Raw genomic sequence first — 57,671 nt, forward strand, 5'->3', positions numbered from 1 at the left:
AAGGCGGTGTATCTCTCTATCTTCAGCTCCAGGTTGGCCTGCTTGCTTTGTAGCTCCTCCTTCAACGCCTGGCTGTCGGTGGCGACAAAGTTAGCGATAAGGTCGCCCTTCTGGACCAGATCTCCCTCGGCGACGGCGATCGATGCCAGTGTGCCGCCAGTCTGGCTCTGGATCACCTGCCTGTGACCCAGAGGCACCACCTGGCCCTTGGCCTTGGCGATCTCCTCTATGTTGGTGAAGATAGACCAGATCAGCAGAATGAAGACGGCCGTGGCGATAAAGAAGGTGATGCGGCGAATGGCGCGCTTCTCGGCGGGCGCCTCGACGGCCTCGGTAAATTCGTGTTCAGGCCATGAACGCTGAGTGAGTTGGCTGTCATTCATTTTGTGAGGCCTCCATGCTGGGGGTTGAGTCCTGGTTGGTTGCACCTTGTGTCGTAAGGCCGTCTTGGTTAGGCAGAGGCCCTGCGTAGACCACTGTGCCCTTGTCGAGGATCACCACCTTGTCGGCCTGTTGAATCAGCGCCTGATCGTGAGTGGTGAATAGGATGGTGGTCTTGCCCTTGAGGCGCCTGAGGGTCTGGATAAAGGCCTGTCTGGCAAAGGGATTGCGATTGGCTATCGGCTCATCCATCACCAGCAGGGGAGAGCCTTTCAACAGGGCCCTTGCCAGGCTGATATAGCTGCTCTCCACCGCCGAGAACATGCTGGTGCCGCGGGAGAAGAGGTTGGCATCTATGTCTTGTTTCAGCGCCTGCAGCAGCGAGGCGCCGCCGGCATCCGTGAGGGCCTGCTTGAGCTCTTCGTCGCTGGCCTCTGGCTTGGCCAGGCGCAGGTTTTCCGCCAGGGTGCCGGGTAAGATCTCGCTGTTGGTAGGGCTGTAGGCGGCCCACTGACGGAAGATCTCAGGGTCGAACTGTTTCAGGTTTTTGCCGTTGACGGTGACGAAGCCGGCCTGGGGCTCGATAACTCCGATGGCGGTGAGCAGCAGCGAGGTCTTGCCGCTGCCGTTGGGGCCTATGATGGCCACCGTCTCGCCGGCTTCGATGTCGAGGGTGACTCCGGAGAGGGCGGGCTCGCTGTCGGCGCTGTATCTCAAGGTCACATGCTTAAAGGAGATCGCCGGTGTCTGGTTGAGATTTGGCGAGTCGAGCCTGAGTTCATTGAACTCTGTGGTGACGCCCATGAAACGGTCGAATTGATCGACGGCGCCCTTGAGCAGGGTAAACTTCTGCCGCGAGGCAAAGGCCAGCTGCGCCGGGCCTGTGATCCGCCAGATCAACATGACGCAGGCGATCAGGGCCCCCGGGGTAATGCTCTGGTTGAGCACCAGGAAGATGCCGGTAAACACTGTGGCTAGGGCGGTCAACAGCCCCATGGCATGGGCCACCGCCGCGTTGAGCCCCGCGCGTTTACTGTAGAGAAAGTTCTGCCGGCAATGTTCCCGGGCACGGCGCATAAATTGCTCGTACCAGGCGCCACTCTCGCCGGCGCTCTTAAGTGGTAGCAGGTGAGTCGAGAGCTCGTTCAGGCTGTTCTGATATTCGCCGCTGATGGTGGGCGCGGCGGCCTGGGTAAATTTGTCCAGCGCCTTCATCACCAGATAGAAGAGCAGCAACATGCATAGCGGCACCAGCACCAAAACACCACTCAACAGAGTGATGGCGACCAGAGCGATGAGGGTAAAGGGCAGATCGATGAGACCGGCGCCGCCAGGGCCGGCCACCAGGCTGCGTACCTTCTCGGCGTTGCGCATCCTGGCGATATGGCTGGAGAGGCCGACGCGAGAGAGCAGACTAAGGGGCATGCTCAGCAGGCGGTTGAAGGTGATGCCGGAAAGATCCCTGGCGAAGCGATTGCTGACATTGGCCAGTGCCTGTGCCCTAAGCAGCCGACTGGCGACAAAAATTCCCAAGGCAAGGGCCGCACCCAAGGCAATGCTGGGCAGGATCTGCGGCGCCTGGCCGCCGATGACTCTGTCGTACACCGCCATGGTAAAGAGGGGAATGGCGAGGCCACTCAGGCTGGATAGCAGACTCAGCCAGAAGATGGGGCGATACCAGGGCCTGAGCTTGGCGAGATGGGAGGCGAACACGCTGCTGCTTCGGCTCTGGGCTGGCAGGCTCTCCACCAGAAAAACATGGCCGGCGCCCGGCAGCTTGTCGAGTGTGAGCCATTGATTATCTTGGCTTAAGTATTGAAAACTGTGGTTGCTGCGCCGCGCCACCATAGGCTCGCCATCTTGAGGCAGCAAGATGAAGGGGTAGACGCTGTGGACCAGGAGGTTAGCATCCAGTGCCTGCACCTTGATGCCCACATGATGCTTCTTCAGCAGGATATAGGCTTCGAGATGGGTGAGCCTGTCGCGGAGATCGCTCCTGTCTATATTGCTGGCCTGCACGCTAAGGCCCAGCTGATGGAACAGGGCGATCAGCAGCGACTTGGGTAGATGTATCGGATCCAGGTGCTGACTCATGTGCGCGCTCCTCCTTTACCTTGGCCTTGAGCTTGACCGGCCAGCTCGCCGTGCTCGCCGAGTGCGATCTGCATGTCGCTCAGCGCCGCGACCTCATCGAAATAGGAGGCGATGACAACCGTCATCTGCCCGCGCCGCTCGGCTAACACCTGCAGCAGGCGGGCCTGGGAGTCGGCATCCAGTGAAACCATGGGCTCATCCAGCAGCAGGATGGAGGGGGACTGCGCCAGGGCCCGCACCAGGGCGATCAGCTTGATAGCCCCCTTGTTAAGCACCTGATTCTCATTGCTGCCTACCTGAGTCTGATAACCCGCCGACAGCTGCGCCAGGGTGGCCGATAGGCCGAGTTGGTCGGCGATCAGCATGGCGCTGGCCTCACGCTCGCGGCGAAATAGCGTCATGTTATCCAAGATGGAGCCGCTGAAGAGGCTGGCCCAGGGGGGAACATAGCAGATGGATTGACGGTACTCGAAGCCGTCGTGATCCTGCTGCGGCACACCCGCAATGGCAATCTGCCCGCTATCCAGCTGGTGATAGGCGCCTATGGTGCTCAGTAGCAGGCTGGCATGGGTCATGGGGTTGGAGGTAACGGTAGCTATGCTGCCTGCGGGTATGGTGAGGCTGATGTTGTCGAGCCGGGCGCTGGTCTTCTCGGCGCTGACGCTCTCGAAGTCGATGGGGCCTAGGGGCAGTTTTTGTTGATATCGGGTCTGACCGTTAAAGGTCTCCTGTGGCGTCGCGATCAAAGCATTGACCTGATCCATCGCCTCCTTGGCGCTGACATATTTGGCCCTCAGGCTGCCGATGGCGCTTAAGGGGGCGACGGCGCGCCCGGCCAGGATGGAGCAGGCCGCCAAGCCCCCCGTGGTCAGGTTACCGTTGAGCACCTCGAAACAACCTATCATCACCAGGCACAAGGTGGTGGCCTGGGCGGTGCCCTGGATCAGCTCCTGTAGTTTCGCCGACAACCAGTCGACCTCCTCCTGCTGGGCGAGGCGCTGATGATTGATCTTCTTATAGGCATAGGTCATGCGGGACTCGAGGGCCATCGCCTTGGTGGTAGTGAGGCCTGAGAGCACCAGCATCAAGAGGCGGGTGCGCTCATCCTGGCTCAGGCTTAGCTCCTTGGTGGCGAGAGAGAGTTTCTGCCCCAGCTGCCATACTCTCACGCCGGCGATCAGCCAGACGATCAGTGGGATAAACACCAGCGGCCCGCCAATGTAGGCCACCAGGGCGAGGAAGATGATCACGAAGGGGAAATCCATCATCGCCACGGCCGCCTGGCCGGAGTAGATGTCGCGCATGGCCGCTATGCTGTGGATGCCGTGGGAGATTTTGCCCGCGCCGAGATTCTCTATGTGGTGGTAATCGGCATTGATGAGACGCTTCACAACCCGGGTGATGGTATGCAGCTCATAGTTGGCTGCCGAGGCGCCCAGCAGCCAGCTACGGGCGTACCTGAGTATCAGCTCCAACAGGATGGCGATAGCGACTCCAATCACAAGAACCGTTGCCGTCCCGTGTGCCTCGTTGGGCAAGATACGATCGTAGATCTGTAACATGGTGAAAGGCAGGGCGAGTGAAAGCAGATTGATAAACACAGAGGTGAGGAGCAGTTCGTTGAACGACTGATTCTGTGCGAGCAAACGAAAGGTTTTAACCATCTATGCCGTCCCTTGGAATAATTGGTGATTAAACAAGAGTGTAGTTCAATGTTGCTAGGACTAAAGCTAGCAGCTAAGACAAGGGTTAGATATAAGACAAATTTCTATACTTTTGATTTAGCTGCAAAGCTTGCCTCGTCATTATTTTGAGCGGATTGGCTGCCTGGCGGATTGGTAGCCTGATGGGTGAGTGCGATGGGCAAAAAAAAGAGGCCTGGTAGACCAGACCTCTTTGCTGCAGGGAGATGACGAAAGGGGATTACAATTTACTTGGCGTGTTTAGCGCCTTTCTTGTTCTTCATTGGGTCGCCTTCGTAACCTAAGGCTTGCCAATCTAAACGTGTGCCCTTGTTGTGGCAGTCGTTACACTTGAGCGCCTGATCTTTTGGCGAAACCATGTGGTTGATGCGCCACCACATCTCGGTTTCGGCAAAGCCATGCTCACCACTGTACTTGATGCCTTGCTGGGCCAGTGCCTGGTTAGCCTCCATGCCAAGTTTGGCGGCCTTATCCCAGTCGAACTCTTTCCAGTAACCGCCCTTGCCATAGACCTTGGCGGTGACGAAGATGTTCTGCTTCTTGTCGTAGATCTGCTTGCCGCGATGCACCTTGAATGGGTAGATCTTGGCGGTCTTGTCTGTGATATCACCCAGTGGCGAAGTCAGCTTAGTGACCTTGGATGGATCCATCTTGTCACCCACCATGTAGGCATCTGCCTTGCCGTTGTACCAGGCGTATTCAGGCTTGACCATCTTGCCCCAGACGAAGCTGCCTTTCTTCTTCATGAAGGTGTGCTTGCCATACTCGTCCACGGTTTCCTCTTGATCGCTACCAGCGGTAGACCAGTCCCAGCTCATCTTGGTCGGTTCGTTACGGGCGAAGAAAGGAATATGGCAGGTCTGACAGGCGACGCTGGCCGTATGGGTGTTGAGGCGCTTGTTGGCATGTGGCGCGCTATCGTGGCAGTTTTCACAGCCGATATCGTTCTCACCGCCTGGCGATACGCCCATGGCATTACCAGTGATCTGGTGTTGCTGGGTGGTATGACAGGTCTGGCACTGGAAGTCATTGCCATCGCTGTCCATGTGTACGTCGGTGGCCTTGTCGGGATAGGCCATGGAGGAGTCGAGATCCCCATGCTTCACCGCGTCGCCGCCGCCACCGTAGAAGTGGCAAGAGCCACAGTTGTCACGTACCGGCATGCCGACATTTTGTGCCACACGTTCCAGGTTGACCTTAGCCAGGGCCTCGCCGGCACCGGCAGGGTCTTTGACATAGGTACCTGTGGTGTCGTGACACACCAGGCAGTCGACCTTGGTCATGTCGCTAAAGTCGAAGTTGTTGTCTTTCCAGCCATAGCCTGCGTGACAGCTGGTACATCTAGGCTCGTTACCGGCGATAGAAGTACAGAAGTTGTTGATGGCGTTCTTCTTACCCCGTTTTACCGTGCGTCCGGGCAGCTTCTGTTCTAGCTCCCAGGTCCAGTGAGACGACTTCATAAAGTCTTTGGCGTGATCTTCATGGCATTCGATGCACTGCTCGGTCACCTGAGAGCCCTGGGTAAAGGGTCCCTGAATGGCTTCCTTATGCGGGTTTTCGGCGATGGCATTGAGGCTGGCCAAGCCGAAGATCCCTGCAGCAAACATCGCCGTGAGAGAATGTGTGTGTTTCATTGTCTGTTCCCTACCCCCGGCCTAGGCCGGGGGAGATAGCTTAGTTAGAAGTTGACGACGAGTGAGGCATTGATGTCATAGGCGGTATCGACTACTGGCAACATGGAGAAGGCAGAGCCAGCGATCACATCATCCACTTTTTGTGGGGCGCCCACCGGAGTGCCACTGCCGGTATATTCGTAGTCGTAGTAGAGACCAGCGAGTTTGATAAACATTCTTGGGTTGATATCAAACATATAGTAGGCCTCGGCCACATGACCACGGGTAGCCAGCTTGCTGCCGATAGGATCGTCTTGTGCCTGAGTAAATGGGGTCCAGTACTTGGAACCATAGTTATACTCGAGGCCGAACTTGCCGTAAGGCGCTGGGATCTGAATACCCACATAGATACCGTAACCATCTTTGGTGTCGTTCTCATCGGCGGCGCTTGGCATCATGATGATCTCGCTGCCGTCGGCATTGAGCTGTGCTTCGAATACCGCATCGCTGAGCATGCCACCAAACATACCGGCATTACCGTTGCCTTCGGCGCGGGTCCAACCGAAAGAGGCGAAGGCCTTGAAGTCTTCATCGCTCTCGTAGGCGTAGCCGATGCCGCCCAGGTACATGTCGCCGATCACGCCGCTAGGCTGTACTCGGGTCTGGAAGTTGAAGTTGCTGAACTTCTGCATGTCCTGATACATGGTGGGGGCAAAGATTCCCGCTAGCTGTGTTGGGAAGGCCATGGTGCCCTTGAAGCCATCGTTGATATCTTTGGCGCCAAACAGGGTGAATTGCAGGAAGTGGTTACCGTCGTTGATGGCATCTATGTTAAAGCCGCCTAGGTGGGTGTCTTTGGTGACGATATCGCCAAACATCTCACCATTGCCCCACTGTGACTCGAAGCCCTGGCCGTAACAGAAGCGCACTACCTGACCTTCGATGCCGGTGATCTCACCCAGCTTGTAACCCAGAGTTAGACCATCGAAGTTGAAGTTAACTAGGTGACCCGATGGTGTACCGCCGCGTTTCTCGTTTTCACGATATTGGGTTGGTGGGCCATAGGTAGATGGACGACGACCGATAGAGAGGTAGGTGTTGCTGCCACCTATGTTCTTCCAGTCGAAGTAGGCGCGTTCTACCCTGAGCCAGTCGCCGCTGGTGTTACCACTGTTGGTGCCGTCCATGGTGAAGGAGCGCCATGAGTCGAAGACTTGAACACCTGTGGAGTCGCCCCAGTTTTTGTACATGCTGAGACGGCCGGCGAAGCTGACGTTATCCCATACCTTGGCCTTGAGGTTGAGTCGCAGACGCGTGGTATAGAAGATGTCGTTGTTGATATCTTGGGTGGTCTTGGGGGCCAGCACGTAAGGCATCACGCCTTGTAGCATGCCGCTCTGGAAGGCGGCGGCAAGATCCGGATTGGCCGCCATCATCTGTCCCAGGGGGGAGTTGGGATCGTTAGGCATACCAAAGGCACCAGACATGGCTTTAGCACCAAAATCGTTGAAGTCCACCTTGATTGCAGGGTTCCAGGTGACATTTTGGTAGTGCAATGAATGGGCCTTGGTACGGAAATCGCCAGTGATCTCTAATCGGTCGAGAGCGGTGTGGCGCTCGTTCTTATCGACGCGGCTGTTGATCTGATCGATCTCTTCGGTGAGATCGGCAAGTTGTTGTTTAAGTTCGGCTATTTTTTGCGCATCGCTATCGGCGGCATAGACTGAGCCTGACATAGCCAGAGCGTTAGCGATCAATATAGACAGTAGAGTACGCATGTGAATCTCTCCTTAGGCGCTCATCGGGAGCGGTGAATGAGCGCTTCGATTACGAAATCTGTGGTTAACCGCAAGTCTGTGGCTGATCTGAGTCGGCCGCGTGGTCGTATAAGAACTGCTGGATATCAAGGCGTTCTTTGTCGGAGAGCTTTTTAAATACGTCTGGTTGGGCGCTGTGCATGTCGCGCTTGAAGAAGCGATCCCACTGGCTCATGGTCTTGCTCATGGGCGTGAGTTCACCGGCGGCATCGCCCTTGCTGTGGCAGGCTTTGCACTCTTTTTTATAAAGATGTTTCCCTTTCTTAGGGTTACCACCGTCGACGGCGTAGACTTGTCCGCCTACGGTGAAGGCGAGGAGTAAGCATGTAGCTATTTTGGCAACGTTTTTCATCATCATTTTCCTTAACCGCTACTCTGAGCGATTTATTAACCTGAAACAAAATGCTTGTTTCTTGTTGGAAAATTTACCAAAAGGGGGTAGTTGTAAATTTGATGTTGATCACCTTCATGAAAAAAATCTAATTGATAAAAATATCATGGATAAAAATCTAATGAACAAGGTGTAATGCAATGAAATTTAATGATTTTTGTTTTTAAGGTTTTGCTATCTTGTGATCTTGCTCTCGGGGAGAAACTACCTAGTTAGATCACACTTTATTATTTCAGCTCTCTCTAAATAGGTATTTTTGCTTGTTTTTGTATTGCAAATGGGCCTGTTTTAACGGGCTGAGTGGCGAACCGAATCGGCAGGTTTCTCTGGCAATGGGAAGGGGCGGCGAAATGATTTAAAAAAAAGTGTCTGATCGAGCTGTTTTGAGAGCACTTTTTAGCCGTCTTAGTCTATCTTTAAAGACGACTCGGGTAGATTCCTGAGCGAGAACAAAAATAATGAACGGGGTGAATGAGATGAAATACCTTAGCTTGGTCATCGCAGTGTTATTGTCTGGTAGTGCCTCATTGGTATCTGCCGCCTCCCTCTACAACGAGGCCCGTAGTGATGCCATGGGCGGAACCGGGGTCGCGGCCTCTAACCGCGAAGGTGCCGCCTTTATCAATCCCGCCCTGTTAGCCATTCATGCCCCCAAGTATTCCGGCGGCGCGGTGATGTTGCCCGTGCTGGGCGCCGAGGCAGCCAATATCGATAACCTGACCGATAAGTTCGACGCCCTGCAGGCCTCCTATGACGGTCTGGAGGCGGCCATCAATGCCAGCGACGTCACTGGGATCACCAATTACCGCGACATGCTGGTCGCCGATCTCAAGTCCCTCGATGGTGAAAATGCCTATGGCAGCGTGGGGCTAGGTTTTTCCGTGGTTTTACCGACCAAGCGCATGCCTATGTCGATCTTTTACAAGACCTATATCGATGCGGTGAGCGTGGCGGTGATCGAGGACAGCGACATAGACGCCCTGACCAATCTTGACCCTAACAATCCGCCTGCGGTTACCGATCTGGATTCACAGGGGGCCGTGGTGGCCGGTGCCATCTCAGATCTTGGTGTGGCCCTTAGCTTCCCGCTGTCGATCGTCAATATGCCGGTCGCCGTGGGTATCTCGCCCAAGCTTCAGCGTATCGACACCTATAACTATGTGGTCAGCGCCAACAACTTTGACGCCGATGATTTCGACGACAACAAATACCGCAACGACGATACCGTGGCAAACCTGGATATCGGCGTGGCCATTCAGCCACTCGAACGCATGACCATAGGCCTGTCGGGACGTAACCTGGTGAGCCAGAAGCTGGACACCGTCGAGGCGATGGGGCGCAAGTTTATCTACCGTGTCGAGGCTCTCTATACCTTAGGTGTGGCCTATGATTGGGATAACTTCAGCCTGACGACAGATGTGGATCTTAATGGTCATAAGCGATTCGATGAGATAGGAGAGACCCAGTATTGGCGTTTGGGCGGCGAGATGAGGGCGACCGATTGGCTGGCCCTGCGTGTCGGCTATCGCCACGATATGAAAGATACCAGTAGCAACCTCTATACCTTGGGTACAGGCTTTACCATAGGCCGCTCCTTTAATCTGGATCTCACCGGCCTGGTGGGCACAGATGACGCCGTGGGCGGGGTGATTCAGACCTCCTATCATTTCTAGAGATAGGTTTTTTAGAAACAATAAGGCCGGCTATGATGCCGGCCTTCTCTTGAGCCTAGGTGTTAGAGCAGGGCACTTAAGGACTTGGCGGCCAGCAAGATGGCGCTCAGGCTACAGAGCACCAGCGTCATGATGCGGGTCCTATTCTTGTCTATGCGTCCCACCAGGCGATTGGCCATCAGGTAACCCAGCAGCACAGAGGGGAGCAGCAGCGCCGAGCAGTAGAAGTGATGCAGGGTCAGTAGACCCGTAAGCCCTAGGATCACTATGGCGATGGTGGAGCTGAAGATGAAGAAGGCCGACAGGGCCGCGCGAAACTGCTTGGCATCTTTACCCGAGAGCAGTATGGCCAGCGGCGGTCCGCCGATAGCGGCGATGTTGCCAAAGATCCCCGAGATCACGCCGGCGATAAACAGGCTGCGGCGGTTGACCACCAGGTTGAGCCGCATCAGGCTCAGCAGTACGGCGATGGCAACGATGATGGCGATGGTCATGCCGAGCACGTCCTGGGGCGCGACCATGAGCAGGCCGGCGCCGATCAGTCCGCCGGGGATGCGTCCCAGTAAGGCATATTGCAGGCCGTTGAATTCCAGGGCGCCACGCTCACGGATCAGGGTTAGAAGGGCGATAGAGAAGCCCATCAGGATCACGGGCGCAGGCACCAGAGATGGCTCGATAAGGTAGAGCAGGGGCGCGGCGACGACCGCCATGCCGAAACCGATCAGGCTCTGGGTGAGGGCGCCGACGAAGACGATAAGCGAGGCTAGCGCCAGAATATGAGGATCGAGCGGAAGTGCAGGCACTGCAATGTTCCAGGCTAAGGTTGAAAACTAAAAGAGGGACCGCCTAGCGATCCCTCTATCGATTCGTGTGTGAGTGGATTACTCCATCTCTTCCCACTCTATGCCCATCTCGGTCATCAGACGTTTGACTTCGGCTGGGATGCTATCTGGCTTGTCTTTAGACAGGTCATCGTCTTGGGGGAGTGGTTGACCGGTGTAGGCGTGCAGGAAAGCCTCGCACAGCAGCTCGCTGTTAGTGGCGTGACGCAAGTTGTTGACCTGGCGCCGGGTGCGCTCGTCGGTTAACACCTTAAGCACCTTAAGAGGAATAGAGACAGTGATCTTCTTTACCTGCTCATTCTTCTTACCATGTTCAGCATAGGGGCTGATATAATCGCCATTCCACTCAGTCATTGACTCACCTGTAAATTCTAAAATTCGGTGCAGATTTTAAACCCTTACAAATTACAGTCAAATTATTGCCTCGAATTTTTGGCAAATGCAAATAGATTTCTAAATGTTTGGACGTCTAAACGTCCAAAAGTTGTTGACGCTCACTATCGGCTTAGGTACATTTAGACGTCCAGACATCTCTTTTGCCGAGGTGCCTGCCCAGATCCAATTTGAGGAGTTGAAGATGACAGCGCGTAAACTAGCCACCGCCGCCGTACGACGAGGCATAGAGTCAGACACTCAGCACGGTGCCGTGGTGCCGCCTATCTATCTGTCGACAAACTACTCGTTTGAAGGGCATCAACAGCCGCGGGCATTCGATTACAGCCGCTCAGGTAATCCGACCCGCTCTATTCTCGGTGATGCGATTGCCGAACTGGAACAAGGGGCGACCGGCGTGGTGACCTGTACCGGCATGGCCGCCATCACACTGGTGACTAGCCTGCTGGGCCCAGAGGATCTGTTGGTGGTGCCTCACGATTGCTATGGCGGCAGCTATCGCCTCTTCACCAACCTGGCCAAGAAGGGCGCTTTTAAGCTATTGGTGGTGGATCAAACCGATGATGCCGCGCTCGAGCAGGCGCTGAGCCAGTCACCCAAGATGGTGTGGCTTGAGACCCCCTCTAACCCGCTGCTGCGAGTAGTCGATATAGAGGCCATCGCCCAGGCGAGCCACAAGGTGGGTGCTCAGGTGGTGGTGGACAACACCTTCCTCTCTCCTGTGTTACAACAGCCACTGTTGCTGGGGGCCGATATCGTGGTGCACTCCACCACCAAATATATCAATGGTCACAGCGATGTGGTGGGCGGCGCCGTGGTGGCCAAAGCCCCTGAGGTGGGCGAGCTGCTGCACTGGTGGTCGAACACCCTAGGTCTGACGGGGTCAGCCTTCGACAGCTACCTGACCCTGAGGGGGCTGAGAACCCTGGCGGTGCGCATTCGTGAACACCAAGCCAACGCTCAGAAGGTATTGGCACTGCTTTGTGACCACAAGGCGGTGGAAAAAGTGTATTATCCGGGGCTTGCCGAGCATCCAGGCCATGAAATTGCGGCCAGACAGCAGAAGGGCTTCGGCGCTATGCTGAGTTTTGAGCTAAAAGGTGGCGAATCGGCACTCGTTGCCTTTTTAGATGCGTTACAATACTTCTCGGTAGCCGAGAGTCTGGGAGGCGTAGAGAGTCTGGTGGCGGTTCCCGCGACCATGACCCACAGAGCCATGGACCCAGAGGCGCGCCGTGAGGCGGGCGTGAAAGATACCCTGATCCGTTTGTCAGTGGGCATAGAAGATGGCGAGGATCTGGTGGCAGATATTCTTGCGGGTTTAGAAGCGGCTATCGCGGTAAGTAGTTAAAGGGTTTGAGGAGCAGATAATGACACGTTGTCATTTGCATAAGTTTGGTGGTTCTAGTTTAGCGGATGCAGATTGTTACCGCCGCGTCGCCCACATTTTACTGACCCATGGCCACAGCGATGATCTTATCGTAGTGTCGGCCGCGGGCAAGAGTACCAATTTCCTATATCGCCTGCTGGAGCTGTGCGACACAGATCAGCTGTGGCAGGAAGAGTTACAGGTGCTGGTGAGTTACCAGCAGAATCTAATCGAGCAGCTGCTCTCCAACGAGCAGGCCCGTAGCCTGAGAGAGCGACTGGCCACCGACAAGTCGCAGCTGACCAGCCTGTTGTCGCTCGATGAGCTCAACGATTATCAACGCAACCAGGTAGTAAGTTTCGGCGAGCGCTGGTCTTCCCGTCTGCTGGCGGCGCTGTTGCGCGAGTCTGGCGTGGCGGCGACCGATGTCGATGCCCGCACCCTACTGGTCGCCGATGAAGGCGCCGTACCGCAGATCCGCCTTGGCGAGTCGCGCCAGAAGGTGCAGGCGCTGCTCGAGGCCCATCCTCAAGAGCGTCTGGTGATCACCGGTTTTATCTGCGCCAACGAGCAGGGCGATACCCTGCTGCTGGGCCGTAACGGCTCAGATTTTAGCGCCACCTTACTGGCTAGCCTGGCGGATATCGAACGTGTCACCATCTGGACAGATGTGGAAGGCGTATTTAACGCCGACCCGAACCGAATTAACGATGCCAAGTTGCTTAAGAGCATGTCGCTCACCGAGGCGAACCGCCTGGCGCACCTTGGCTCTCCCGTGCTGCATAACCGCACTCTGCAGCCACTGTTCGACACCGAAGTCAGCCTGGCGGTGCGTTCAAGCTACGCCCCCCATACAGATTTTACCCTGATCGCCCCTAAGAGCTCGTCGGCCAGTGCCCCTGTGGTGACCAGCCTCTCCAGCGTCAGTCTGTTTAGTCTGACCATAGGGGTCGAGTTACCGCAGTTGCTGGCCTGTTTTGCCCAGGCTGGCCTGACGCCACTGGCCTATTGGTCGTTGGCCCACGGCCGCGCCGAGCTGGCCTTTACCCATGAGAATCAGAAGCAGGCCCAGGCGATCTTCGAGGCCAAGCGCAGCGAGCTGGGAATCGATGAGTTACAGCTGCGCGACGATCTCGGCTTGGTGGCCCTGGTGAGCGCCGATGCCAGCCTCTATCGCCGCGGCTTCTCGCGTCTGTTGAGCCGTGAGGCGCATCCTCTGTGTAATGATGGCCTTAGCCTGGTGACCCTGGTGCCTAAGGCGCAGGTAAACCTGTTGACCCAGAAGGTGCACAGACGCTGCGCCGGTCCGCGCAAGCGTATCGGTGTCCTGCTGCTGGGCATAGGCAACATAGGCGAAGCCTGGATCGATCTCTTCAAACGTGCCCGCCCCGTGCTCAATAAGGAGCTTGAGGTCAGCGTCGAGCTGGTAGGACTCTTGAGTTCCAAGAAGGCGCTGCTGAGTGAGACAGATATTGACTTAAGCAGCTGGCAACAGGCCTTTGAGGAGCGCGGCACCGGCTGGCAGTACACCCATCTGTTCGAGCAGTTGCAGGCACTAAATTGCGATGAGTTGATCGCCCTGGATATCAGCGCTAGCGCCGATCTCACCCTGCAATATCCCGAGTTTTTTGCTCGCGGCATTCATATCGTCAGCGCCAACAAGCTGGCGGGTTCTGGGCCGCTGGCCTTCTATCAGGAGCTGAAGCAGCAGCTGGGCAATCGTCGTCTGTTCTGGCGTTATAACGCCAGCTGTGGTGCGGGCCTGCCGGTGCAACATGCGCTGAACGATCTGCATAACAGCGGTGACAGCATAGAGGCGGTCGGCGGCATCTTCTCCGGCACCCTATGCTGGCTGTTCGAGCACTATGATGCCAAGAAACCCTTCTCCGAGCTGGTGCTGGAGGCTAAGGGGCTGGGTATTACCGAGCCGGATCCCCGCGACGACCTCTCCGGCCGGGACATGCAGCGCAAGTTGCTGATCTTGGCCCGTGAGATAGGTTACGACATAGAGCTGGACGATATCGAGCTGGAGTCTCTGGTGCCGACTAAGCTGGCCGAGATCCCGCTGGATGATTTCATCAAGCGTATGGCGGAGCTCGATGGCGAGATGTTGCAGCAGTATCAGGCAGCGGCCGAGCAGAACAAGGTGCTCAGGTATGTGGCGTCATTGGATTCAGACCAGGGCCAACTCAAGGCCAAGGTGGGAATCCAGTGGGTCGATAGGAGCCACCCGTATGCCAATTTGACGCCGGGCGATAATGTCTTCGTCATTCGCAGCGATTTCTATCAGGACAATCCGCTGATCATACGTGGCCCGGGCGCCGGGCGCGAGGTGACGGCTGCTGCGGTGCAGTCGGATCTGGCGCAGATCTGCCGGGATCTCCTGCAAGAGTAATTTAAAGGGTCGATGCGTGCATCGGCCTTTTTTATAGCTTTTTCTCTTTTTCTTTATATCTCTCTTTCAGTACATTTCGCCGGATGAATTGGTGAGATAGGCCTGCCTGTGCCTGCCGTTTCACTTTCGGACTATCTTATAAACAGATTGTTTTTTATTGAGTCAGTTTTTGGGCTTGACATCACTCTGAGTTTCTCTAGTATATGGACATATAGACGTCCAAACGTCTAAAATATTTTTTGCTCTAGGTCTGAGGGAATTAAGATGGCTTTTCATCACGCACAACACGCCAATTCATTGAATCAAAGCTTGTCTGAGCTTAATGGTGATATCAATGTGTCATTCGAGTTTTTCCCACCGGCCACCCCCGAGATGGAAACCATTCTGTGGAACTCCATCAGACGCCTGGAGCCGCTCAAGCCTAAGTTTGTCTCGGTAACCTATGGTGCCAACTCTGGCGTGCGCGATCGTACCCACGGGGTGATCGAGCGTATTCAGAAGGAGACAGATCTGGTGGCGGCGCCCCATCTGACCTTGGTCGATGCCAGCGATGAAGAGCTGGTCGAGCTGGCAAAGCATTACTGGAACTCGGGTATACGTGACATAGTTGCACTGCGTGGCGATCTACCCGCGGGCAGTCCTAAGCCGACCCGTTTTGCCAACGACCTGGTGCGTCTGCTCAAATCTGTGGCCGACTTCGATATCTCGGTGGCGGCCTATCCTGAGGTGCACCCGGATGCGCCCAATGCCCAGGCGGATCTGATCAACCTCAAGAAGAAGATAGATGCGGGGGCCAACCGCGCCATCACCCAGTTCTTCTTCGATGTGGAATCTTATCTGAGATTCAGAGACCGCTGCGTGGCCGCTGGTATCGATGTGGAGATAGTGCCGGGCATACTGCCTGTGACCAACTTTACTCAGCTGAAACGCTTCGCCGGCATGACCAATGTGTCTATCCCAAGCTGGCTGCATAGGCAGTTTGAGGGGCTAGACGATGACCCGTCGACCCGCCAGATGGTAGGGGCCAACGTGGCCATCGACATGGTCAAGGTGCTGTCTCGTGAAGGGGTGAAAGACTTCCACTTCTATACCCTGAACCGCGCCGAATTAACCTATGCCATCTGCCATACCCTTGGCGTAAGACCCGGTAAATAGCATTTCGTTAGCCAGGATAGACGTCTAGCCCCGCCTCGATAGGTGGGGCTTTTTTGTAGCTATTATCAATAGTCCTGGTGTGGTTTTTCTTCTATGATTGACCACAGCCAATAAGGAGATTGATATGTATAGAATGCTTATCGGAGTAACAGCGCTTTTCCTGAGTAGTCAGGCGATGGCCGCCAACGAGATGCCACCGGCCGCCGCCCTGTGTGGCAGTTGCCATGGCCCGACCGGGATGGGCATAGAGCCTATCGCGCCGCGTATCGCCGGACTCTCTTCCGAATATATTGCCAAGCAGATCCACCTGTTTCAGCAAGGCGACAGACAAAACCCCAGCATGACGCCCATGGCGATGACAGTGCAGGGAGAGGCCATCAATCAGGTGGCAGATTACTTTGCCGCTCAGCCCCTGCCAGCCTTTACCCCTGTGGTACTTGGCAGCAAGACTAGCTACCAGAGCGCGGCGGAAACCTTGGTCTATCAAGGGGACTGGCAGCGCACCCTGCCGGCTTGTGTCTCTTGCCATGGCCCCTCGGGGATAGGTGGAGGCCAGTTCCCGCGTCTGGCGGGGCAGCAGGCCAGCTATCTTAAGACACAGCTGATGGCCTGGCAGTCGGGCACGCGTAAGGGCGATATCGATAACATGATGGGCAATATCGCCAGCAAGTTGAGCCAAGATGAGATAGCGGCCCTGGCCGACTATTTTGCCACGTTGAAGTAGGGAGGCGGATATGAACAGGAATCTAATGACACTCAGCGGCCTACTCATTTTTGCCCTTGGCAATAACGTGCAGGCGGGTGACTTACCCGATAAGCAGGCTGAGCTGAAACTGGCGGCGCCAGCGCAGGATGCGGATTATCTTAAGATGCGCTCCCTTGCCAGCATTCCCGAAGGTGCCTTCGGGGACAAGGTACGCCTGGGCTATCAACTATTCGTTAATACCCAACAGCTTAGGGGCCAATATGTGGGCAACGAGCTGAACTGCGTCAACTGCCATATGGATGCAGGGCGCAGGGCCAATGCCTCTCCCCTGTGGGCCGCCTATCTGGCCTATCCTGCCTATCGCAAGAAGAACGATAAGGTGAACAGCTATCAGGAACGGATCCAGGGCTGTTTCACCTATTCGATGAATGGCAAGGCGCCCGAGTCGGGCAGCGAGCCCCTGGTGGCGCTGTCGGCTTACTCCTACTGGTTAGCCATGGGCGGCCTGATGGATAAGTACGGCGTGACTGGCGCCGTGCCCGAACTGAGCGATGCCGAGCTGCTCAAAGGCGGCAAGCGGGAGGATTTTGTCTTGCCCGAGGCGATCGCCAAGGCCACGACACTCGATGAGCGCGCCAAGCTGCCGGGCAGAGGCTTCCCCGCCATCCCTAAGCCCGAACAGGCTTATTCGCCTGCACGCGGCGAGCAGGTCTATCGGGCCCACTGTCAGTCCTGCCACGGTGAAAACGGCGAAGGGCTAGCCTTGGGCGGTGTCTATAGCCTGCCACCGTTGTGGGGGCCGAACAGCTTTAACTGGGGAGCGGGTATGCACAGGGTCAACACGGCGGCCAATTTCATCTATGAGAATATGCCTCTGGGTAAGAGTGTGCAGCTATCGCATCAGGATGCCTGGGACGTGGCCGCCTTTGTGGTCTCCCATGAGCGACCACAGGACCCAAGACTGGAAGGCGATAAGGTGATGGAGCTGAGTAAACGTTATCACCAGCATCAAGGTTATTACGGCAAGAGTGTGGGTGAGGGGGCCGTTCTCGGCACTCAATCCTATCCTATCAATCCGGCTAAGCAGTAAGCCTAAACAATAAGCCTTAAGCTTGTTCCGCCCGAGACTGAGTGTTAACGTTAACGGCTAACACTCAGTCTCTATGGATTCTATGCGCACCAATGCCAGTCAGTGCCCCCTGTGTCACCAGCCCAATCAATGCGCCGTCGTGGCGGGGCGTGAGAGTGATACCTGTTGGTGTCATCATCAGACGTTTGCGCCCAAGGCGCAGTTGCCCCAGGCCTTAGCTCCAGATGTTTGTATCTGCCAGGCCTGCGCCGAGGCGCTTAGGCTGGAGACTGAGTTAGGGGTTAAGCGAGTCGATTAATGGTCAATCAATTATTTAAGGATGAATATTTATGAAAAATAGCGCCATCATGCTCTTAGGCCTGCTTGTTCTCGCGGGATGTAGCAATTTAACGCTGACGACCAATATCTCACCCGAAGAAGCGTTAAAGACCTCCAAGGTGGAGGAGTATAGTATGGCCGAAATTGGCCGTTATAAGGCGGACTCTCTGGGAAAAGTGTCAACCTCTATGTGCCGTACCCGCTCTACCCAGCCGAAACCGACCGAGTCATTATTGGTTGGCAATCTCAAATATAAGGCGCAGAAGTTGGGAGCTAACGGCATAGTCGTCATGGAGTGTGTCGATCATAAAATCAATAACGATTGTCCTGAGTTTTTGCGCTGTGATGCGCTGGCCTATCGCGTCGACTTCGACGCCCTATAAAATAAAAAAAGAGGCGAATTCGCCTCTTTTTTATTCTTTAATTGGGTTCGGTGTATTGTTAGATCATTCAAGTCTAAAGGCTAGAGTTTCCCTTCCCCAGTCAGACAACAGTACATCTCTAATGCGTTCACCATCTCCTTCGCTACTACAAGCCCACATCTCGGCGCAGGTACGTCCGGCGATGTTGGAGCCGGTACCCGAATCTGTATCTGGTCGGCTGTTATTGAGGCGGGCAATTTCGTCGTCGAAATAGCGGTTATAGTCGGGAGCCGTTACTGTGATGGTTTCCATTTCACCCACTGGGGCATTGCTACCTGGTTTCGCATCCTTATCCGCGTCGACCATGGCATATAATTTAGGTAGAGGCAGGTTGCCTGATAGTTCTGAGTTCTTCAGTTTCTTAGCAAAATTTTTAGCCGAGGCATTGTTCAGTTCGTAGGCCTTAGATAACCATTTGTCGGCTTCGGGGAGATCTTGTTTAACAAGGTTGTTATTCAGGTAAATTTTACCTAATATCAGGGCACTAGGTGAGAAATCGACTTTTAGACTGCGCTCTAAGAGTGATATTGCCTTATCGACATCTTGATAGTCGGTCTCTTGCAGGTACATGACGGCCGCCTTATATTGGGCCGTGGTGTTGCCAAACTTGGCGGCGCGTCTAAACCATTTTAGCGCTTTCTTTGGATTTTTCTTGGTACCATAACCCGCGTAATAGAGCTCCCCCAGGGTTGCCATGGCGTCTGAGTGACCCCGTTTGGTTAAAATGGTATAGGCCTTAAAATATTCCTTACATTCGGCCGAATCACACTCAGGTAAGCTGGAGGCATAACTCGTTGATGTAATGGCCCAAAAGGTCAAGCCGATTGAGAGTGTTTTGATTATCCTTTTCATTTTTTTTCCTATTTTAGGTGGTTGATGAAGTTCAACCCTCTAAGCCTCAATTGGCTTAAAGAACTGCTTGTTATGGAGAAACCTATCGAAAACTAAGAGCTATCCTTCCCCAGTCAGAGAGCAGGAAGTCGCGAATACGCTCACTGTCTCCCTCCGTACTACATGCCCACAATTCGGCACAGGTTCTGCCAGCGATGTTGGATCCTGTGCCTTTTTCCGTATCTGGGCGACTGTTGTTGAGGCGGGCGATTTCGTCGTTGAAAAACTGGGTATAGTCAGGCGCAGTGACAGTGATGGTTTCCATCTCACCGACAGGTGCATTACTGCCAGGTTTATTGCTGGCTTGCGTATCTAGCAGGGCATAAAGCGTTGGCAGGGCGAGTGTTTGGCCTTGATCGGACGCTTTAAGTTGCTTGGCAAATTTTTGCGCCTCTTGGTTGTTGAGCTCATAGGCCTTGGCTAGCCAGTGATCGGCTTCGGCAAGGTCTTGTTTAACGAGTTCGTTGCCAAGATAAATTTTACCCAATACGAAGGCGCTGGGAGAGAAACCGACTTTACTGCTGCGTTTGAGCAGTGTGATGCCTTTGTCGATATCTCTATCTTTTGAATCTTGAAGATACATGATCCCGGCCTTGTACTGGGCCGTGGTATTGCCAAACTTGGCGGCACGTCTAAACCACTTGAAAGCTTGCTCCATATCTTTCTCTGTGCCATAGCCGGCATAGTAGAGTTCGCCCAGGGTCGCCATGGCGTCCGAATGCCCTCGCTTGGTCAAGATGGTATAGGCCTTGAAATACTCCTGGCATTCAGCCGTGTCGCATTCGGGAAGCCCGGCAGCAAAGCCTTGGGAGGTAACCGCCAACAGGCTTAGTCCAACTGAGAGTGCTTTGAGTCTCTTTTTCATCATCTCGTCCTTTGATAGCGCTGACAAAACTCCAACTCTTTAAGCCTGAAAGAGGCTTTAAGTACCACTCGTTGAAATGGATTTACCTAACATTTAAGGCCAATGCGATATTGCCCCAATCCGATAACTGTAGATCTCTAATGCGTTCGCTGTCGCCCTCACTGCTGCATGCCCAGATATCTGAGCAGGTTCGTCCGGCGATGCTAGACCCGGTTCCCTTTGCCGTGTCGGGACGACTCTGATTAAGCTGTGCTATCTCCTCATCGAAATAGGCGGCATAGTCAGGGGCCTCAACCAGTATTATCTCCATCTCTTCCAATGATGATTTACTGTCGGCCGCGACGGGCTTTTCGGCATCGACAAGTGCAAACAGTTTAGGCAGTGGGAGCTTGGCTGTATCGGGCGATTCTCTAAGGGTTTTGGCAAATTTCATCGCCTCTAAGTTGTTGAGCTTATATGCGAACGTCAGCCACCTGTCCGTTGCGGCTAGATCCCTTGGGATCAGTTTGTCTTGCAGGTAGATCTTGCCTAAGGCTAGCGCGCTTGGTGAAAACGTCGCCTTGGCGCTACGTTTTAGCAAAGCGATCCCTTTGTCGATATCTTGGTATGCAGAGGTTTGCAAGTACATGATCCCGGCTTTATATTGCGCCGTGGTGTGGCCAAACTTGGCGGCGCGTCTAAACCACTTAAAGGCCTTATCGAGATCTTTTTCCGTGCCATAGCCCGAGTAGTAGAGCTCGCCAAGCGTCGCCATTGCGCTCGAATGACCCCGTTTGGTCAAGATAGTATAGGCGTCAAAATAGGCCTCGCATTCTGCCGTTTTACAAGGGGCTAACTGAGTTGCATTGCAAAGAGGGGCTATCGCGACCAAAGCTGCTACTAACAAAAGCTTATTCACGATTCGCTGCATGCCTATATCCTTTAGTAAAATGTTAATAACTATTACTATCAGTAACTAATGGAGAGTGCCATAGTACTAAAGTGCTAATATTTGGTGATCTCTTAGTCCTCTCCCAGCATGGCTAAGAGCGGGCTCGATTTAGGAATTTTTAATCTATTCAGAACAAGGTCAGATATTTAGCCTGTTGGCATTAAGGGGCTAAAGTTGTCTGCTAGGAAGGGCAGGATTGGCAAGGGGGAGTGATGGACAAGCTTGATGCGATCGTTATCGGTGCCGGTGTGGTTGGGCTCGCGGTGGCGGCCAGCCTGAGTCGGCGTTTTGGCAATGTGCTGATCATAGATCGCGCCGAGACCATAGGCACTGGCATCAGCAGTCGCAACAGCGAGGTGATCCACGCGGGGATCTACTACCCGACGGGGAGCCTCAAGGCGCAGCTTTGCGTTGAGGGTAAACAGCAGCTGTATGCCTATTGTCGTCGCCGGGGTGTCGCCGTGAATTCCCTGGGTAAGCTGATAGTGGCGACTCAGGTCGAGCAGGAGGCGAAGCTCGACGCCTTGCTCACTCAAGCTCGGGCCAATGGGGTTGATGATCTTGCGCCGCTTAGTCATAAGCAACTGCTGGTGCTCGAGCCGGCGCTCAAGGCGTCTGCCGGGTTACTATCACCTTCTACCGGTATCGTCGACAGTCATTGCTTGATGCTGAGTCTGCTGGCCGAGGCGGAGGAGCATGGCGCGATATTCTGCCCCCATACCGAGTTTATCACCGCTCAGGCCGATGCGAATGGCTTTAGGGTGGAGCTGATGCAGCAAGGGGAGCGGGTGAGTCTGGATACCAGCTATCTGATCAACTGCGCCGGATTATATGCCACAGAGGTGGCGACGCGTATTGAGGGGCTGGCAGAGTCCCTCATTCCACAGCTTTATTGGTGCAAGGGGCATTACTTTGCCTATCAGGGCAAGAGCCCGTTTTCGCATCTCATCTATCCCGTGCCCGAGCCAGGGCTGAAAGGCTTAGGAATCCACGCCACCTTAGATCTCGGCGGCCAGCTTAAGTTTGGCCCGGATACTCAGTATCTGACGCCCGACTCCCAGGAAGATTATCGGGTGCCAGAAGCGCTGCGCCAGCGTTTTTATCAGGCGATTTCGCGTTATTATCCTGGCTTAGATATCGATCGTTTGGTTCCGGATTACGCCGGGATTCGCCCTAAGCTGCAAGGGCCCGATGACACCGATGTGGCTGATTTTATGATTCAGGGGGAGGCGCAGCATGGCATACCAGGCTTGGTGAATCTGCTGGGAATCGAATCCCCCGGATTAACGGCGAGTCTGGCCATTGCCGAACAGGTCTGCCGGCAGTTAGGGACGCCATAAAAAAAGGAGCCGTTAGGCTCCTTTTTCTGAGTTCGCGCGCTTTAATCGCGCAAGGCACTGGCGTTAGCCGTTGTCTCTGTTGCCCTTGCGGTGTGACTTGCGCTCACCCACAGGCTTGCGACGACGCGGTGCACGGTTGTCATCGCTGGCGTTGACGATTTCGCTGCCCGCTTCGCGGATGTTTAGCGGCTTGCCACATACGCGTACCTTCTTCAGGTGTTGCAGGACATCCTTTGGCATGCCTTCTGGCAGGTCGATCGAGGTGATCTGATCGAACAGTTGGATCTGACCTATGTAACGGCTGTCGATGTTGGCTTCGTTGGCAACGGCGCCGACGATGTTGCCTACACCCACGCCATGGTCACGACCCACGTCTAGCACGTAACGGCACATCTTGACGTCTGGATGATCTTTCAGGGTATCTGCCTGGCCCAGGTTTGCCGGGGTCGGACGCGATTCGCGGCGGCCACGAGGAGCACGATCTGAGCGGTCGCCACGGTCGCGCGAGTTGCGCTCGTCACGGCTATCGCGCTGACGTTCCTGAATAGGAGGCAGCTGCAGAGGACGCTCCTGCTGCACCATGTTGAGCAGTGCGGCGGCAAGTACTTCGGTGTCCACTTCCAGTTGCTGGCACAGCTGGGCAACGGCGCCATGCATAAAGTCCAGGGATTCGTTGTCTATGGTGTTCGAAACCTGCTCACCCAGACGCGACAGACGACGCTCGGCCACTGTTTCAGGGCTTGGTACGTTCATCGGCGAGATACGGCTCTTGGTCGCACGCTCGATGGTGCGCAGCATGCGCATCTCTCTGTGGGTGACGAACAGAATCGCCATACCGGTACGACCGGCGCGGCCGGTACGACCGATACGGTGTACGTAGGCTTCGGTGTCGTAGGGGATATCATAGTTGATCACGTGACCTATACGCTCAACGTCCAGACCACGGGCGGCCACGTCGGTGGCGATCAGGATATCCAGTTTGCCACGCTTAAGCTGATCGACGGCGCGCTCACGAGCCTGTTGGTTCATGTCACCATGCAGTGGCGATGAGGCATAACCGCGGGCTTCCAGCTTCTCGGCCAGCTCGACACAAGAGTTACGGGTACGTACGAAGATGATGATACCTTCGGTGTTTTCTACTTCCAGTACGCGAACCAGGGCCTCGAGTTTGTTGTGCTGAGACACCTGCACGAAGCGCTGCTCGATAGACTCAACCGTGGTGTGGCTGGCGGCGATGCTGATGTGTACCGGCGTTTGCAGGTACTTGTTGGCGACGCGCTTGATCTGCTCTGGCATGGTGGCCGAGAACAGCGCCAGTTGGCGCTCCTGCGGCGTGTGCTCCAGGATCCACTCGATGTCGTCGATAAAGCCCATCTTGAGCATTTCATCGGCCTCATCGAGTACCAAGGCGTTGAGTGTCTCTAGCTTCAGGGTGCCACGACGCATGTGGTCCATGACACGACCCGGTGTACCCACGACGATCTGAGGGCCACGACGCAGGGCGTTAAGCTGTTGATGCATGCTCTGACCGCCGTAGATTGGCAGTACGTGCAGGCCTTTCATGAATTTGGAGTAGCTACCGAAGGCTTCGGCAACCTGTACCGCCAGTTCGCGGGTCGGCGCCAGTACCAGAATTTGTGGCACGTTGCGGTTAGGATCGATAGCGTTGAGCAGGGGCAGGGCAAAGGCACCGGTTTTACCCGTACCGGTTTGCGCCTGGCCTAGAATATCTTTACCCGCCATGAGGGGGTCGATACTGGCGGCCTGGATCGGCGTAGGTTTTTCATAACCTAGCTCGTCGAGAGCACGCAACAAAGGCTCGGACAGGCCGAGTTCGCGGAAAGTTTTTTCACTGGATGACATGGGTTGTAGCCTTGTGGTGTAACTAAAGTGCAGAGACTGCACCAAAAGATGTAAAAGACAGAAAATCAACCCCGTGTCGACTTCCCGCACCGAAAACGAATCAGTAAGCCGATTATTATAACACTAAGCCAGAGATCTTTCCACCGCCTGGCATAATTTTCGCAGTAAACTCAGGTGTCGTTAATTTAACCATTTAGTTAACAGTGAGTTACATTTTTCAAAAATACAAAAATCCCTGTGTTTTGTATTAGTTATTCAAGAGATAAGTGTCAATTATTAACAGTTTATAGGCGGTTTCCGTAACAGCGGCCAGAAAATTAACATCTATCTTACTCGCCTCGTCACTGGGTTGGTGGTAATCCTTGTGGGGTGGCACGCCGAAGTAGAGCCAGGGGATGCCCGCCTGATGAAAAGGATAATGATCTGAGGCTCTTAACCAATCGACCTTCTGTATCGTCTTGCCCGCTTCCGGCGGATGATTGGCGCGAATACAAAGATTAACCGTCTGCTCCAGCCGGGCCTTGATCTGCTCGAACTGGCCAAATCCACGGCGGCCCTCCAGGTAAATACGGCTGTTGCGCGCGGGGCGGCCTATCATGTCCAGGTTGACCATCAGCTCTATCTGACTGGCCTTGAGCTTGGCATCTGGGGCCATCAGGTCGTCGACAAAGGCCTTGGAACCGTAGAGGCCTGGCTCTTCGGCGTCGGTGGCGATAAACATCAGGTTGGCGTCTCTTGGCAGGCTTGCGCTATGAAAGGCTATCTCAAGCATGCCGGCGACGCCTGAGGCGTTATCGTCGGCGCCGTGATAGAGCTTATAGCCCTGCTTGCCTAGGTGATCATAGTGGGCGACCACCAGACGCCAGCGGTCGCTGGGCTCGCTCGCCGGCAATATGCCTATGATGTTGGTGCCAAGGCGAGTGCCGAACTGATAGTCATACTCAAAGTCGTGATCGAAACGGCCCTGCCAGGGGGTGAGGCCCGCCTGCTGCATCTGATTGGTTATGTAATCTCTGGCCAGGGCGGCGCCATCTGTGCCTGTCTTGCGCCCGGCGAATTGATCGCTGCTGAGGGTCTTTACGTGGGCGAGGAGCCGTGCTTGATCGCTCCAGGTGAGCCGGTACTCATCGCCGCAGCGCCTATCGTTCGGGCTCTCGGCGCAGCCTACCAGGCCGAGCGCGAGCAGGCTTAGTGCGAGCATGCTCTGCGTGAACAGCCGCAGCAGTGGTGGGAGTCGCAAGTTGCGTTTATGGGCAGGGGCGTAGCGGCTTCTCAATGATGGCAATCCTCGAGTGTGAATACTCCTAAGCTACCCCTGTTTGCCGGGGAAGGAAACAAAAAAGCCAGCCTGTAGAGGCTGGCTTGTTAAGGCCGTCAGCTTGAGTTAGCCCTTTAGCAGCGGCTTGAGGAAGCGCGCAGTGTGAGAGCTTGGATGCTCGGCGACCTGCTCAGGTGTGCCGCTGACCAGTATGGTGCCGCCACCGGAGCCGCCCTCTGGGCCGAGGTCGACGATCCAGTCCGCCGTCTTGATCACATCCAGGTTATGCTCGATAACCACTATGGTGTTGCCATGTGCCTTGAGGCGATGCAGCACATCCAGCAGCAGCTGAATGTCGGCAAAATGCAGACCCGTGGTTGGCTCATCCAGAATGTAGAGGGTCTTGCCGGTATCGCGTTTCGACAGCTCCTTGGCCAGCTTAACCCTTTGAGCCTCACCACCTGAGAGTGTGGTGGCACTTTGACCCAGGCCGATATAGGAGAGACCGACCTCCATCAGGGTCTGTAGCTTGCGGGCGATGGCCGGCACGGCGTCGAAGAACTCGCGCGCCTCCTCGACTGTCATCTCCAGCACCTCGTGGATGTTCTTACCCTTATAGCGTACCTCCAGGGTCTCGCGGTTATAGCGCTTGCTCTTACAGCTGTCACAAGGCACGTACACATCCGGCAGGAAGTGCATCTCAACTTTGATCAGGCCATCGCCCTGACAGGCCTCACAGCGTCCGCCCTTGACGTTGAAGGAGAAACGCCCCGGCTTGTAGCCACGGGTTCTCGCCTCTTGGGTGGCGGCAAACAGCTCGCGGATCGGGGTAAAGATCCCCGTATAGGTAGCCGGGTTAGAGCGTGGTGTGCGGCCGATAGGGCTCTGGTCGATATCCACTACTTTGTCGCAGTGATCCATACCGGCAACTTTTTGATAAGGCGCGGGTTCATCGACCGTGGCACCGTTGAGCTGGCGATGGGCGATCTTGTAAAAGGTGTCGTTGATCAGGGTCGACTTGCCCGAGCCCGATACCCCGGTGACACAGGTAAACAGGCCCACGGGAATGGTGAGGTCGACCTGCTTGAGGTTGTTGCCTGAGGCGCCGAAGAGTTCGATCACCTTGCTGGCATCGTACTGGGCGCGCTTCTCGCTGATATGGATCTGCTTCTTACCCGAGATATATTGGCCAGTGATCGACTCGTCGCAGGCGACGATCTCCTTAAGTGGACCGTCGCAGATCACCTGACCGCCATGCACCCCGGCGCCCGGGCCGATATCGATAATATGATCCGCCATACGGATGGCGTCTTCGTCGTGTTCGACCACGATGACAGTGTTGCCGAGATCCCTAAGGTGGATCAAGGTGTTAAGCAGGCGCTCGTTGTCTCGCTGGTGCAGGCCGATGGAGGGTTCATCCAGCACATACATGACGCCGACTAGGCCGGCGCCGATTTGGCTGGCCAGACGGATACGCTGGGCCTCGCCGCCGGAGAGGGTGTCGGCCGAGCGTGACAGGCTCAGATAGTTGAGGCCGACGTTGACCAGGAAGCCGAGACGATCGCGCACCTCCTTGAGGATCTTCTCGGCGATCTGTGCCCGCTGGCCGGTCAGGCTCAGCTGCTCGAAATACTCCATCGCCTCGCCGATAGACCACTCTGTGAGTCTCGGCAGGTTAAGGTCTTCGATAAACACATGGCGAGCCTCTTCACGCAGACGCGAGCCGCCACAGCTGCTACAGGCCTGGGTGTTGATATACTTGGCCAGCTCTTCGCGTACCGCGTTTGATTCCGTCTCGCGGTAGCGTCTGTCCATGTTGTTGAGGATCCCTTCGAAGGGGTGGTTGCGCACCACCACGTCGCCGCGATCGTTAATGTATTTGAACGCTATGCTCTCCTTGCCCGAGCCGTGCAGCACTATGTTACGTATCTTGGCGCTCAGCTTCTCAAACGGCGCCTCGACATCGAACTTATAGTGCTCCGCCAGCGAGGTGAGCATCTGGAAATAGTAGAAATTGCGTCTGTCCCAGCCGCGGATGGCGCCGCCGGCCAGCGAGAGTTCGGTGTTGGTGATCACCCTGTCGGCATCGAAAAATTGCTGCACGCCCAGGCCATCACAGGTAGGGCAGGCACCGGCCGGGTTGTTGAAGGAGAAGATGCGCGGCTCAAGCTCCGCCATGGAGTAACCACAGTGGGTACAGGCAAAGTTGGCCGAGAACAGCAGCTCTTCGCTGTCGCCGTCCATGGAGGCGACGGTGGCGATACCGCCAGAGAGTTCCAGCGCGGTTTCGAAGGATTCCGCCAGACGCTGCTGCAGATCGTCACGCACCTTGAAGCGATCTACCACCACCTCGATGGTGTGCTTTACATGCAGCTCAAGCGCCGGGGGATCGGACAGGTCGCACACCTCGCCGTCGATACGGGCGCGGATAAAGCCCTGGGCCGCCAGGCTGTCCAGCAGCTTGACGTGCTCGCCCTTGCGGTCGTTGATCACCGGGGCCAGCAGCATCTGGCGGCTGCCCTCTGGCAGGGTGAGCACCTTGTCGACCATCTGGCTGACGGTTTGCGCCGCCAGTGGTTGGTTGTGAGTCGGACATCTCGGCTCGCCGACACGGGCAAACAGCAGACGCAGGTAGTCGTAGATCTCTGTGATGGTGCCCACGGTGGAGCGCGGGTTATGGGAGGTCGATTTCTGTTCGATTGAGATCGCCGGACTCAGGCCCTCGATATGATCCACATCTGGCTTCTCCATCAGGCTGAGGAACTGGCGCGCATAAGCCGACAAGGATTCGACATAACGACGCTGGCCCTCGGCGTAGAGGGTGTCGAAGGCGAGTGAGGATTTTCCTGAACCCGACAGGCCAGTGATCACAATAAGCTTATCTCTGGGGATCGTCAGGTTGATGTTTTTGAGATTGTGGGTGCGGGCGCCACGAACTTCAATCTTGTCCATCTGTCTCTCTGAATGTGCCGAAAAAGAGACTGATTATCGCATAAAAATTGAGTTAGGTCATAGAAAAGCCCAGCCTGTGATCTGGCCATGGGGGGAGGGCAATTGCGCATTTTACTCGCATCTTCAACTTTTCTTTTTGAGCTATTTCTCCGCTTCGTGATAAACTGCGCGACTTATTTATGAATACAGATCAGGGCGAACAATGGCCAATAATGGACTGTCTAAGACTGAGAAAAGAGTCGCGTTTTCACTAGCCAGTGTATTTGGGCTACGCATGATGGGCTTGTTTATGATCATGCCTGTCTTTGCGTTGTACGGACAACACCTCGAGGGATTCTCTCCCCTGTGGGTGGGGATAGCCATCGGGGCCTATGGCCTAACCCAGGCCATCTTGCAGATCCCTATGGGGATCCTATCGGACAGATATGGCCGCAAGCCTATCATTCTTATCGGCCTGGCCCTGTTTGCGCTGGGCAGCCTGCTGGCCGCCTCGGCCGATTCTATCTATGGTGTCGTCGCAGGACGTGCCCTGCAGGGGATGGGGGCAATTGCCGCCGCCGTATTAGCCCTGGCCGCCGACCTGACCCGTGACGAGCAACGCACTAAGGTGATGGCCATTATAGGCATGTGCATCGGCTTCTCCTTCGCGCTTTCTCTGCTAGTGGGCCCTATCGTGGCCGAGCATCTTGGCTTGTCGGGTCTGTTTGCCATGACGGCCGGGCTCGCCTTGCTGGGGATGGTGATAGTGCAGCTGCTGGTGCCTAACCCCATAGGTCAGGCGCCCAAAGGCGATACCGTGGCCGCACCAGCCAAGCTCAAGGCGATGCTCACCGATCCGCAGCTGTTCCGCTTGGATGCGGGGATCTTCATCCTGCATCTGGTGCTGACCGCCGTATTTGTCGCGCTGCCGCTGGATCTGGTCGATGCCGGCCTGGTGAAAGAGAAGCACTGGATGCTCTATTTCCCCGCCTTCGTGGGGGCCTTCTTCCTCATGGTGCCGCTGATCATCATTGGGGTGAAGAAGAAAAACACTAAGGCGACCTTCCAGATTGCCCTGCTTATCATGATCGCCGCCCTAGCCGCCATGGCGCTGTTTGCTAACAGCCTGGTGGTGCTGAGCGTCGCCGTGGTGCTCTTCTTTACCGGTTTCAACTATCTCGAGGCATCCCTGCCAAGCCTGATCGCCAAGTTCTGTCCCGTGGGCGACAAGGGATCGGCCATGGGTGTTTACTCTACCAGTCAGTTCCTCGGCGCCTTCTGTGGTGGCCTGCTGGGTGGCGGCGCCTATCAGCTGCTGGGAGCGGCCGGCGTGTTTGCCGTGGCACTGGGCCTGATGTGCCTGTGGCTGCTGCTGACACTGGGGATGCAAAACCCCGTACTGTTAAAGAGTTATACCCTGGAAGCCGAGGTGGAAGGTAAAGAGCAGGCCCGCGCCATGGCGACCGAACTGTCGCAACTGCCCGGCGTGGCCGAGGCCATTGTGGTGCTTGAGGAGAAGGTCGCTTATTTGAAAGTTGATGAGCATTTCGATTTGAGACAGGCGCGAGCTGTGTTAGGCTCTTCCAATTAACAGATTCGCGGTCGAGTGCGGCCGTGCATCTGTACCTAATTTAGATTTATAAGATTATCGCAGGAGATTTCAATGGCCAGTCGTGGTGTCAATAAGGTAATTTTGGTCGGTAACCTAGGGAAAGATCCTGAGGTTCGTTACATGCCAAACGGCAACGCCGTAGCCAACTTTACAGTGGCGACCAGTGAGTCTTGGAAAGACCAGCAAGGTCAGATGCAAGAACGTACAGAATGGCACAACATTGTAATGTACCGTCGTCTTGCGGAGATCGCCGGTGAGTACCTGAAGAAGGGCTCGAAAGTGTATCTGGAAGGCAAACTGCAGACCAGCAAGTGGCAGGATCAGCAGACCGGACAAGATCGCTACAAGACAGAGATCAACGTTAACGAGATGCAGATGCTGGATAGCCGTGGCCAAGGCCAAGGCCAAGGCGGTCAAGGTGGCCAGCAAGGTTACGGTGCGCCACAACAGCAAAACCAGTACGCGCCACAGCAGTCGGCGCCAGCCGCGCGTCCACAGCAGCCACAGCACTCGGCTCCTCAAGGTGGGTACGGTGCCCAGCAACAGCCTGCACCACAGCAGCAAGGTTATGGCGCTCAGCCACAGCAGGCCCCTGCCTATGCACCTAAGCCGCAGGCGGCTCCACAACAGCAAGCGCCGCAGCAGCGTCCAGCACCTCAGCCACAGCAGAACTTCACGCCTGATCTGGATGACGGTTGGGACGACGATATCCCGTTCTAGGATTAGGTCGACAAATGTTTGCTTAAAACCCTGCCTTGGCAGGGTTTTTCTTTTCTTAGACTCTGCCGCGCTATGCTCTTCTTAGCGCGCGTCGGTCGGCGTCATCCTGTGGGAGTGTTCATTTACCGCCATGCGGTGTAAAATGCGCGCCCAGCCCGTAAAAGGGCGACTGCTAAACTTGGGTTACCCTTATTTATGTCATCAGCCACTATGCCAACTGCTATTAATCGTACCTTCTCCATTGCGCCCATGCTCGACTGGACCGACAGGCATTATCGCTATTTCGCGCGCCTTATGTCTTCCGAGTTGCTGCTCTATACCGAGATGGTGACGACCGGGGCGATCATTCATGGCAAGGGCGACTATCTGGCCTATAACCAGGAGGAGCATCCGCTGGCGCTGCAGCTGGGGGGATCTAATCCTGAAGACCTGGCTAAGTGTGCCAAGCTGGCGGCAGAGCGCGGCTATGATGAGGTCAACCTCAATGTGGGCTGCCCATCGGATCGCGTGCAGAATGGCCGTTTCGGCGCCTGCCTGATGGCCGAGCCTGATCTGGTGGCTCAGTGCGTGGCGGCGATGAATGAGGTGGTGGATATTCCGGTAACGGTGAAGACCCGCATAGGCATCGACGAGCAGGACAGCTATGAGTTTCTTACCGAGTTCGTCGACAAGGTGAGCGCGGCTGGCTGTGACACCTTTATTATTCATGCCCGTAAGGCCTGGTTGCAGGGGCTGAGTCCCAAGGAGAATCGCGAGATCCCCGAGCTCGACTATGACAGGGTGTATCGTCTCAAGCAGGATTACCCTCAGCTGAGCATCTCCATCAATGGTGGGGTCAAGACACTTGAAGAGTGCGGCGAGCACCTTAAACAGCTAGACGGCGTCATGGTGGGCCGCGAAGCCTATCAGAATCCTTATCTGTTGGCTCAGGTGGATCAGCAGCTGTGCGGCCTGGACAAGCCAGTGCTGAGCAGAGATACCGTTTTGGAGAATATGATTCCCTATATAGAGAAACATCTAGTGTCCGGTGGCCGCCTGAATCATATTACCCGTCACATGACAGGTTTGTACCAGGGCGAGGCGGGTTCGCGCGCCTGGCGTCGTTATCTGAGCGAGAATGCTCATAAGCCTGGAGCCGGTATCGCCGTGGTGCATGAGGCCAGAGCCAGCATGGAAATCAAATAAAAATATAATATAAACAATGTATTGATTAAGATTCTTGCAGAAAGCCGCTGATACCACAGCGGCTTTTTGTTGTCTAATTTTTAAACTTTTCACAAGAGTTGGTGAAAATTACCAGCCGGTAGTGAAACTCACTATCTTCTCATCCAGCCGCCTCAGTCCTAATGAATGCCTCAGCGGCATTAAATTTTATAAATCCATATTTATCATGTGTTTATATTGTTTTTATAAAGTTGGCACACCCCTTGTATTGTCAAAGATGTCATAAACGAAATGGAAAGGAAGACATCATGAACAAGCTAACTAAAGTATCGCTAATCGCCTCTCTACTTATAGGTGCTAGCTTCTCTGCCTCGGCAGATGACTTTATCCCAACAGATATCACCGCCAAGCTGGAGCGTCATTTGGCGACTCAGATGCAGGAGATGATGGTGACTGCTCAGCAAGAACTGACACTTTCACTGCAGGCGCAGCTGTCAGAGTCGCTATTCGACACTAACCTTAAGCTGGCAGAAACGGCGACCAAGAGTGAAGAAGCACCGATGAAGAGTGCGATGGTTAAGGAATAACTCTGGTAAAGGAATACCATAGTTTGGGGAATTGTTATGACTTATCTGTTTGAGTTGGCAGCACTGTTACTGCTCCCAGTATTGAGCTTCGCGCTCTGCGCAACCTTAGTCTGTACCTTGAAATGGCATAAGGTGTTATAGCCGGGGCTCCTGAATTTGTTGATAGTAAGGACAAGTATCATGAATATCGATGATCTAATAAGAAGGCTAAAAAATCCCCGCAGCATAGTATGTGGTGTGGCGGCGATGACGGCAGACAAATTTGCCTGGTCTTGCCTGTGGACTCGCGTCGTGTGGGCCGTGGCAGCCTTTATGAATCCGGCCTTCGTCTTGTTAGTGTATTTTGTATTGGCACTCGTTCTGCCGAAATGGAAACCAGGCTACTAGCCGTTAGGGATTAAGAGCGTGAAGGGACGTACGAATTTACAAAAAGCGCTGGATATCTTGCTGGCCCTGGGTGTCATCCTCATAGTGGCTGCGGCGCTGATGATGCTGGGACATTACTTTGAAGCGCGTTGGTTTTACATCAGCCTGGAGTCGCCTCAGTGGATCGACATAGGTTTGTGGAGTACGGCGCTGGTCAGTGCCCTGTTATTGATTCTGCTACTCTGGCTCACCCTGGCCTTTAGTTTTATCGCCCTGGTTTCTTCTTTTTGTGTGCTAAGCGCCATCGCCATGTTGTTTGCCGGCTTTTCGCTGTTTTGGCCGATTCTCCTATTACTACTGGCGGCCTGGGGCGTAGGCCAGGCTAGCCGGGTCGACTAGCCGGGCTCGATTTCTTTATCTGCTCAGGAAGGCGTTAAACTGCGCCTTGGCCTCATCGCTTAGCAACCGAACGGCAAACTCTTCCAACTCTTTTTGCATCTGCTCTCTGATAAGTTCGCTGTCACCGCGTATTAGCCTGCGACTGGCTCTGAGTGCCTGAGGTGGCTTCTTCGCCAGCTTGATGCTTTGGCTCAGGGCATGACTCATCAACTCATCGCTTGGCAGCAGATCGTTGATGAGCCCCATCGACAGGGCGCTGTGGGCATCGAAGGCCTCACCAAGTAATAGCAATTCGCTGGCCTTGGTCTGACCGACCAGGCGGGGCAGTAGAAGGCTGGCACCTGCCTCGGGCACCAGGGCGAGATTGACGAAGGGCAGCTGGAACTTGGCGGTGTTATCGGCATACACCAGGTCGCAATGTAGCAGTAGGGTTGTGCCTATGCCGACCGCGGGACCGGCCACGGCGGCAACCAGAGGTTTCGTGAGATCCAGCAGGGTGAACAGGAACCTGACGGTAGGATGATTCTGTCCTAAGTCACTATTTTTTAAAAAGTCGGCAACATCGTTACCCGAGGTGAAACAATCGCCTTCGCCTTTGAGGAGAAAGGCGTTAATTCCGTTGTCTGACTCCCCTTGGATAAGGTATTCTGTGAGCCGAGCATACATCTCAAGGTTAAGCGCGTTGCGTTTGTCGGGGCGATTGATCGTGATGATGCGTACGCCCTGCTCATCCTGAAATTGAATGTTACTCATGGGTCAATAATCCTTATTTGGCAGATGGGTTAAAAAGGAGTTTAAGGCATTGAAACAGATTTTCAAACACGCGTTTAATTTTGTCCTGCTATCATGCACTTCATTTTCCGTATTGGCAAACGTCATGTTTGTCGATGGCTATGTCAGGGCCATGCCGCCGAGCGTGCCCAATACCGCCGCCTATTTCACCCTGATGAACCATGGGCCCGAGGTCGATCTCGTCGGCGTCGATACAGAGGTAGCCGCCGAGGCGCAGCTACACACTCTGGTGGAAGAAGAGGGCGTAGTGAAGATGCGCCAACTCCCCAAATTTACCCTGGCCAGCCACGCTAACCTGGAGCTTATGCCCTCGGGTAAGCACGTGATGCTGCTGGGATTAAAAAAACCGCTGACGGAAGGACAGGAAGTGGTGTTAAGGCTAAAGTTTAGCGATGGCAGCGAGCAGCAGGTGACGCTGCCGGTGAGCAAGCAAGCGATAGCGACACAAGATGATGGCGAGCACCATCATCACCATTAATGGAGTAAGAGTATGCAGGTAACATGGAAACGGGTCAGCCTGGCGGCCGCCGTCTTATTTTTGATCGGCTACATCATCAGCGTATGGTGGAGCGTAGAGCCAGACAGCATAGAGCCCCATCAGCTCAATAACGAGACGGGCCATAAGATAGTGGGCTACGCGACCACTACCTCTTTGATTTTAACCATGGAAACCCTCCTCGATAAGAACGGTGGCTGGTTGTCGAACGATGTGATGCCTCCCTCGCTGTTTATGGATAACATGCCCGCCTTCGAGTTTGGTGCCATAGAGCAGGCGCGGGATCTAGCGCTGATCATGCGCAAGGAATTTAGCCGTTCCCAATCGCAGTCGACCGCCGACAAAGATCTGCTGGCGGCCCACTCTAAGCTAAATATCGAACACACCAGCTGGTTGGTGCCGAGCGCCGAGGGCGAGTATCGTGACGCCATCAAGCTACTCAAGCTTTATCGCGCCCGCATCGCCGACACCAATAATCCCGATGCTCAGTTCTACGCCCGCGCCGATAACCTCAACGAGTGGCTCAAAGAGGTGCAGAAGCGCCTGGGCAGCATGTCGCAGCGCCTGTCTGCCAGTGTCGGCCAGGAGCGGATCAATACCGATCTCGCCGGTGACACTGAGGCCAGCCAGTCGACGCCTAATCTGGCCAGCCAGGAGATCAAGACCGGCTGGTGGCAGATCGACGATGTCTTCTATGAAACCCGCGGCGCCACCTGGGCACTGCTGAACTTCATGAAGGCTATTGAGGTGGATTTCGCCGACGTATTGAAGAAGAAAAATGCTGAGGTCAGCTTGCAGCAGATCATTCGTGAGCTGGAAGAGACACAGCAGCCTGTGTGGAGCCCGATCGTGTTGAACGGTTCTGGGTTTGGCATAGTGGCCAACCACTCGCTGGTGATGGCCAATTATATTTCCCGCGCCAATGCCGCGGTGATCGATTTAACTAACTTATTGACTCAAGGCTAATTAGATGAAAAAAACACTACTTGCATGTGCTCTGCTCGGGTCTTTGGCAGCGACATCTGCACAGGCGGCTACTGTAGTTGGCTTCAAGGTGGGCGGCGACTACTGGAACGCCGACACCGAGGGTACCTTTGCTCAGAAGGGCCAGGCTCAACAGGAGTTTGATTACAGCTCTTCATCTCAGGGTAGTATCTGGGTCGCCATCGAGCATCCGATTCCTTTAGTGCCTAACCTGAAGATCCGCGAAAACCGTCTGGATGCCGACGGCAAGGCGACGTTGACCGGCGACTGGACATTCGGCGATCGCGTATTTAGCGACGATGTGACCACGGCAAGCAACCTGAGTAATACCGACTTCGTGCTCTACTATGAGCTGCTGGATAACGACATAGTGGCACTGGATCTCGGCGCCGCCTACAAGAAGATGCACGGCTCTTTCCGCGTACATCAGATCTCGCCATCTGGCGTGGTAGGGGCTTACGCGCAGAAAGATCTGAGCGACGGTGTGGTCATGGCTTACGCCAATGCCGAGGTGGGCATTCCTGGCCTGGGTCTGTATGGTTTTGCCGACGTGATGCAGGGCATCGACGAGAGCAGCGTCTACGACTATCAAGTGGGTCTGGGTTGGCAGTTTGACGGCGTGGCGCTAGATACCAAGGTGCGTGTCGGTTACCGCGACTTTAACTTCGATGTGAACAACTTCGACGGTGTGACCGCCAACATGCAGTTCAAAGGCTATTTCGCCGGGGTTGAGCTGGTCTTCTAATAGCTAGTTTGTAGCCATAAAAAAACCGCCATGATGGCGGTTTTTTTGTATCTAAAGCCTGATCTCTTACTGACTGACTTCAGGAGCCTTCAGGCCATTGTTGATGGCGATGACATCGTCTTCGCTCAGGGTGCCAGTCGCTTGTTTCAACGCCAGGATAGAGTTGATATAGCCATAACGGGCATTAGAGAGCTGACGCTTAGAGTCATACAGGTCACGGGTACGGTTGAGTACGTCAACGATAGTACGGGTACCCACCTCGAAACCTGCCTGGGTCGCTTTCAGTGCGCTCTCAGAAGAGATCACCGATTGCTCATAGGCGCGGATAGAGCTAATAGAGGCACCAACGTTGTTGAAGTTGTTGCGCACATCTTTTACTACCTTGCGGTAGGTCTGTTCCATCTTCTCGCTGGCTTCTACGTATTGGTACTGCGCCTGGTTGACCTTAGAGCTCACCTTAAAGCCTTCGAAGATAGGCACGCTCAGTGTCAGACCCACGTTGGCGTTGTCGTAATCGCTCAGATCACCTGTCTGATTCTTCTGATTCAGGTTGGTGGTGTAACCCGCATTCAGGCTCAGAGACGGCATGTGGCCCGCCTTGTAGAGCGAGATGGTCTGCTGGGCGATATCTTTACCGATACGCGTGGTTAACAGATCCACACTGCTGGTCTCGGCCATCTTCAACCAATCGTTTGGCATGGCTGGGGTTGGCGGTACCGCCGTGAAACGTGTGGTATCCAGGATATCGATAGACTTGTGGTCTATGCCGGTGATCTCTCGAAGGGCTTCGTAGCTGTTGATCAGCTGGTTTTCCGCCAGGATTTCCGATGCACGGGCCAAGTCATACTGAGCCTGAGCCTCATGTACGTCGGTGATCGCGGTGAGACCCACGGCAAAACGTTGCTTGGTCTGCTCGAGCTGACGCTCGATGGCACGCTTCTCGGCGCCCTTGAATTCATAGTTATCTTTCGCGGCTAAGACGTCGAAGTAGGCGCCTGTAACGCGAATGATGAGTGACTGAAGTGTCGAGGCGTAAGCGGCATCGGCCTGTGACGCCGCAAGCTCCGCGAGGTCGAGTCCGACCCAGGCGCTGTGATCATAGATCACCTGCTTGAGTGACACTCCAGCATCGAGTCCGCTGTTGTACTTGTCATCATCAACATTGGTCCAGCTCTTTCCATAGCCTACGCTGGCGCTGATGGTAGGTAGCAAGGGGGCGCGGTTCTCTTCGATCTGCTCGTAGAGACGGTCGCGCTGCGCTTGTGCCTGGAGCGCAATAGGATCATTGGTAAGGGCCTGCTGATATATCTGCAGTAGATCGTCGGCATGCACGGCAGAAGTCGTTGCCGCGAGAGTCAACGCTGCACATAAGGTGCGGATCTTAAATTTCATTAGCTGTCCTTTTTTAGACATAAATACTCCGAGGCGGAGCCATTTACTTAATAAAGTTAAGTGATGCTTCAGCGCAAATCATTTGCGCGAAGCGGTTTGCGCTTCCCGACGCTTCCCGATACATCTAAACTTATTAAGGTTAAGATATTAAGAAATTAACCATTTTTAAGTCAACTAGGAAGTGTAACAGTTTTTAACGGTAAGTCTGCATTTTTTAGTGGTCTACATGGTATATTGAGAGCCCCTGGGGATAAGCATTTACTAACTGAGTCGCGGGACGGGTAATGAGTCAGAAATTCACCAATGAAGATGTACAGATGCTGGGAAAACGAACCCTTTTTCAGGGGTTCTTTCGTATGGAAGAGTACAGATTCAAACATAGGCTGTTTGCCGGTGGTTGGAGCCCGGAAGTGGTGCGTGAAGTGTTCGAGCGCGGCCATGCCGTGGTCGTGCTGCCCTATGACCCCGTGAGCGACAAGGTGGTGCTGATTGAGCAGATACGCATTCCCGTGGTGAATGCCGCAACCACCCCTTGGCTGCTGGAGTTTGTTGCCGGCATGATCGAGGAGGGGGAGAGTGCCGAGCAGGTGGCTCACCGTGAACTGCTCGAAGAGTCTGGCCTGGTGGCCAGCGAGATGCACTACATCAGCCAATATTTTTCCAGTCCCGGCGGCACCAGCGAGCGATTCGATTTCTACTGGGCCAGGGTCGACGCCAGTCAGGCCGATGGCCTGCATGGCCTGGATGATGAACATGAGGATATCAAGGTGCACGTGATGCCCCGTGAGGCAGCCTTTCAACTATTGCAAGATGGCACCATCAATAACGCCTCGACGGTGATTGGCCTGCAGTGGTTGCAGCTCAACTACCAAAGCTTAAGGGCCGCCAAGTGAGCCTGTCGTTAAATAAGCGCAAGCCGGACTATCAGGCAAACGTGAGTCGTTTTCTCGCCTTGTGTAGCCGTAACTACTTCAATATATTACGCTGGCTGCCCGCAGGCTATGAGCAGGGGCAGTCCTGGCAGGTCGAGGGAGACTTCGGTTGCCTCGAGGTTAAGCTGCTGGAAAACACCCAATATACCCAATTAATTGAGATCTCCCGTCCGCTGAAAATCGCGCAATACGTTGATACGCCTAAAGTTGTAGTGCGTGTTTACCATGACGCTAAATTAGCAGAAGTGTTAACTAGTCGACAGATTTATCGATTAAGACCAGTATATGATTATCCAAATATACGTATGTACCATAGAGACGAAAAGTATCAGGTAAATGCTTTTCTTGAAGAGTTACTCAAGATTGACAACCATGCCCGCATCATTTGTCAGTCCGAATCTTAGGGTTTTAATGTGCTAAAAGAGGCTATCTCTTATTCCATCGATCACGATGAGAGCGTAAAGCTGGTCCAGGTGACGGACCCTCATCTGTTTGCTGATCCCGAGGCGCAACTGCTGGGTGTGAATACCGCACATAGCTTGGATGCTGTGTTGAACACCATTAAGGCCGTCGATTATCCGGCACATCTCTTATTGGCCACAGGCGACATTAGCCAAGATTATTCTAATCAGTCTTACCATAACTTCGTCGCCGCGATTGAAAAATTGAACCTTCCTTGTCACTACCTGCCGGGCAATCACGATGATCCGCGCATCATGCACCTGCATATGCAGGGCCCCAGAGTCTACGGCGATAGGCGGATCCTGGTGGGAAAGTGGCAAATCATCATGCTGGACTCCACCGTTAGGGGGAAGCCAGGCGGGCATATGGCCGACAGCGAGATGGAGCTTATCGAGGCGGCGGTGGCGGCCCATCCCGAGCTGCATACCCTGTTGGTGATGCATCACAATCCGATCCTGGTGGATTGCAAATGGTTGGATCAACACTGCATGGACAATGGCGAGGCGTTTCTCGACAGAGTGACGGCCATGCCTCAGGTCAAGGGCCTGCTGTGGGGCCATGTACATCAGAGCCTGGATCAGTTCTACCAGGGCAAGAGTGGCCCGGTGAAATTGATGGCAACGCCTTCTACCTGCATCCAGTTTAAGCCTAAGTCTCCCTATTTCGCCCTCGATGCCCAGCAGCCAGGTTATCGCCTGCTTGAGTTAAAGCCAGACGGCAGCATCCTGGCCAACGTCTACCGGGTGCCCGGCAACAAGTTTTCACCGGACCACGACTCCAGCGGTTACTAGCTGCTCACTCTGGCAAGCAGATAGCGAGCAGTTTGCTTGGCATTGGCGGGGTTAATATTTGGTTAATCGCCGCGCCGGTGTTAGCATCTGGATGCCCGATACTTGGCTGCAGATGTTAGGCGCAGAGCCAATCTGCCCGCTAAGCCGTCGTGTAGGGAACACATTGCCGTTTTATCATTCGCTGCCGAGGAAATATGCTGCTCTATATTCATGGATTCAATAGTTCACCGCACTCAGACAAAGGTGTGGTCACTGCCCAGTATATTGCCAAGCATTTTCCCGATATCAATTTCGTACAACCCCAACTCCCAGCCACGCCCAAGGCGGCCATGGCGCTGCTGACAGATTTGGTCGAGCAGGCACTGGAGAAGGGAGAAAGCCTGAGATTCATCGGCTCATCCCTCGGTGGCTATTTTGCCAGTTATCTGGCGGAGCGTTATGGCGGGCGCGCCGTGCTGGTTAACCCGGCGGTGAAACCCTTCGAGCTGTTTGATGAGTTCCTCGGTCCCCAGTACAATCCCTACACAGAAGAAGATTATCAGATTCTACCCGAGCACAAGTTAGAGGTGGCTAAGTACGATACGCCGGCCATCTCACATCCAGATCGTTTCTTGGTGCTGCTGCAGTCTGGGGATGAGGTGCTTGATTATCGGCAAGCCGTGAATAAATACCAATGTTGTCAGATGCTCATCGAGGCGGGTGGCGATCACAGCTTCGTCGGCTACCAGCAGCAGATGCCGGGGATCTGTGATTTCCTGTTTCTTGACAAATAGACATGTAGGGCCGCAACATGGCCTGAATAACAATATATTGTGTGCGCTATGACTAACCAATACACTTCAGATGCAATTGAAGTCCTCAATGGACTCGACCCGGTAAAACGTCGCCCAGGTATGTATACCGACACCACACGTCCAAACCATTTGGGCCAAGAGGTGATCGATAACAGCGTCGATGAGGCCCTCGCGGGACACGCGACCAGAATCGACGTGATACTGCACAAGGACAATTCGCTGGAGGTGATCGACGATGGCCGCGGCATGCCGGTGGATATTCATCCCGAAGAGGGGATCCCCGGGGTCGAGCTTATCCTCACCAAACTGCACGCAGGTGGTAAGTTCTCCAATAACAACTATCAGTTTTCAGGTGGTCTGCACGGCGTAGGTATCTCGGTCGTAAACGCGCTGTCGAATCGTGTCGAGATCACGGTGAGGCGCAGCGGTCAGGTCTATGAGATGGCCTTTGAGCATGGCGACAAGGTGGAAGAGCTGACGGTGACAGGCACCTGCGGTCGACGCAACACCGGCACCCGCGTCCATTTCTGGCCAACCGCCAGCTATTTCGATTCGGTTAACTTCTCGATTCCTAAGCTTATCTATCTGCTAAGGGCCAAGGCGGTCCTCTGCCCGGGGCTGCGTATCAAGTTTACCAACAAGCAGACCGGCGATGTCGAAGAGTGGTGCTACGAGAGCGGCCTCACCGACTACCTCAAGTCGTCGACACAGGGAGCATTGACTCTGCCTGAAGAGCCTTTTATCGGCAGCATGGCTGGTAATACTGAGGCGGTCGACTGGGCCATCACCTGGTTACCTGAGGGGGGCGACTCCCTTAACGAGAGTTACGTCAACCTAATCCCCACGCCCTTGGGCGGCACCCATGTGAACGGTTTCCGTCAGGGCCTGCTCGAGGCGATGCGTGAATTTTGTGAGTTTCGTAACCTGATCCCCAGAGGGATCAAGCTCTCCCCCGAGGATATCTGGGATCGCAGCAGCTTCATTTTGTCGATCAAGATGCAAGATCCTCAGTTTGCCGGCCAGACCAAAGAGAAACTCTCCAGCCGTCAGAGTGCGGCCTTCGTCTCGGGCATCGTCAGAGACGCCTTCAGTCTCTGGCTCAATACCCATACGGATCAGGCCGAGGCCCTGGCCGAGATGTGTATCAGCAACGCCCAGAAACGTCTGAAGGCGGCCAAGAAGGTGGCGCGTAAGAAGGTGACCTCAGGTCCAGCGCTGCCGGGTAAGCTGACCGATTGTAGTGGCCAGGACCCTATGCGCGGCGAGCTCTTCCTGGTGGAGGGTGACTCTGCGGGCGGTAGTGCCAAGCAGGCGAGGGATCGTGAGTTCCAGGCGATCATGCCGCTGCGGGGTAAGATCCTCAATACCTGGGAGGTGGAGGCCTCACAGGTGCTGGCCTCTCAGGAGGTGCACGACATCTCAGTCGCCATCGGCTGTGATCCGGACAGCAACGATATCTCAGAGCTCAGATACGGTAAGATCTGTATCCTGGCGGATGCGGACTCGGACGGTCTGCATATCGCGACCCTGCTGTGCGCCCTGTTCATGAAGCACTACAAGGTGCTGGTGGAGAAGGGGCACATCTATGTGGCCATGCCGCCGCTGTTTAGGGTCGATGTGGGTAAAGAGGTATACTATGCGCTGGATGAAGCCGAGAAGCAGGGGATCTTAGATCGTATCAGCGCCGAGAAGAAGAAGGGTAAGGTGCAGGTGACCCGATTCAAGGGATTGGGTGAGATGAATCCATTGCAGCTGAGGGAAACCACCATGGATCCTAACACCCGAAGACTGGTACAGTTAACCATAGATGATGCCGATGACACCCTGGCCATCATGGATATGTTGCTGGCCAAGAAGCGTTCTGGCGATCGTAAGACCTGGCTTGAAACCAAAGGCGACTTAGCCCAGCTATAGCTATGTCATTAAAATAAAAAGATAAATCGTTAGACAAGCTTAATATAATGCATAATAAAAGAGTTAGTTGTTATTTTCTGTGTGCGATGTTTGCCATGATGACATCGGGCGTGTCCCTGACGGCGCGCGCCGAGCAGCCCATCATGATCACAGTCACCAAGGGATTTGGACTCTCCTTATATGCCTCTGATCTCGGTGATGCCAAACAGATGGCACTGGGTGACGAAGGCACCCTGTTTGTGGGCTCTTATAAGTCCGGCACCATACAGGCCCTGGTAGACAGCAACGCCGACGGTCGTGTAGACAAGCGCTACGTAGTTGCCAAGGGGCTGGAGTACCCAGAGGCGATCGCCTTTCATAAGGGGGATCTCTATGTTGCCGAAGAGGAGCGCATCCTACGCTTCGTGGATATCGAGAATCGCCTGAAGCGTCCAGGTCGCGGCAAAGAGGTTTACGATCGTCTGCCGGGCAAGACCAACAAGAGTCGCCGCGCCATGCGTTTCGGCCCAGATGGACGTCTCTATGTCGCCATCGGCGCGCCCTGTAACGTGTGTGAGGCCCATGCCCCCTTTGGCAGTATCATCGCCATCGACCTCAACAGCGGTAGCAGCGAGCAGATCGCCACCGGCATACGCAACGTCACAGGCTTCGACTGGGACCCTAAAGACAGCAAACTGTGGTTTGCGGACCTTGGCCGTGACTGGATGGGTGACAGGCTGCCACCGGATGAGATTAACCGTGTCGATATCGTCGGTGCCCACTACGGCTTTCCCTATATTCACGCCAGCAGCGTGCTGGAGCCCGCCTACGAGAAACCCAAGGGGCTCAAGGTCACCACGCCCGTCTTCGAATTGCCGGCCCACGTGGCGCCCATGGGGCTCGAGTTTTACCGTGGCGAGCAGTTCCCCGAGAAGTATCGTGACCAGCTATTCGTGGCCGAGAATGGCTCCTGGAACCGCTCCAGTAAGATCGGTTATCAGGTCACCATGTTGACCCTGGAAGATGACAATATCAGCAAGCGCCAGACGGTGGTGAGCTTTCTCGATGGAGAGTTCCCCGTCGCCCGGCCCTATGACTTAATCATGGCACCCGATGGCGCCATGTATATCTCAGACGATCTGAAAGGCAATGTGTATCGTCTGTTTTATAAAGAGAACGCGAGCGAAGAGATTGAATCGAGTGAAGCGAGTGAACAACAGGATCCTAATCAATGAGTGATGCGATAGATTTAAGCCTCGATGGCGTCGAACAGATGCCCTTGAGACGTTTCACCGAAGAGGCGTATCTGAACTATTCCATGTACGTCATCATGGATCGCGCCCTGCCGCATATCGGCGATGGCCTAAAGCCGGTGCAGCGTCGTATCGTCTACGCCATGAGCGAACTTGGCCTGTCGGCGCAATCTAAGCACAAGAAGTCGGCGAGAACCGTGGGTGACGTACTGGGTAAGTATCATCCCCACGGCGACAGTGCCTGTTACGAGGCCATGGTGTTGATGGCGCAGCCTTTCTCCTACCGCTACCCACTGGTAGATGGTCAGGGTAACTGGGGTGCACCGGACGATCCTAAGTCATTCGCCGCCATGCGTTATACCGAGGCGCGCCTATCTAAGTTCTCCGAGGTGCTGCTGACCGAGCTGGGTCAGGGCACGGTAGATTGGGGCGTCAACTTCGACGGCACGCTTAAAGAGCCCATGGTGCTGCCCGCCCGTCTGCCACATATCCTGCTCAACGGCATCACTGGGATCGCGGTGGGGATGGCGACCGACGTGCCGCCCCACAATGCCCGCGAGCTGGTGGATGCATGTGTGGAGCTGATTGATAACCCCAAGGCGGATCTTGAACGTCTGATGGAGCTGGTACCCGGCCCTGACTATCCTACCGAGGCGGAGATCATCAGCCCGAGAACCGAGATCGCCAAGATCTACGAGACGGGCCGTGGCTCCATCAAGGCCCGCGCCGTCTATACGGTGGAGTCCGGTGAGATAGTGATCACCGCGCTGCCTCATCAGGCCAGTGGCGGTAAGATTTTAGAGCAGATCGCCGCTCAGATGCAGGCCAAGAAGCTGCCCATGGTGGCCGACCTGCGCGACGAGTCAGATCACGAAAGCCCGGTGCGTATCGTTATCGTGCCGCGCTCAAATCGTGTCGATTGCGATCAGCTGATGGCGCACCTGTTTGCTACCACAGATCTCGAGAAGAATTTCCGCGTCAACCTCAACGTGCTGGGGCTCAATGGCCGTCCTCAGGTGAAGGGGCTGAAACAGCTGCTGACCGAGTGGCTGGAGTTCAGATTGACCACGGTCAGACGCCGTTTAGAGCACAGATTAGACAAGGTTTTGGCAAGGCTGCATATTCTGGAAGCCTTGATGATCGCCTTCCTCAATATTGATGAGGTGATCGAGATCATTCGTTACCACGATGATCCTAAGGCCGAGTTGATGGCGCGCTTTAACCTGACCGACGATCAGGCCAACGCCATCTTAGATCTTAAACTGCGTCATTTGGCGAAGCTGGAAGAGTTTAAGATCAAGACAGAACAGAGCGAGCTAGAGGCCGAGCGTGAGAAGCTTGAGCAACTACTCAGCTCAGATCGCCGCATGAAGACGCTGATCAAGAAAGAACTTAAGCAAGATGCCGAGACCTATGGCGACGAGCGTCGCTCTCCGCTGGTCGAGCGCAGCGAATCCCGCGCCCTGTCGGAGCAGGAGCTGGTGCCGGCCGAGGCGGTAACCGTAGTGCTGTCGGAGAAGGGCTGGGTGCGCTGCGCCAAGGGCCATGATATCGACCCAACGGCGCTCTCTTACAAGGCGGGTGATAGCTTCCTCTGCGCTGCGTCTGGCAGGAGTAATCATGCCACCGTCTTTATCGGCTCGACGGGGCGCGCGTTTGCCACCGATACCCATACCCTGCCATCGGCCAGGAGTCAGGGTGAGCCTGTGACAACCCGCTTCCAGCTGTCGCCGGGCGAGTCTATGGCCCATGCGCTGCTCGGGGAGGATGGACAATGCTTCCTGCTGGCCTCAGATGCGGGCTATGGCTTTATCGGTGATTACAAGGATATGGTGTCTCGCAATAAGGCGGGTAAGGCGCTACTCAGCCTGCCAGCCAACGCCCAGGTGCTGCCGCCGAAACGCGTGGATAAGAGTCGTAGCGAGTCTATCCTGGCGATCACCAACGAGGGTCGCATGCTGCTCTTCTCAGTCGATGCGCTGCCGCAACTGGCTAAGGGCAAGGGTAACAAGATCATCGGCATCGCCAGCGACAGGGCCAAGAGCCGTGAAGAGCTGCTGGTGCATCTGCATGTGGTGCCGCAAGATACCGCGGTTACCCTGTGGGCGGGTAAGCGCAAGCTTACTCTCAAGCCGAGCGATCTCGAGCACTACCGTGGCGAGCGTGGTCGTCGCGGCGCCAAGCTGCCTCGTGGCCTGCAACGTGTGGACAAGGTGGAGCTTGGCGAGGACGAGACCAGTCTCTAGCCGACTGTCAGACATAAAATCCGGATACAAAAAAAGCTGCCCTAGGCAGCTTTTTTTATCTCTGATGTAAGTAGGCCTTAAGCCACTTCGTAGAAGTTGGGGATCACATCGAGGCGGGCCTGGATGATCTCGGTGGCCATCTTGCTACATTTACCACATTGATTGCCAACACCCAGACGACGCTTAACGTCGGCAAGAGACATATCTCCTTGATCGACAGCTTCTTTTATTTGCTTGTCGGTAATGGCGTGGCAAAGGCAAACATACATACAGGTGACTCCCCTACTTCAGATGCATGCAAGTATAAATGAAAACGATTCTCACTGCTAATAACTCCTGGTTATAGACTGTGCATTATGGCGCCTAAGCGGGGAATTAAAAATTGTGAGCTAGCCCACTAAACACGGGGCCTCCAGCCTATCGCTATCTCGAATTTGCCCTCGTTTTGTCTACCTGAAGGCTAGGCCGGTAATGAGGACAAGCGCGCATGAAAGATGCAATTACCCCAAGTTAAGATGGTTTATTTGCTGGCTTATGATGAGTTGGGGTAGGCATTTACTGCTTGGATGAGGCGCTATCTTTGGTAGATAGCGCCAGGGGTGATTTAAGCTTAATAGCCGCGCTCGAAGTTGACCTTGTGGCTCAGGGGTTCTCCCTTGATGAACTTGTGATAGTTATTGGCGAAGATCTCCACTACCTGCTCAGGGAAACTCGGGGCGGCGATATGGGGAGTGATGATGACATTCTCCAGCGACCAGATGGGATGCTCCTGGGGCAGGGGCTCCTGATTGAAGACATCCAGGATAGCGTTCTGCTGGGGATGAGTCAGCAGCTGGGCGTAGAGGGCGTCGAGATCCAACACGTCGCCGCGGCCCAGATTGAATAGAATCGCCTCCGGCTTCATCATGGCCAGCAGCTCCTGGTTGAGCGCCCCCTGGGTCTGCGGCGTGCTGGGTAGGATGGCGGCGATGGCGTCTGCCTTACCTATGTGGTGGGCCAGATTGGCCAGGGTGTCGACGCTGTCGAAGCCTATGGTTGGCTTAGCGCCGCGATTGATGCCGGTCACCCGCATGCCGAAATGTTTGGCGGTCTGCGCCAGGTGCTTGGCGATATTGCCTGTGCCTAACAGCAGCAGTTCCTGCCCCTGCAGGGTGCGAAAGTTGCCCGGGCGCCAGATCTTCTCCGCCTGCTGTGACTGATATTGCTTGTGCTGACGCTGGTGGGCCAGCAGGTAGCCGAACAGGTACTCGCTCATCAGGGGGCCGAAGATCCCCCGCACATTGGTGAGTTGGTAGTCGCGGCGCAGCCTGGGTTTGACCAAGAGATCGACGCCGGCATAGGTCGATTGCATCCACTTGATCTGTTTGGCATGGCCCACCAAGGGGGCGGCCAATGGCGGTTCGGCAAGCCAGATATCGGCATCGAGAATACTCTGGGGATCGTCGCCTAGCAGTATCAGGTGCGGCAGGTGACAGGAGCCGAGCAGGCTGCGGTATCTATCGTTATCGCTGGTCAGCAGCAGTAGCTTGTGTTCCATAGCGAGTCCTTTTGGCTGTTATTATTTTTGTATGAGACCCAGAAAATGGCTGGTTTATTTTGGTGACGAATTTTTTTCATTCGCACCTAGTCATTATAGATGCTCCCACCTGGCTTAGTACTTAAGTGGGGGGCTAGTGTTACAGTTACAAAAAATGGCAGAGGTGTCCACCGCTAGGGTGAACTTTGCTTATTTGTTGGGCAGTTTAGGGTGAGTAGGCACTCGCTGACCCTAGCGGGTCAGCAGCAGTTGATGGACGCAGTCGGCGCTGACATCGGGGAAATTACTGAAGATGCCATCGACGCCCATCTGCGACAGATAGTGGATGTCGTCGCGATTATCCACGGTATAGACAAACACCTTGGCGCCGCGGGCGTGGGCATCCTCCACTAACTCCCGGGTGACGAAGTTGACGCTCAGGTGCAATGAGAAGGCCTCAAGCCGAGTGACTATGGCGGCCAGGTCTTCCGGCACTCCCTCGATGAGTGGCGCCAGTACGGCATCGGGAAAGGCCTGTCTCAGGGTGAACAGGAAGCCGTGATGGAAGGATGAGATCAGCAGCTGATCGGTCCGGTAGTTGAGCTTCTCCAAGATCTCAGGGTAGAGGGCCATGAAGGGGCCGAGGGAGTTGAGCCCTTTGAGCTCTATGTTGATCAGGGCATCGAAGGGTTGCAGGTACTCCAGCAGCTCCCAGAGTTTAGGGATGGGCTCGCCATCAACGGTAACGCCGGCCAGATACTCTTGAGTCACCGCCTCGATAAGACCTGTACCCGAACTTTTGCCGTCGAGACGCCTGTCGTGAAACACATAGAGTTCGCCTTCGACGCTGTGCACGTCGATCTCCACGGCGTTACAGCCCAGGGCGACCGATTTCTTGATGGCGGCCAGGGTATTTTCGGCGCCATAGCCGCTGGCGCCACGGTGAGCATAGACACGCATTAGCTTCTAATTATCCCCTGAGTCTCTTTACTTTGACCACTAATATGCACCTCGAGCTGCGGATAGGCGAGCTCCAGATGATTCTCTCTCAGTTTCTTGCTGACCTGCTTGTGTAGCTTGTGTCGTAGCGGCCAGCGGGTGTTCATATCCTTGGCATAGGCGCGGATCTCGTAGTCCTGAGTATGCTGACCAAATCCGGCAAACCAGACCTCGGGCTCCGGCGTGGTCAGGGCATCGTCACACTCCTTAACCGCCTGATAGAGCGCCGCCTCGACTCGCGCGGGATCCGAGTCCCTGGCGACCGAGACATAGACAATCACCCTAGTTATCGGGTCTGACAGCGACCAGTTGATCAGCTGCTCGGTAATAAAGGCCTTGTTGGGGACGATTATCTCTTTTCTGTCCCAGTCGACAATTGTGGTGGCGCGGATCTGGATCTTACTTACCGTACCGGTCAGCTCGCGAATGGTGACGGTATCGCCTATACGCACCGGCTTCTCGAACAAGATGATCAGGCCCGAGATGAAGTTGGCAAAGATCTCCTGCAGACCGAAACCTAAGCCCACCGAGAGCGCCGCGACCAGCCATTGCAGCTTAGACCACTCCATCCCCAGGGTCGAAAAGCCGCTGAGCATACCGAAGAAGACCACCAGATAGCGACTCACAGTGGTGATGGCAAAGCCCGTGCCCTGGGTGAGATCCAATCGTTGCAGAATCATCAGCTCCAGCAGACCCGGCAGGTTGGTGGCTATCATCAGCGAGAAGCCGACGATGATAAGGCCAAGCAGCAGGGACTTGAGAGTGATAGGGATCTGCTGGGCGATACCGTCGACCGTGCTCGAGCTGGTCCACAGAGTAATGCCGTCCAAAAACGAGAAGATGGCGCTATGTGTCTGGGTCCAGAGGCCGATCAGGCTGATCAGGAAGGCCAGCGTCAGCAGTGAACGCACCAGCCCCAGCGACTGGCTGGAGATGGTCTCGAGATCCACCACAGGCTCCTCATAGGTGTCCGGCGGCTCGTTACTGTTGGGGTCATCTTCTTTCTCCCGCTGGGCCAAGATCTCGGCGCGCTTGGCCTTGGCGCGGTTAAAGGCGATGCGGCGTCGCTCGATCAACATCCAGCGCTTAATCAGCTGATACAGCAGCATGAAGCTTAGGGATAAGATCAGCGACAGCTGTAGCTGCAGCAGCATCTGATAGGCGGTGAAGTAGTAGCCCCTGAAGGCCAGCACGGCGCAGGCTGGTGGCAGTAAGATAAGTATCGACCAGAGCAGTTTCTGCAGCAGGCGCTTGTTCTTATCGTCTTGGTGATAGTGATGTTCCTGCTTCGACAGGCTCAGCATGTCGCGGTAGAACCAGAACAGCATGAGGGCCAGCAGGATGAAGGCGCCGCGTCCCAGGCTGTTGCGCACCAGCGAAGTCTCTAGCACCTCGGTGAAGCCGATCACGCCGACAATCGGCATCGCCAATACGGTCAGGGCGCGCAGGCGTTGCTGACCGGCGCGTATGATCGCCTTGTCGCCCTTGAAGTGGCCGATCAACAGGCCCTTATCCAGCGCCAGCAGATAGGTGAGGCGATAGAGCTGGTACAGCATGCCTATGGCCAGTATGCCCATGCCCACCGAGGAGACCAGGTTATGGTTGCTGAAGTAGAAGATCAGACCGCCGCTGATCAACGGCAGAGGCTTGATGCAGCTGTATAGCAGCGAGCCAACCAAGGTATTGAAACTATAGATAAACTTATCTTGCGTGACGTTACCCACATAGGTGACGTTTTTCGCCATCAGCTGAGTAAATTTAGGCGTGACCAAGTCCTGCATCACCAGGCAGAGCACCATCAAGATCACCCACCAGGACCAGAGGGTGCTCTGTTCGCTTAATGAGTCCTGTACCTGATGCCAAGGCGCCTGGGTCAGCAGCCATTGAGTGCTCTGATACAGGTCGCCCAGCCAGTAGCCGTCTATGCTGTTGGCGTTGGCTACCCAAAACAGGTGCTCGTTAAGCGTGGTCTTAAGGGTCTGATACTGCTGGCTCAGCTGTTCATACAGCACCCTTAACTCGGCCAGTTCGCCAAGGTAGAGATCATAGTTTTCCAGCAGCTGACGCTGCAGCTCTTTCTGGGCACCGACCAGCTTGCTTTGCAGCGGCGTGAGCTGCTCGGCGGCGCCGAGTAGCGGATGCAGTGTCTGGTCTTGCTCTATCTGGTAACGGGCCAGACGGGCATTGGCGATCTCATTGCTGATCTTGTCCTGGCTCGGCGGCTTGGGCAGTGAGTAGAGGATACGCAGGAAGCGCTCGCCGAAGGCCGAGTTAAGTTTCACCAGGGCGATCTGCTGCTGAATATTAGTGATCTGCTTGGCCTGGAACTGGTATTGGGTCTCGGCCTGCTCCTGCAGTGTCATCACATTGGTGACCTCATGGGTCAGCTGTTTCAGCTGCTCGCCGTAGGCTTGGTTCTGTGCGTTCAGCTTGATGGCGATGGCATCGTCTGTGATGGAGGTTTCTATCTGACTGGCGGCGATGGTGGCCGCCGTTGCCTTGTGACGCTGCTCGGCGATGGCGCCGTTGAGGCGCTCGATCAGGGCTTCTTGCTGCACCAGTTGGCTGCGCACCAGCGCCAACTGCTGCTGGGTCAGGGCGATCTGTTTCTGGCTGCTGGCCAGCTCAGATTCCAGGGTCGATAGGCTCTGAACATAGACCCGGCGTTGCATCTCGCTCAGGGGCTGATTGTCGTCGCTGGTCGCCTGTTTGTGCTTGGCCAGGGTCAGATTGGCTTGGCTTATCAGGCTAGGTAGTTGCTGCTGGCGTTTGATCAACTCGTTGACCTGAGTGGCCAGGTTAGCCTCTGTCTCTTTGAGCTCAGATAGTCTCAGGTAGGAGAGTGACGCCTGCTGACTAAGATCTTGATTGGGGTTGTATTCCAGCGGCGTGGCGGCTTCTTTAAGCTGCTGTGTCAGGGCCTGTTTCTGGCTCTGATACTGGTGAATGATGGCGTCGAAGCTGGACTGTAGGGCCTGTTGCTCGGTGAGCTGCTCCTCCAGCAGACTCAACTGCTCGGCGGTGCTCTTGCTGGCGACCTGAGGCTCCTGTCCTAGTCCCAGGCGTTTATTGAGATTCAGGGGCGAATTTGCGGCGCCTGAGAATGAGATTAGACAGAGAATAATCAGTAATATACGAGACATAAGCCGCTTTGTTCACACCAGCATCAATGGACGCTTATATATTACCAAGTTAGTTCAAAAATGATATCTATGAATCGGTTAATTTGACCCGTGTGGCGTTTCCTTTGCCAGCGACGAAAATGCCTTAGGATTTCGCCTTTTGGGCGCGGTTAGCCCTGTGGCTCTTCTGCGTCTCATAGACAGCGGTGAAGACCACCAGAGCGCCGCCAATCAGCGTCTTCATGGCGAGTCCCTCGCCCAGGATCAACAGGGCTAACAGGGCGCCATAGAGGGGTTGCAGGCAGGAGACCAGGCTGACCGTCTTAGCGCTTAGCTGACGCAGCGCCGAGGTAAACAGGGCGTGGGGTGCGGCGGTAAAGACTATGCCTAAGAGGATCACCAACCACCAGACGTTGGCTTGGATGGCGCTTGGGTCGACCTCGAGCCAAGGCAGCAGGAACAGGGCGCTGACTCCTGTCTGGTAGAACATGGCTTGGGCGCCGCTGTAGCTGGCGAAGTAGCGTTTGTGCAGCAGGTTTCTGGCGGTGAACAGGGCCGCCGACAGAATGCCTATGATGATCCCCAGGGTGACATCGTTACCCAGATTGGCCTCTGGGATCAGCAGGCTGACGCCCAGTAGGACACAGATGCCGCTGATGATGTCGGCCAGTTCAAGGCGTTTGCCGGTAAAGAAAGGCTCCACCAGAACCGTCATCACGGGATAGGTAAAGAAGGCGATCATGCCGATGGCCACCGATGACAGCTGCATGGCGGCAAAGTAGGTGACCCAGTGCAGGCTGACGATAATGCCGAGTCCCAGGGCGATGCCGTAGTCTTTAGCGCGATTGAGCCTGAGGTGCTTGCCGCTGACCTTAACCAACAGGGCAAGGGCTAGGGCGGCGATGCAGCAGCGAAGTGCCGTGATATCCAGGGCACTGAGGGGAATCAGCTTGGAGAAAAGGGCCGTACCACCAAACAGGAGGACGGCCAGATGCAGTTCGATTAAGCCAGAGCGTTCGCTGCTACTTGTGTTCAAGGTTTCCTCTAATCGATTTTGGCAAAGGCCTGACCCATGCGGGTAACGGCCTTAGGTTCGACGCCATCGGCAAAGTGTTCCAGCGCGTCTTTGGCAAATAGCATGACGACTGTACTGCCAAGCTTGAAGCGTCCCATCTCCTCGCCCTTGTCCAGGGTGATCGCCTCTGGGCCCTCGGTTGGGTAGTCCCAGGTGAAGACTTTCTTGCCTGTCGGCGGCGTGACTGTACCTGCCCATACGGTTTCTATGCTTGCTACGATAGTGGCGCCAACCAAGACCATGGCCATGGGGCCGATTTCGGTTTCGAAGATGGCCACTACACGCTCGTTACGGGCAAACAGGCCGGGCACATTCTCGGCCGTTAGCGGATTAACCGAAAACAGCTCGCCAGGCACATAGGTCATCTTAGACAGGGTGCCTTTAATCGGCATGTGAATTCTATGGTAATCCTTAGGTGCCAGATAGATGGTGGCGAAGTCGCCGCCTTCGAAGCGCTTGGCATCATCGGCTTGATCGCCTAAAAGGGCAAGTGACGAATATTCATGTCCCTTGGCTTGAAAGATACGGCCTTCTTTGATCGGTCCGCATTGGCTGACGGCACCATCGACCGGATGAACGATATAGTCGTCATCGTCACACAGGGGGCGGATGCCGGGTTTCAGGGCGCGGGTGAAGAACTGGTTGAAGCTGGCGTAGGCTTCGGGTGCACTCTGTGCGGCCTCGCTCATGTCAATCTTATACTGCTTGATAAACCACTTAATTACGCTTGTCGTTACCGCGCCGAGTTCGGCGGCTGCCAGTTTACCCACGAGTCGCGAGAGCAGGTGTTTCGGCATTATGTATTGCAAGGCAATCTTCAATTTGTCCACTGTCTGTTTTCCTTCAAATCCAGTTTGGCTGTTCTTAATTTAGTTAGTCGTTATCGTTTTTGAAATGACGGGCGTGGCGCTGCTCGTCCAGGCTGTCGATAATTCTGTGGTAGTTCTGGTACCTGTCCTGGGCGATCTTGCCTTCCTCGAAGGCCTGGGTGATGGCGCAGCCAGGGTCATTCTTGTGTTTACAGTCTCTAAACTTGCAGGTGCCCAGGTAATCCCTGAATTCGACAAAGCACCAGCCGACACGCTCGGCAGGCAGGTGCCATAGGGCGAATTCACGCACACCGGGAGAGTCCACCAGATCGCCGCCGCTTGGGAAATGCAGCAACTTGGCCGTGGTGGTGGTGTGCTGGCCCAGGCCCGAGGTCTCGGACACGTCGCCTGTGATGAGCTCAGCTTCCGGCAGCAGGGCGTTGATCAGCGATGACTTACCCACACCTGACTGACCGACAAACACGCTGACCTTGTCTTTTAATAGGGTCTTGATAGCCTCGACCCCTTCGCCAGACTTGCTGCTGACTCTATATACCTGATAGCCGATGGCCTGGTAGCGCTCCAGCGCGGCCTCGACGGCAGGTGCCTCTTCGTCGCTGAGTAGGTCTATCTTGTTGAGTATGATGACGGGCGCTATGCCTGTGTCTTCGGCGGCCACCAGATAGCGGTCGATGATCTGGGTAGTAAAGCTAGGCACCACGGAAGAGACGATAAGTATCTGATCGATATTGGCGGCGATGATCTTGATGCCGTCGTAGAGATCCGGCCGCGACAGTGAGGAGTGTCTCGGATGAACGGCCTCGACCACGCCGGCTATGGTGGCTGTGGTTTCACTGGCTTGGCGCATGATCACCTTATCGCCGGTGACCAGGCTTTGAATATTTCGGCGAATGTTACAGCGAACCAGTTCACCGTTTTCCGTTTCGACATCAGCGTGTTGGCCGAAGCGAGAGATGACGGTGCCCAGCTGTTCTGGCCCCAGTGAGCTATCCTGTAACTCAATGGTTGTTTCTTTTGCGTCTTTGCGCTGCAGCCGTTTCTCATGATTGGCGCGCATGCGGCGGCGTTGGCCTTGGCTTAGGGGTTTCTTTTTACTCACAGTGTCGTCATCGTCAAAATAAGGTTATTTTGTGTCTTCTAAAAAAGCAGTATGATACACGGTCTTAAATAAAAAAGCCTGAATTTAGGCAAACACGCATTGATAAGGCAGATATATGGCTGCAGATGAAACAAATCTGATCTGGGTTGATCTGGAGATGACGGGACTAGAGCCCGAGGTCGACAGAATCATTGAGATAGCAACGATTGTGACCGACAAGGAATTGAACATCTTGGCGGAAGGGCCGGTAATTGCCATCCATCAGAGTGAAGATGTGCTTGCGGCGATGGATGACTGGAACCAGAAGCATCACGGCGAGTCGGGTCTGATCGACAGAGTCAGGGCGAGTGACTTCAGCGAGCAAGATGCCATCGAGCAGACGATTGCCTTCTTATCTGAGCATGTACCTGCCGGTGTATCGCCAATGTGCGGCAACAGCATAGGTCAGGACAGACGTTTCTTGAATCGTTACATGCCGACTTTGGAAGATTATTTCCACTACCGCAACATAGATGTCAGCTCTGTCAAAGAGTTAGTGCGTCGCTGGAAGCCAGAGGTGATGGACGGTTTTAAGAAGCAGGGAACCCATCAGGCACTGGTTGATATCCAAGAATCGATCGCCGAACTCCAATATTATCGCGAGAAAGTATTTAAAATTTGACCAAACGGTAGAAAATTTTAAATTAGGGGGTTGCAGAGGGGCGAAATTCTCCTATAATGCGGCCTCAACTTTTTACTGGCGTGTTCGCTGGTAAAGATTGAAATGCGACATTAGCTCAGTTGGTAGAGCGATACCTTGCCAAGGTATAGGTCATCGGTTCGAACCCGATATGTCGCTCCAAATTACAAAAGTTTGGTTACACCAATATCCAGACTCACAGATTTTGCGACATTAGCTCAGTTGGTAGAGCGATACCTTGCCAAGGTATAGGTCATCGGTTCGAACCCGATATGTCGCTCCAAATTTATGCGACATTAGCTCAGTTGGTAGAGCGATACCTTGCCAAGGTATAGGTCATCGGTTCGAACCCGATATGTCGCTCCAAAATTTGAGTTACTTGACTCAGTCGATAAAAGGTGAAAGACGATACCTTTTGTTGATGATGACAGTTTAAGTAGCACGAAAAATTTATGCGACATTAGCTCAGTTGGTAGAGCGATACCTTGCCAAGGTATAGGTCATCGGTTCGAACCCGATATGTCGCTCCAAATTTTCTCCCGCTAGTACCAATCATCTAATTCGACATTGCGACATTAGCTCAGTTGACTCTCTGTATAGAGCAAGAGGGCGATACCTTGCCAAGGTATAGGTCGAGTTTTTAGATTTACCGATTCGAACCCGATATGTCGCTCCAAATTTTCTCCCGCTAGTACCAATCATCTAATTCGACATTGCGACATTAGCTCAGTTGACTCTCTGTATAGAGCAAGAGAGCGATACCTTGCCAAGGTATAGGTCATCGGTTCGAACCCGATATGTCGCTCCAAATTTTCCCTCAGCAGTTTCTATTTTAAGTATCAGTTATTTCTCGTTCTGCTGGTTGCATGTATCGCAGCTCTGCGACATTAGCTCAGTTGACTCTTTGTATAGAGCAAAAGGGCGATACCTTGCCAAGGTATAGGTCGAGTTTTTAGATTTACCGATTCGAACCCGATATGTCGACCCAAATTTTCTTCCGCTAGTTTCAGCTTCCAGTCCCCCTTGGTTTGTACCCTGAGAGTCATCTAGTCGTCTGTTTTGGCTGTAATCGATTCCGCGCCATGGTTTTTACTTTGATGAATTTTTATTCATTTTTTCACGATTACTTTAGTGAGTCGTTCATCGTCTGTTTTGCCCATAAAGCCCTTAAACTAGCGATTATTGGCCCTTTATCGGCGTGAAGATCACAAAAATGCCATTTGCGTGATATGAGATAAAATTCTTTAAGCTTGTCTAATGTAGCGACTTCAGAAGTGCGCAAACTATGACATTGTTCAAAAAAAACTGCGTTAATTACTCCCATAATGAAATCAAATCAGTATTAACGCCTAAAACTTTGGCATCGATTGGAGAAGGAAAGATGAGATTTCAACAACTTAATGAACAGTTGGCATATGTCTCTAAGTGTCGCTTGGAAATGGCCCGTTTATATGCGCGTTTGCACAGTGCGGTAGACTCGTCTCGCGTGAAATTGATGCTGGAGTATTTGCAACAACATGAGAAAGAGGTTTCTCAGAAGATCGATGACTACATCGAAGAGGCGCCACGCCGTCTGTTGGAGCTCTGGTATAACGATATTGTGTTTGAAGACTTCATCAAACGCTGCCAGGAGGTGATTCCTGCGGCCAATATGAACGAAGATGATCTGTTGGAGCTGCACCTGGATCTCGACAACCGTCTGATCGGCTTGTTTGAGAAGACGGCGGAATCCTCTGTACCGGGTGATGTGAAGAACGCCCTCAACGATCTGGTGCGTGTCGAGAAGATCCAGCAGCAACGTCTGGTGCACAGCAGCCTGAGAATGGAAGATATATAATCTGAGCTCATTTAAGTTGAGCTTTCTAGCCGGTTGCTAGTGAGAAACTTAATAAAAAGGCGCCTTGGGCGCCTTTTTTTGTTTATGCCAGAACAATTGCAGTTAGGTATTTATAGCTAACTCTTTTTCATCGTTTTTTTCTTCTTACGCCAGAGCAAAAATTTCACTTTATTACATTCATATCGCGATTTCTGGCGCACCTGACTCAGTAATTTGACTGACTGATTAGCGAGTTCAATTCAGTTTGATGAAATGTTTTGTTATCGCCTCGTTGGCCTTTTTGTCGCTGAGTCGGCGAATTTATTGTGCCAGATCAAACTTCTTACATTCTCTGGCGTTTAAGCGGAATCTATTGGCGATTAAAAACTCAAATATCGAATATGCTTAGGCATAGGGTAACCCGCCCCGGTGATGAGTCTTGTTAAGGAGAATCCAGATGTTGTTT

51 protein-coding genes and 6 tRNA genes (2 of these 57 cut by a window edge) are annotated in these 57,671 nt (G+C 54.5%); 34 read left to right on the top strand and 23 right to left on the bottom strand.

Going from position 1 to position 57,671, the window contains the following annotated elements:
* From K0I63_RS02590 to K0I63_RS02615, 6 genes are all read right to left on the bottom strand, one after another.
* Positions 1-383, bottom strand: the start of a protein-coding gene (locus tag K0I63_RS02590) for an HlyD family type I secretion periplasmic adaptor subunit (protein WP_011864317.1). Its footprint begins 943 nt before the window's first position; only the first 383 of its 1,326 coding nucleotides appear in the window; it begins with the start codon at positions 381-383; the stop codon falls past the left edge of the window.
* Complete coding sequence (locus K0I63_RS02595) at positions 376-2,475, bottom strand: peptidase domain-containing ABC transporter (protein ID WP_220082435.1); 2,100 nt, start codon at positions 2,473-2,475, stop codon at positions 376-378. The genes K0I63_RS02590 and K0I63_RS02595 overlap by 8 nt, the downstream gene beginning before the upstream one ends.
* Positions 2,472-4,139 (bottom strand): ABC transporter transmembrane domain-containing protein, encoded by a 1,668-nt coding sequence (locus tag K0I63_RS02600; protein WP_220082436.1) that lies wholly within the window; start codon positions 4,137-4,139, stop codon positions 2,472-2,474. Before K0I63_RS02600 ends, K0I63_RS02595 begins: the two co-directional genes overlap by 4 nt.
* Before the next feature lie 266 nt (positions 4,140-4,405).
* A complete protein-coding gene (locus K0I63_RS02605; protein ID WP_186300546.1) occupies positions 4,406-5,812 on the bottom strand; it encodes a tetrathionate reductase family octaheme c-type cytochrome in 1,407 nt (468 codons plus the stop codon).
* Positions 5,813-5,856: 44 nt separating this feature from the next.
* Positions 5,857-7,569 carry a DUF3373 domain-containing protein gene (locus tag K0I63_RS02610; protein ID WP_220082437.1) on the bottom strand — a complete coding sequence of 571 codons (1,713 nt, stop codon included), beginning with the start codon at positions 7,567-7,569 and terminating at the stop codon, positions 5,857-5,859.
* A 64-nt stretch (positions 7,570-7,633) separates the two neighbouring features.
* Positions 7,634-7,963, bottom strand: coding sequence for a c-type cytochrome (locus K0I63_RS02615; RefSeq protein WP_220045201.1), 330 nt, complete (start codon positions 7,961-7,963; stop codon positions 7,634-7,636).
* Between the two features lie 512 nt (positions 7,964-8,475).
* On the opposite strand from K0I63_RS02615, the gene K0I63_RS02620 reads away from it, so the two are divergent.
* On the top strand, positions 8,476-9,672 hold the full coding sequence (locus K0I63_RS02620; RefSeq protein ID WP_220082438.1) for a conjugal transfer protein TraF: 1,197 nt from the start codon (positions 8,476-8,478) through the stop codon (positions 9,670-9,672).
* A gap of 62 nt (positions 9,673-9,734) precedes the next feature.
* On the opposite strand, the gene K0I63_RS02625 is transcribed toward K0I63_RS02620, so the two are convergent.
* Together K0I63_RS02625 and metJ are read right to left on the bottom strand one after the other, a co-directional pair.
* On the bottom strand, positions 9,735-10,475 hold the full coding sequence (locus K0I63_RS02625) for a sulfite exporter TauE/SafE family protein (RefSeq protein WP_220082439.1): 741 nt from the start codon (positions 10,473-10,475) through the stop codon (positions 9,735-9,737).
* 78 nt (positions 10,476-10,553) lie between these two features.
* Positions 10,554-10,868, bottom strand: coding sequence for a met regulon transcriptional regulator MetJ (gene metJ / locus K0I63_RS02630; protein ID WP_011864325.1), 315 nt, complete (start codon positions 10,866-10,868; stop codon positions 10,554-10,556).
* A gap of 223 nt (positions 10,869-11,091) precedes the next feature.
* Between metJ and metB the strand changes: the two genes are divergently transcribed.
* The 7 genes from metB to K0I63_RS02665 all read left to right on the top strand — a co-directional run bounded on the left by metB (position 11,092) and on the right by K0I63_RS02665 (position 18,323).
* Positions 11,092-12,258, top strand: coding sequence for a cystathionine gamma-synthase (gene metB, locus K0I63_RS02635; RefSeq protein WP_220082440.1), 1,167 nt, complete (start codon positions 11,092-11,094; stop codon positions 12,256-12,258).
* Positions 12,259-12,277: 19 nt separating this feature from the next.
* Positions 12,278-14,671, top strand: coding sequence for a bifunctional aspartate kinase/homoserine dehydrogenase II (locus K0I63_RS02640; RefSeq protein WP_220079806.1), 2,394 nt, complete (start codon positions 12,278-12,280; stop codon positions 14,669-14,671).
* Between the two features lie 264 nt (positions 14,672-14,935).
* Positions 14,936-15,826, top strand: coding sequence for a methylenetetrahydrofolate reductase (gene metF, locus K0I63_RS02645; RefSeq protein WP_144199816.1), 891 nt, complete (start codon positions 14,936-14,938; stop codon positions 15,824-15,826).
* 124 nt (positions 15,827-15,950) lie between these two features.
* Positions 15,951-16,550, top strand: a complete 600-nt coding sequence (locus K0I63_RS02650) for a c-type cytochrome (protein WP_220082441.1) — start codon at positions 15,951-15,953, stop codon at positions 16,548-16,550.
* Positions 16,551-16,575: 25 nt separating this feature from the next.
* Entirely contained in the window at positions 16,576-17,622 is a 1,047-nt protein-coding gene (locus K0I63_RS02655) for a c-type cytochrome (protein ID WP_220083360.1), read from the top strand.
* Between the two features lie 82 nt (positions 17,623-17,704).
* A complete protein-coding gene (locus tag K0I63_RS02660; protein ID WP_258406924.1) occupies positions 17,705-17,920 on the top strand; it encodes a cysteine-rich CWC family protein in 216 nt (71 codons plus the stop codon).
* 31 nt (positions 17,921-17,951) lie between these two features.
* Positions 17,952-18,323 carry a hypothetical protein gene (locus tag K0I63_RS02665; RefSeq protein WP_144199810.1) on the top strand — a complete coding sequence of 124 codons (372 nt, stop codon included), beginning with the start codon at positions 17,952-17,954 and terminating at the stop codon, positions 18,321-18,323.
* 63 nt (positions 18,324-18,386) lie between these two features.
* Here K0I63_RS02665 and K0I63_RS02670 read toward each other — a convergent pair whose 3' ends face one another.
* From K0I63_RS02670 to K0I63_RS02680, 3 genes are all read right to left on the bottom strand, one after another.
* Positions 18,387-19,214 (bottom strand): tetratricopeptide repeat protein, encoded by an 828-nt coding sequence (locus K0I63_RS02670; protein ID WP_220082443.1) that lies wholly within the window; start codon positions 19,212-19,214, stop codon positions 18,387-18,389.
* Positions 19,215-19,296: 82 nt separating this feature from the next.
* Positions 19,297-20,121: a tetratricopeptide repeat protein gene (locus tag K0I63_RS02675; RefSeq protein WP_220082444.1), complete on the bottom strand. Its 825-nt coding sequence runs from the start codon at positions 20,119-20,121 to the stop codon at positions 19,297-19,299.
* Between the two features lie 79 nt (positions 20,122-20,200).
* Positions 20,201-20,872, bottom strand: a complete 672-nt coding sequence (locus K0I63_RS02680) for a tetratricopeptide repeat protein (protein WP_258406925.1) — start codon at positions 20,870-20,872, stop codon at positions 20,201-20,203.
* A gap of 389 nt (positions 20,873-21,261) precedes the next feature.
* On the opposite strand from K0I63_RS02680, the gene K0I63_RS02685 reads away from it, so the two are divergent.
* Positions 21,262-22,389, top strand: coding sequence for an NAD(P)/FAD-dependent oxidoreductase (locus K0I63_RS02685; protein ID WP_220082445.1), 1,128 nt, complete (start codon positions 21,262-21,264; stop codon positions 22,387-22,389).
* Positions 22,390-22,452: 63 nt separating this feature from the next.
* Here the strand turns inward: K0I63_RS02685 and K0I63_RS02690 are convergent, their stop codons facing one another.
* The 3 genes from K0I63_RS02690 to uvrA form a co-directional block, all read right to left on the bottom strand.
* On the bottom strand, positions 22,453-24,252 hold the full coding sequence (locus K0I63_RS02690; RefSeq protein ID WP_011864337.1) for a DEAD/DEAH box helicase: 1,800 nt from the start codon (positions 24,250-24,252) through the stop codon (positions 22,453-22,455).
* 247 nt (positions 24,253-24,499) lie between these two features.
* Positions 24,500-25,453, bottom strand: a complete 954-nt coding sequence (locus K0I63_RS02695; protein ID WP_258406926.1) for a M28 family peptidase — start codon at positions 25,451-25,453, stop codon at positions 24,500-24,502.
* Positions 25,454-25,636: 183 nt separating this feature from the next.
* Entirely contained in the window at positions 25,637-28,462 is a 2,826-nt protein-coding gene (gene uvrA / locus K0I63_RS02700; RefSeq protein ID WP_220082447.1) for an excinuclease ABC subunit UvrA, read from the bottom strand.
* A gap of 202 nt (positions 28,463-28,664) precedes the next feature.
* On the opposite strand from uvrA, the gene K0I63_RS02705 reads away from it, so the two are divergent.
* The 6 genes from K0I63_RS02705 (at position 28,665) to K0I63_RS02730 (ending at position 33,289) form a co-directional block, all read left to right on the top strand.
* Positions 28,665-30,032 carry an MFS transporter gene (locus tag K0I63_RS02705; RefSeq protein WP_144199796.1) on the top strand — a complete coding sequence of 456 codons (1,368 nt, stop codon included), beginning with the start codon at positions 28,665-28,667 and terminating at the stop codon, positions 30,030-30,032.
* A 72-nt stretch (positions 30,033-30,104) separates the two neighbouring features.
* The gene (locus K0I63_RS02710) at positions 30,105-30,773 is read left to right on the top strand and encodes a single-stranded DNA-binding protein (protein WP_220082448.1); all 669 of its coding nucleotides are present in this window, start codon (positions 30,105-30,107) and stop codon (positions 30,771-30,773) included.
* Between the two features lie 210 nt (positions 30,774-30,983).
* Complete coding sequence (gene dusA, locus K0I63_RS02715; RefSeq protein ID WP_258406927.1) at positions 30,984-31,958, top strand: tRNA dihydrouridine(20/20a) synthase DusA; 975 nt, start codon at positions 30,984-30,986, stop codon at positions 31,956-31,958.
* Between the two features lie 287 nt (positions 31,959-32,245).
* Positions 32,246-32,524: a hypothetical protein gene (locus tag K0I63_RS02720; protein WP_220073014.1), complete on the top strand. Its 279-nt coding sequence runs from the start codon at positions 32,246-32,248 to the stop codon at positions 32,522-32,524.
* A gap of 180 nt (positions 32,525-32,704) precedes the next feature.
* Positions 32,705-32,911 (top strand): PspC domain-containing protein, encoded by a 207-nt coding sequence (locus K0I63_RS02725; protein WP_220082450.1) that lies wholly within the window; start codon positions 32,705-32,707, stop codon positions 32,909-32,911.
* Between the two features lie 18 nt (positions 32,912-32,929).
* Positions 32,930-33,289, top strand: a complete 360-nt coding sequence (locus K0I63_RS02730; RefSeq protein ID WP_011864345.1) for a hypothetical protein — start codon at positions 32,930-32,932, stop codon at positions 33,287-33,289.
* A gap of 15 nt (positions 33,290-33,304) precedes the next feature.
* Here K0I63_RS02730 and K0I63_RS02735 read toward each other — a convergent pair whose 3' ends face one another.
* Positions 33,305-34,042, bottom strand: coding sequence for an enoyl-CoA hydratase (locus K0I63_RS02735; RefSeq protein WP_220082451.1), 738 nt, complete (start codon positions 34,040-34,042; stop codon positions 33,305-33,307).
* 49 nt (positions 34,043-34,091) lie between these two features.
* On the opposite strand from K0I63_RS02735, the gene K0I63_RS02740 reads away from it, so the two are divergent.
* The 3 genes from K0I63_RS02740 to K0I63_RS02750 are packed head-to-tail and all read left to right on the top strand — an operon-like array spanning position 34,092 to position 36,306.
* On the top strand, positions 34,092-34,559 hold the full coding sequence (locus tag K0I63_RS02740; RefSeq protein WP_220082452.1) for a copper chaperone PCu(A)C: 468 nt from the start codon (positions 34,092-34,094) through the stop codon (positions 34,557-34,559).
* 12 nt (positions 34,560-34,571) lie between these two features.
* Positions 34,572-35,543 carry a DUF2333 family protein gene (locus tag K0I63_RS02745; RefSeq protein WP_011864348.1) on the top strand — a complete coding sequence of 324 codons (972 nt, stop codon included), beginning with the start codon at positions 34,572-34,574 and terminating at the stop codon, positions 35,541-35,543.
* 4 nt (positions 35,544-35,547) lie between these two features.
* Positions 35,548-36,306 carry a TIGR04219 family outer membrane beta-barrel protein gene (locus tag K0I63_RS02750; RefSeq protein WP_144199780.1) on the top strand — a complete coding sequence of 253 codons (759 nt, stop codon included), beginning with the start codon at positions 35,548-35,550 and terminating at the stop codon, positions 36,304-36,306.
* Positions 36,307-36,372: 66 nt separating this feature from the next.
* On the opposite strand, the gene tolC is transcribed toward K0I63_RS02750, so the two are convergent.
* Positions 36,373-37,698, bottom strand: coding sequence for an outer membrane channel protein TolC (gene tolC / locus K0I63_RS02755; RefSeq protein ID WP_220082453.1), 1,326 nt, complete (start codon positions 37,696-37,698; stop codon positions 36,373-36,375).
* 284 nt (positions 37,699-37,982) lie between these two features.
* Between tolC and nudF the strand changes: the two genes are divergently transcribed.
* From nudF to parC, 7 genes are all read left to right on the top strand, one after another.
* A complete protein-coding gene (nudF, locus tag K0I63_RS02760) occupies positions 37,983-38,591 on the top strand; it encodes an ADP-ribose diphosphatase (RefSeq protein WP_220079821.1) in 609 nt (202 codons plus the stop codon).
* Positions 38,588-39,034: a DUF1249 domain-containing protein gene (locus K0I63_RS02765; protein ID WP_011864352.1), complete on the top strand. Its 447-nt coding sequence runs from the start codon at positions 38,588-38,590 to the stop codon at positions 39,032-39,034. Before nudF ends, K0I63_RS02765 begins: the two co-directional genes overlap by 4 nt.
* Before the next feature lie 9 nt (positions 39,035-39,043).
* Positions 39,044-39,883, top strand: a complete 840-nt coding sequence (gene cpdA / locus K0I63_RS02770) for a 3',5'-cyclic-AMP phosphodiesterase (protein ID WP_220044155.1) — start codon at positions 39,044-39,046, stop codon at positions 39,881-39,883.
* A gap of 194 nt (positions 39,884-40,077) precedes the next feature.
* Positions 40,078-40,656, top strand: a complete 579-nt coding sequence (locus K0I63_RS02775; protein WP_220082454.1) for a YqiA/YcfP family alpha/beta fold hydrolase — start codon at positions 40,078-40,080, stop codon at positions 40,654-40,656.
* Positions 40,657-40,704: 48 nt separating this feature from the next.
* Positions 40,705-42,591, top strand: a complete 1,887-nt coding sequence (parE, locus tag K0I63_RS02780) for a DNA topoisomerase IV subunit B (RefSeq protein ID WP_220082455.1) — start codon at positions 40,705-40,707, stop codon at positions 42,589-42,591.
* Positions 42,592-42,677: 86 nt separating this feature from the next.
* Entirely contained in the window at positions 42,678-43,805 is a 1,128-nt protein-coding gene (locus K0I63_RS02785) for a PQQ-dependent sugar dehydrogenase (RefSeq protein WP_258406993.1), read from the top strand.
* Entirely contained in the window at positions 43,802-46,069 is a 2,268-nt protein-coding gene (gene parC, locus K0I63_RS02790) for a DNA topoisomerase IV subunit A (RefSeq protein WP_220082457.1), read from the top strand. Before K0I63_RS02785 ends, parC begins: the two co-directional genes overlap by 4 nt.
* Before the next feature lie 77 nt (positions 46,070-46,146).
* Here the strand turns inward: parC and K0I63_RS02795 are convergent, their stop codons facing one another.
* The 7 genes from K0I63_RS02795 to rsgA form a co-directional block, all read right to left on the bottom strand.
* Entirely contained in the window at positions 46,147-46,338 is a 192-nt protein-coding gene (locus K0I63_RS02795) for a bacterioferritin-associated ferredoxin (protein WP_144199766.1), read from the bottom strand.
* A 341-nt stretch (positions 46,339-46,679) separates the two neighbouring features.
* On the bottom strand, positions 46,680-47,606 hold the full coding sequence (locus K0I63_RS02800) for a D-2-hydroxyacid dehydrogenase (protein ID WP_220082458.1): 927 nt from the start codon (positions 47,604-47,606) through the stop codon (positions 46,680-46,682).
* A gap of 231 nt (positions 47,607-47,837) precedes the next feature.
* Positions 47,838-48,545 carry a glycerophosphodiester phosphodiesterase gene (locus K0I63_RS02805; protein ID WP_220082459.1) on the bottom strand — a complete coding sequence of 236 codons (708 nt, stop codon included), beginning with the start codon at positions 48,543-48,545 and terminating at the stop codon, positions 47,838-47,840.
* Positions 48,545-51,727 carry a mechanosensitive ion channel domain-containing protein gene (locus K0I63_RS02810; protein ID WP_220082460.1) on the bottom strand — a complete coding sequence of 1,061 codons (3,183 nt, stop codon included), beginning with the start codon at positions 51,725-51,727 and terminating at the stop codon, positions 48,545-48,547. The genes K0I63_RS02805 and K0I63_RS02810 overlap by 1 nt, the downstream gene beginning before the upstream one ends.
* Positions 51,728-51,851: 124 nt before the next feature.
* Positions 51,852-52,742: a DMT family transporter gene (locus tag K0I63_RS02815; protein WP_220082461.1), complete on the bottom strand. Its 891-nt coding sequence runs from the start codon at positions 52,740-52,742 to the stop codon at positions 51,852-51,854.
* Positions 52,743-52,750: 8 nt separating this feature from the next.
* Complete coding sequence (asd, locus tag K0I63_RS02820; RefSeq protein WP_011864363.1) at positions 52,751-53,611, bottom strand: archaetidylserine decarboxylase; 861 nt, start codon at positions 53,609-53,611, stop codon at positions 52,751-52,753.
* Between the two features lie 43 nt (positions 53,612-53,654).
* On the bottom strand, positions 53,655-54,710 hold the full coding sequence (gene rsgA / locus K0I63_RS02825; RefSeq protein WP_041406337.1) for a small ribosomal subunit biogenesis GTPase RsgA: 1,056 nt from the start codon (positions 54,708-54,710) through the stop codon (positions 53,655-53,657).
* A 115-nt stretch (positions 54,711-54,825) separates the two neighbouring features.
* Here rsgA and orn point away from each other — a divergent pair, with 115 nt between their 5' ends.
* The 9 genes from orn to K0I63_RS02870 form a co-directional block, all read left to right on the top strand.
* Positions 54,826-55,371, top strand: a complete 546-nt coding sequence (orn, locus tag K0I63_RS02830; RefSeq protein ID WP_220059833.1) for an oligoribonuclease — start codon at positions 54,826-54,828, stop codon at positions 55,369-55,371.
* 104 nt (positions 55,372-55,475) lie between these two features.
* A tRNA-Gly gene (locus K0I63_RS02835) sits at positions 55,476-55,551 on the top strand.
* A 45-nt stretch (positions 55,552-55,596) separates the two neighbouring features.
* Positions 55,597-55,672 (top strand) — tRNA-Gly (locus tag K0I63_RS02840).
* 7 nt (positions 55,673-55,679) lie between these two features.
* Positions 55,680-55,755, top strand: a tRNA-Gly gene (locus K0I63_RS02845).
* Positions 55,756-55,843: 88 nt separating this feature from the next.
* Positions 55,844-55,919, top strand: a tRNA-Gly gene (locus K0I63_RS02850).
* Between the two features lie 39 nt (positions 55,920-55,958).
* Positions 55,959-56,065, top strand: a tRNA-Gly gene (locus K0I63_RS02855).
* A 39-nt stretch (positions 56,066-56,104) separates the two neighbouring features.
* Positions 56,105-56,197: transfer RNA gene (locus tag K0I63_RS02860), tRNA-Gly, on the top strand.
* 573 nt (positions 56,198-56,770) lie between these two features.
* Positions 56,771-57,226, top strand: coding sequence for a hypothetical protein (locus tag K0I63_RS02865; RefSeq protein ID WP_011864366.1), 456 nt, complete (start codon positions 56,771-56,773; stop codon positions 57,224-57,226).
* 436 nt (positions 57,227-57,662) lie between these two features.
* Positions 57,663-57,671 carry the 5' end (the start) of an NAD(P)H-hydrate dehydratase gene (locus K0I63_RS02870; RefSeq protein WP_220082462.1) on the top strand. 1,470 nt of this gene lie beyond the right edge of the window, so only the first 9 of its 1,479 coding nucleotides appear in the window; it begins with the start codon at positions 57,663-57,665; its stop codon lies beyond the right edge, outside the window.

The organism is Shewanella rhizosphaerae, assembly GCF_019457655.1.
Classification (GTDB): domain Bacteria; phylum Pseudomonadota; class Gammaproteobacteria; order Enterobacterales; family Shewanellaceae; genus Shewanella; species Shewanella loihica.

What these genes read in the sequence shown, in the direction of transcription:
- K0I63_RS02595 (WP_220082435.1), bottom strand. Translation starts at nt 2,475, where the DNA reads ATGAGTCAGCACCTGGATCCGATACATCTACCCAAGTCGCTGCTGATC.
- K0I63_RS02600 (WP_220082436.1), bottom strand. Translation starts at nt 4,139, where the DNA reads ATGGTTAAAACCTTTCGTTTGCTCGCACAGAATCAGTCGTTCAACGAA.
- K0I63_RS02605 (WP_186300546.1), bottom strand. Translation starts at nt 5,812, where the DNA reads ATGAAACACACACATTCTCTCACGGCGATGTTTGCTGCAGGGATCTTC.
- K0I63_RS02610 (WP_220082437.1), bottom strand. Translation starts at nt 7,569, where the DNA reads ATGCGTACTCTACTGTCTATATTGATCGCTAACGCTCTGGCTATGTCA.
- K0I63_RS02615 (WP_220045201.1), bottom strand. Translation starts at nt 7,963, where the DNA reads ATGATGAAAAACGTTGCCAAAATAGCTACATGCTTACTCCTCGCCTTC.
- K0I63_RS02620 (WP_220082438.1), top strand. Translation starts at nt 8,476, where the DNA reads ATGAAATACCTTAGCTTGGTCATCGCAGTGTTATTGTCTGGTAGTGCC.
- metJ (WP_011864325.1), bottom strand. Translation starts at nt 10,868, where the DNA reads ATGACTGAGTGGAATGGCGATTATATCAGCCCCTATGCTGAACATGGT.
- metB (WP_220082440.1), top strand. Translation starts at nt 11,092, where the DNA reads ATGACAGCGCGTAAACTAGCCACCGCCGCCGTACGACGAGGCATAGAG.
- K0I63_RS02640 (WP_220079806.1), top strand. Translation starts at nt 12,278, where the DNA reads ATGACACGTTGTCATTTGCATAAGTTTGGTGGTTCTAGTTTAGCGGAT.
- metF (WP_144199816.1), top strand. Translation starts at nt 14,936, where the DNA reads ATGGCTTTTCATCACGCACAACACGCCAATTCATTGAATCAAAGCTTG.
- K0I63_RS02650 (WP_220082441.1), top strand. Translation starts at nt 15,951, where the DNA reads ATGTATAGAATGCTTATCGGAGTAACAGCGCTTTTCCTGAGTAGTCAG.
- K0I63_RS02655 (WP_220083360.1), top strand. Translation starts at nt 16,576, where the DNA reads ATGACACTCAGCGGCCTACTCATTTTTGCCCTTGGCAATAACGTGCAG.
- K0I63_RS02660 (WP_258406924.1), top strand. Translation starts at nt 17,705, where the DNA reads ATGCGCACCAATGCCAGTCAGTGCCCCCTGTGTCACCAGCCCAATCAA.
- K0I63_RS02665 (WP_144199810.1), top strand. Translation starts at nt 17,952, where the DNA reads ATGAAAAATAGCGCCATCATGCTCTTAGGCCTGCTTGTTCTCGCGGGA.
- K0I63_RS02670 (WP_220082443.1), bottom strand. Translation starts at nt 19,214, where the DNA reads ATGAAAAGGATAATCAAAACACTCTCAATCGGCTTGACCTTTTGGGCC.
- K0I63_RS02675 (WP_220082444.1), bottom strand. Translation starts at nt 20,121, where the DNA reads ATGATGAAAAAGAGACTCAAAGCACTCTCAGTTGGACTAAGCCTGTTG.
- K0I63_RS02680 (WP_258406925.1), bottom strand. Translation starts at nt 20,872, where the DNA reads ATGGCGACGCTTGGCGAGCTCTACTACTCGGGCTATGGCACGGAAAAA.
- K0I63_RS02685 (WP_220082445.1), top strand. Translation starts at nt 21,262, where the DNA reads ATGGACAAGCTTGATGCGATCGTTATCGGTGCCGGTGTGGTTGGGCTC.
- K0I63_RS02690 (WP_011864337.1), bottom strand. Translation starts at nt 24,252, where the DNA reads ATGTCATCCAGTGAAAAAACTTTCCGCGAACTCGGCCTGTCCGAGCCT.
- K0I63_RS02695 (WP_258406926.1), bottom strand. Translation starts at nt 25,453, where the DNA reads ATGCTCGCACTAAGCCTGCTCGCGCTCGGCCTGGTAGGCTGCGCCGAG.
- uvrA (WP_220082447.1), bottom strand. Translation starts at nt 28,462, where the DNA reads ATGGACAAGATTGAAGTTCGTGGCGCCCGCACCCACAATCTCAAAAAC.
- K0I63_RS02705 (WP_144199796.1), top strand. Translation starts at nt 28,665, where the DNA reads ATGGCCAATAATGGACTGTCTAAGACTGAGAAAAGAGTCGCGTTTTCA.
- K0I63_RS02710 (WP_220082448.1), top strand. Translation starts at nt 30,105, where the DNA reads ATGGCCAGTCGTGGTGTCAATAAGGTAATTTTGGTCGGTAACCTAGGG.
- dusA (WP_258406927.1), top strand. Translation starts at nt 30,984, where the DNA reads ATGCCAACTGCTATTAATCGTACCTTCTCCATTGCGCCCATGCTCGAC.
- K0I63_RS02720 (WP_220073014.1), top strand. Translation starts at nt 32,246, where the DNA reads ATGAACAAGCTAACTAAAGTATCGCTAATCGCCTCTCTACTTATAGGT.
- K0I63_RS02725 (WP_220082450.1), top strand. Translation starts at nt 32,705, where the DNA reads ATGAATATCGATGATCTAATAAGAAGGCTAAAAAATCCCCGCAGCATA.
- K0I63_RS02735 (WP_220082451.1), bottom strand. Translation starts at nt 34,042, where the DNA reads ATGAGTAACATTCAATTTCAGGATGAGCAGGGCGTACGCATCATCACG.
- K0I63_RS02745 (WP_011864348.1), top strand. Translation starts at nt 34,572, where the DNA reads ATGCAGGTAACATGGAAACGGGTCAGCCTGGCGGCCGCCGTCTTATTT.
- K0I63_RS02750 (WP_144199780.1), top strand. Translation starts at nt 35,548, where the DNA reads ATGAAAAAAACACTACTTGCATGTGCTCTGCTCGGGTCTTTGGCAGCG.
- tolC (WP_220082453.1), bottom strand. Translation starts at nt 37,698, where the DNA reads ATGAAATTTAAGATCCGCACCTTATGTGCAGCGTTGACTCTCGCGGCA.
- nudF (WP_220079821.1), top strand. Translation starts at nt 37,983, where the DNA reads ATGAGTCAGAAATTCACCAATGAAGATGTACAGATGCTGGGAAAACGA.
- K0I63_RS02775 (WP_220082454.1), top strand. Translation starts at nt 40,078, where the DNA reads ATGCTGCTCTATATTCATGGATTCAATAGTTCACCGCACTCAGACAAA.
- parE (WP_220082455.1), top strand. Translation starts at nt 40,705, where the DNA reads ATGACTAACCAATACACTTCAGATGCAATTGAAGTCCTCAATGGACTC.
- K0I63_RS02785 (WP_258406993.1), top strand. Translation starts at nt 42,678, where the DNA reads ATGTTTGCCATGATGACATCGGGCGTGTCCCTGACGGCGCGCGCCGAG.
- parC (WP_220082457.1), top strand. Translation starts at nt 43,802, where the DNA reads ATGAGTGATGCGATAGATTTAAGCCTCGATGGCGTCGAACAGATGCCC.
- K0I63_RS02795 (WP_144199766.1), bottom strand. Translation starts at nt 46,338, where the DNA reads ATGTATGTTTGCCTTTGCCACGCCATTACCGACAAGCAAATAAAAGAA.
- K0I63_RS02800 (WP_220082458.1), bottom strand. Translation starts at nt 47,606, where the DNA reads ATGGAACACAAGCTACTGCTGCTGACCAGCGATAACGATAGATACCGC.
- K0I63_RS02805 (WP_220082459.1), bottom strand. Translation starts at nt 48,545, where the DNA reads ATGCGTGTCTATGCTCACCGTGGCGCCAGCGGCTATGGCGCCGAAAAT.
- K0I63_RS02810 (WP_220082460.1), bottom strand. Translation starts at nt 51,727, where the DNA reads ATGTCTCGTATATTACTGATTATTCTCTGTCTAATCTCATTCTCAGGC.
- orn (WP_220059833.1), top strand. Translation starts at nt 54,826, where the DNA reads ATGGCTGCAGATGAAACAAATCTGATCTGGGTTGATCTGGAGATGACG.
- K0I63_RS02865 (WP_011864366.1), top strand. Translation starts at nt 56,771, where the DNA reads ATGAGATTTCAACAACTTAATGAACAGTTGGCATATGTCTCTAAGTGT.